Annotated in this window: 50 protein-coding genes (2 of these 50 cut by a window edge); 23 read left to right on the top strand and 27 right to left on the bottom strand. The window is 47.4% G+C overall.

Features of this window, described 5'->3' with window-relative positions:
• The 7 genes from AC1DYT_RS05095 to AC1DYT_RS05065 form a co-directional block, all read left to right on the top strand.
• Positions 1–842: the 3' portion of a Gfo/Idh/MocA family protein gene (locus AC1DYT_RS05095; RefSeq protein WP_477468564.1), read on the top strand. The gene continues 250 nt to the left of window position 1, outside the view; 842 of the gene's 1,092 nt are visible here — the last part of the coding sequence; its start codon lies beyond the left edge, outside the window; the stop codon is at positions 840–842.
• A gap of 264 nt (positions 843–1,106) precedes the next feature.
• Positions 1,107–1,841 (top strand): glucosamine-6-phosphate deaminase, encoded by a 735-nt coding sequence (locus tag AC1DYT_RS05090; protein ID WP_477468563.1) that lies wholly within the window; start codon positions 1,107–1,109, stop codon positions 1,839–1,841.
• A gap of 4 nt (positions 1,842–1,845) precedes the next feature.
• Complete coding sequence (locus AC1DYT_RS05085; RefSeq protein ID WP_477468562.1) at positions 1,846–2,958, top strand: hypothetical protein; 1,113 nt, start codon at positions 1,846–1,848, stop codon at positions 2,956–2,958.
• Positions 2,959–2,979: 21 nt separating this feature from the next.
• Entirely contained in the window at positions 2,980–4,695 is a 1,716-nt protein-coding gene (locus AC1DYT_RS05080; RefSeq protein ID WP_477468561.1) for a GMC oxidoreductase, read from the top strand.
• Between the two features lie 29 nt (positions 4,696–4,724).
• A complete protein-coding gene (locus AC1DYT_RS05075) occupies positions 4,725–5,462 on the top strand; it encodes a 3-keto-disaccharide hydrolase (protein WP_477468560.1) in 738 nt (245 codons plus the stop codon).
• A gap of 108 nt (positions 5,463–5,570) precedes the next feature.
• Entirely contained in the window at positions 5,571–8,225 is a 2,655-nt protein-coding gene (locus AC1DYT_RS05070) for an alpha-L-rhamnosidase (RefSeq protein ID WP_477468559.1), read from the top strand.
• Positions 8,222–8,620, top strand: coding sequence for a group III truncated hemoglobin (locus tag AC1DYT_RS05065; RefSeq protein WP_477468558.1), 399 nt, complete (start codon positions 8,222–8,224; stop codon positions 8,618–8,620). The genes AC1DYT_RS05070 and AC1DYT_RS05065 overlap by 4 nt, the downstream gene beginning before the upstream one ends.
• A gap of 1 nt (position 8,621) precedes the next feature.
• On the opposite strand, the gene AC1DYT_RS05060 is transcribed toward AC1DYT_RS05065, so the two are convergent.
• Positions 8,622–9,464 carry an SDR family oxidoreductase gene (locus AC1DYT_RS05060; RefSeq protein ID WP_477468557.1) on the bottom strand — a complete coding sequence of 281 codons (843 nt, stop codon included), beginning with the start codon at positions 9,462–9,464 and terminating at the stop codon, positions 8,622–8,624.
• A 173-nt stretch (positions 9,465–9,637) separates the two neighbouring features.
• Here AC1DYT_RS05060 and AC1DYT_RS05055 point away from each other — a divergent pair, with 173 nt between their 5' ends.
• Positions 9,638–10,282 (top strand): YceH family protein, encoded by a 645-nt coding sequence (locus tag AC1DYT_RS05055; RefSeq protein ID WP_477468556.1) that lies wholly within the window; start codon positions 9,638–9,640, stop codon positions 10,280–10,282.
• A 209-nt stretch (positions 10,283–10,491) separates the two neighbouring features.
• Here AC1DYT_RS05055 and AC1DYT_RS05050 read toward each other — a convergent pair whose 3' ends face one another.
• From AC1DYT_RS05050 to kduI, 4 genes are all read right to left on the bottom strand, one after another.
• Positions 10,492–11,046 carry a pyridoxamine 5'-phosphate oxidase family protein gene (locus tag AC1DYT_RS05050; protein WP_477468555.1) on the bottom strand — a complete coding sequence of 185 codons (555 nt, stop codon included), beginning with the start codon at positions 11,044–11,046 and terminating at the stop codon, positions 10,492–10,494.
• Positions 11,039–11,635 carry a TMEM175 family protein gene (locus tag AC1DYT_RS05045; protein WP_477468554.1) on the bottom strand — a complete coding sequence of 199 codons (597 nt, stop codon included), beginning with the start codon at positions 11,633–11,635 and terminating at the stop codon, positions 11,039–11,041. The genes AC1DYT_RS05050 and AC1DYT_RS05045 overlap by 8 nt, the downstream gene beginning before the upstream one ends.
• 252 nt (positions 11,636–11,887) lie before the next feature.
• Entirely contained in the window at positions 11,888–12,703 is an 816-nt protein-coding gene (locus tag AC1DYT_RS05040; protein WP_477468553.1) for an SDR family oxidoreductase, read from the bottom strand.
• A gap of 17 nt (positions 12,704–12,720) precedes the next feature.
• Entirely contained in the window at positions 12,721–13,551 is an 831-nt protein-coding gene (gene kduI / locus AC1DYT_RS05035; protein WP_477468552.1) for a 5-dehydro-4-deoxy-D-glucuronate isomerase, read from the bottom strand.
• An 81-nt stretch (positions 13,552–13,632) separates the two neighbouring features.
• Here kduI and AC1DYT_RS05030 point away from each other — a divergent pair, with 81 nt between their 5' ends.
• On the top strand, positions 13,633–14,250 hold the full coding sequence (locus AC1DYT_RS05030) for a NanQ anomerase/TabA/YiaL family protein (protein WP_477468551.1): 618 nt from the start codon (positions 13,633–13,635) through the stop codon (positions 14,248–14,250).
• Between the two features lie 527 nt (positions 14,251–14,777).
• Here AC1DYT_RS05030 and AC1DYT_RS05025 read toward each other — a convergent pair.
• Genes AC1DYT_RS05025 through AC1DYT_RS05010 form a run of 4 tightly spaced genes read right to left on the bottom strand, consistent with a single transcriptional unit; the run spans position 14,778 to position 22,457 of the window.
• On the bottom strand, positions 14,778–15,989 hold the full coding sequence (locus AC1DYT_RS05025) for a glycoside hydrolase family 88 protein (RefSeq protein WP_477468550.1): 1,212 nt from the start codon (positions 15,987–15,989) through the stop codon (positions 14,778–14,780).
• A 9-nt stretch (positions 15,990–15,998) separates the two neighbouring features.
• The gene (locus AC1DYT_RS05020) at positions 15,999–17,447 is read right to left on the bottom strand and encodes a phytoene desaturase family protein (RefSeq protein WP_477468549.1); all 1,449 of its coding nucleotides are present in this window, start codon (positions 17,445–17,447) and stop codon (positions 15,999–16,001) included.
• 9 nt (positions 17,448–17,456) lie between these two features.
• Positions 17,457–18,248: an NIPSNAP family protein gene (locus tag AC1DYT_RS05015; RefSeq protein WP_477468548.1), complete on the bottom strand. Its 792-nt coding sequence runs from the start codon at positions 18,246–18,248 to the stop codon at positions 17,457–17,459.
• A 45-nt stretch (positions 18,249–18,293) separates the two neighbouring features.
• Entirely contained in the window at positions 18,294–22,457 is a 4,164-nt protein-coding gene (locus tag AC1DYT_RS05010) for a hybrid sensor histidine kinase/response regulator (protein WP_477468547.1), read from the bottom strand.
• Positions 22,458–22,692: 235 nt separating this feature from the next.
• Between AC1DYT_RS05010 and AC1DYT_RS05005 the strand changes: the two genes are divergently transcribed.
• Positions 22,693–22,938 (top strand): hypothetical protein, encoded by a 246-nt coding sequence (locus tag AC1DYT_RS05005; RefSeq protein WP_477468546.1) that lies wholly within the window; start codon positions 22,693–22,695, stop codon positions 22,936–22,938.
• Positions 22,939–23,309: 371 nt separating this feature from the next.
• Here AC1DYT_RS05005 and AC1DYT_RS05000 read toward each other — a convergent pair whose 3' ends face one another.
• Positions 23,310–23,633 carry a superinfection immunity protein gene (locus AC1DYT_RS05000; protein WP_477468545.1) on the bottom strand — a complete coding sequence of 108 codons (324 nt, stop codon included), beginning with the start codon at positions 23,631–23,633 and terminating at the stop codon, positions 23,310–23,312.
• A gap of 523 nt (positions 23,634–24,156) precedes the next feature.
• Here AC1DYT_RS05000 and AC1DYT_RS04995 point away from each other — a divergent pair.
• From AC1DYT_RS04995 to AC1DYT_RS04955, 9 genes are all read left to right on the top strand, one after another.
• Positions 24,157–24,471, top strand: a complete 315-nt coding sequence (locus tag AC1DYT_RS04995; RefSeq protein WP_477468544.1) for an STAS domain-containing protein — start codon at positions 24,157–24,159, stop codon at positions 24,469–24,471.
• A 6-nt stretch (positions 24,472–24,477) separates the two neighbouring features.
• Positions 24,478–24,843, top strand: coding sequence for a response regulator (locus AC1DYT_RS04990; RefSeq protein ID WP_477468543.1), 366 nt, complete (start codon positions 24,478–24,480; stop codon positions 24,841–24,843).
• On the top strand, positions 24,840–26,849 hold the full coding sequence (locus AC1DYT_RS04985) for a chemotaxis protein CheA (protein ID WP_477468542.1): 2,010 nt from the start codon (positions 24,840–24,842) through the stop codon (positions 26,847–26,849). Before AC1DYT_RS04990 ends, AC1DYT_RS04985 begins: the two co-directional genes overlap by 4 nt.
• Entirely contained in the window at positions 26,840–27,313 is a 474-nt protein-coding gene (locus tag AC1DYT_RS04980; protein ID WP_477459150.1) for a chemotaxis protein CheW, read from the top strand. Before AC1DYT_RS04985 ends, AC1DYT_RS04980 begins: the two co-directional genes overlap by 10 nt.
• 14 nt (positions 27,314–27,327) lie before the next feature.
• Positions 27,328–28,887, top strand: a complete 1,560-nt coding sequence (locus AC1DYT_RS04975) for a HAMP domain-containing methyl-accepting chemotaxis protein (RefSeq protein WP_477468541.1) — start codon at positions 27,328–27,330, stop codon at positions 28,885–28,887.
• A gap of 24 nt (positions 28,888–28,911) precedes the next feature.
• Entirely contained in the window at positions 28,912–30,561 is a 1,650-nt protein-coding gene (locus tag AC1DYT_RS04970; RefSeq protein ID WP_477468540.1) for a methyl-accepting chemotaxis protein, read from the top strand.
• A 62-nt stretch (positions 30,562–30,623) separates the two neighbouring features.
• Positions 30,624–31,442, top strand: a complete 819-nt coding sequence (locus AC1DYT_RS04965; protein ID WP_477468539.1) for a CheR family methyltransferase — start codon at positions 30,624–30,626, stop codon at positions 31,440–31,442.
• Positions 31,443–31,597: 155 nt separating this feature from the next.
• The gene (locus AC1DYT_RS04960) at positions 31,598–31,945 is read left to right on the top strand and encodes a chemotaxis protein CheD (RefSeq protein WP_477468538.1); all 348 of its coding nucleotides are present in this window, start codon (positions 31,598–31,600) and stop codon (positions 31,943–31,945) included.
• Positions 31,946–31,957: 12 nt separating this feature from the next.
• Positions 31,958–33,043: a protein-glutamate methylesterase/protein-glutamine glutaminase gene (locus AC1DYT_RS04955; protein ID WP_477468537.1), complete on the top strand. Its 1,086-nt coding sequence runs from the start codon at positions 31,958–31,960 to the stop codon at positions 33,041–33,043.
• 191 nt (positions 33,044–33,234) lie between these two features.
• On the opposite strand, the gene AC1DYT_RS04950 is transcribed toward AC1DYT_RS04955, so the two are convergent.
• The 17 genes from AC1DYT_RS04950 to AC1DYT_RS04870 all read right to left on the bottom strand — a co-directional run bounded on the left by AC1DYT_RS04950 (position 33,235) and on the right by AC1DYT_RS04870 (position 52,816).
• Positions 33,235–34,002 carry a 3-keto-disaccharide hydrolase gene (locus AC1DYT_RS04950; protein ID WP_477468536.1) on the bottom strand — a complete coding sequence of 256 codons (768 nt, stop codon included), beginning with the start codon at positions 34,000–34,002 and terminating at the stop codon, positions 33,235–33,237.
• 29 nt (positions 34,003–34,031) lie between these two features.
• Positions 34,032–34,907, bottom strand: coding sequence for a sugar phosphate isomerase/epimerase family protein (locus AC1DYT_RS04945; protein WP_477468535.1), 876 nt, complete (start codon positions 34,905–34,907; stop codon positions 34,032–34,034).
• Between the two features lie 47 nt (positions 34,908–34,954).
• The gene (locus AC1DYT_RS04940) at positions 34,955–35,839 is read right to left on the bottom strand and encodes a hydroxypyruvate isomerase family protein (protein ID WP_477468534.1); all 885 of its coding nucleotides are present in this window, start codon (positions 35,837–35,839) and stop codon (positions 34,955–34,957) included.
• Positions 35,840–35,844: 5 nt separating this feature from the next.
• On the bottom strand, positions 35,845–37,161 hold the full coding sequence (locus AC1DYT_RS04935) for a nucleoside permease (protein WP_477468533.1): 1,317 nt from the start codon (positions 37,159–37,161) through the stop codon (positions 35,845–35,847).
• 130 nt (positions 37,162–37,291) lie between these two features.
• The gene (locus tag AC1DYT_RS04930; protein ID WP_477468532.1) at positions 37,292–37,720 is read right to left on the bottom strand and encodes a c-type cytochrome; all 429 of its coding nucleotides are present in this window, start codon (positions 37,718–37,720) and stop codon (positions 37,292–37,294) included.
• Positions 37,721–37,790: 70 nt separating this feature from the next.
• On the bottom strand, positions 37,791–39,020 hold the full coding sequence (locus AC1DYT_RS04925) for an MFS transporter (protein ID WP_477468531.1): 1,230 nt from the start codon (positions 39,018–39,020) through the stop codon (positions 37,791–37,793).
• 48 nt (positions 39,021–39,068) lie between these two features.
• Positions 39,069–40,121: a sugar phosphate isomerase/epimerase family protein gene (locus AC1DYT_RS04920; RefSeq protein WP_477468530.1), complete on the bottom strand. Its 1,053-nt coding sequence runs from the start codon at positions 40,119–40,121 to the stop codon at positions 39,069–39,071.
• Positions 40,122–40,130: 9 nt separating this feature from the next.
• Positions 40,131–41,300: a Gfo/Idh/MocA family protein gene (locus tag AC1DYT_RS04915; RefSeq protein ID WP_477468529.1), complete on the bottom strand. Its 1,170-nt coding sequence runs from the start codon at positions 41,298–41,300 to the stop codon at positions 40,131–40,133.
• Positions 41,301–41,479: 179 nt separating this feature from the next.
• Positions 41,480–42,106 (bottom strand): gluconate 2-dehydrogenase subunit 3 family protein, encoded by a 627-nt coding sequence (locus AC1DYT_RS04910; protein ID WP_477468528.1) that lies wholly within the window; start codon positions 42,104–42,106, stop codon positions 41,480–41,482.
• A 45-nt stretch (positions 42,107–42,151) separates the two neighbouring features.
• A complete protein-coding gene (locus AC1DYT_RS04905) occupies positions 42,152–43,582 on the bottom strand; it encodes a Gfo/Idh/MocA family protein (protein ID WP_477468527.1) in 1,431 nt (476 codons plus the stop codon).
• A 19-nt stretch (positions 43,583–43,601) separates the two neighbouring features.
• On the bottom strand, positions 43,602–45,281 hold the full coding sequence (locus tag AC1DYT_RS04900; RefSeq protein ID WP_477468526.1) for a GMC oxidoreductase: 1,680 nt from the start codon (positions 45,279–45,281) through the stop codon (positions 43,602–43,604).
• Positions 45,282–45,472: 191 nt separating this feature from the next.
• On the bottom strand, positions 45,473–47,173 hold the full coding sequence (locus AC1DYT_RS04895; RefSeq protein WP_477468525.1) for a GMC oxidoreductase: 1,701 nt from the start codon (positions 47,171–47,173) through the stop codon (positions 45,473–45,475).
• Between the two features lies 1 nt (position 47,174).
• Positions 47,175–47,729, bottom strand: coding sequence for a gluconate 2-dehydrogenase subunit 3 family protein (locus tag AC1DYT_RS04890; RefSeq protein ID WP_477468524.1), 555 nt, complete (start codon positions 47,727–47,729; stop codon positions 47,175–47,177).
• 111 nt (positions 47,730–47,840) lie between these two features.
• Positions 47,841–48,755: a sugar phosphate isomerase/epimerase family protein gene (locus AC1DYT_RS04885; protein WP_477468523.1), complete on the bottom strand. Its 915-nt coding sequence runs from the start codon at positions 48,753–48,755 to the stop codon at positions 47,841–47,843.
• 14 nt (positions 48,756–48,769) lie between these two features.
• Positions 48,770–50,305 (bottom strand): hypothetical protein, encoded by a 1,536-nt coding sequence (locus tag AC1DYT_RS04880; protein ID WP_477468522.1) that lies wholly within the window; start codon positions 50,303–50,305, stop codon positions 48,770–48,772.
• Positions 50,306–50,381: 76 nt separating this feature from the next.
• Positions 50,382–51,035: a hypothetical protein gene (locus tag AC1DYT_RS04875; RefSeq protein WP_477468521.1), complete on the bottom strand. Its 654-nt coding sequence runs from the start codon at positions 51,033–51,035 to the stop codon at positions 50,382–50,384.
• A gap of 698 nt (positions 51,036–51,733) precedes the next feature.
• Complete coding sequence (locus AC1DYT_RS04870; RefSeq protein ID WP_477468520.1) at positions 51,734–52,816, bottom strand: fatty acid desaturase; 1,083 nt, start codon at positions 52,814–52,816, stop codon at positions 51,734–51,736.
• A 219-nt stretch (positions 52,817–53,035) separates the two neighbouring features.
• Between AC1DYT_RS04870 and AC1DYT_RS04865 the strand changes: the two genes are divergently transcribed.
• The 4 genes from AC1DYT_RS04865 to AC1DYT_RS04850 all read left to right on the top strand — a co-directional run.
• The gene (locus AC1DYT_RS04865) at positions 53,036–55,837 is read left to right on the top strand and encodes an outer membrane beta-barrel protein (protein WP_477468519.1); all 2,802 of its coding nucleotides are present in this window, start codon (positions 53,036–53,038) and stop codon (positions 55,835–55,837) included.
• 178 nt (positions 55,838–56,015) lie between these two features.
• Complete coding sequence (locus AC1DYT_RS04860; RefSeq protein WP_477468518.1) at positions 56,016–56,435, top strand: PH domain-containing protein; 420 nt, start codon at positions 56,016–56,018, stop codon at positions 56,433–56,435.
• A 21-nt stretch (positions 56,436–56,456) separates the two neighbouring features.
• Entirely contained in the window at positions 56,457–57,149 is a 693-nt protein-coding gene (locus tag AC1DYT_RS04855; protein ID WP_477468517.1) for a hypothetical protein, read from the top strand.
• Positions 57,142–57,671, top strand: partial view of a hypothetical protein gene (locus tag AC1DYT_RS04850; RefSeq protein ID WP_477468516.1) — the 5' portion only. It continues 199 nt past the right edge of the window; the window shows 530 of its 729 coding nt (coding positions 1–530); it begins with the start codon at positions 57,142–57,144; the stop codon falls past the right edge of the window. Before AC1DYT_RS04855 ends, AC1DYT_RS04850 begins: the two co-directional genes overlap by 8 nt.

The following is a 57,671-nucleotide window of genomic DNA, read 5'->3' as shown; positions in this document are numbered from 1 at the left end:
TCAAAGCAGCTAATGCCGGCAAACACATCATCATTGAAAAACCGCTGGCCGTGACGCTGGAAGAGGCCGACGAGATGATTGCCACCTGCAAAGCCAACAACGTAAAGCTGATGTATGCCGAAGAACTCTGCTTCGCCCCTAAATATGAGCGGGCAAGGCATTTGGTAAAAGAGGGTGCTGTTGGCGAGGTGTACATGCTCAAACAATCTGAAAAACACAGCGGTCCGCATACCGACTGGTTTTACGATATCAACCTGGCGGGCGGCGGCGTATTGATGGATATGGGCTGCCATGCCTTAGGCTGGTTCCGCTGGATGACCAACCATGCCAAAGTAAAAAGCGTTTACGCCACCATGGATACCGTTTTCCATAAGGGCCGCACCAAGGGGGAGGATAATGCCGTAGTGATTGTAGAATTTGAGAACGGCGTAACCTGTATTGCCGAAAGCAGCTGGGCCAAGCACGGCGGCATGGACGATAAATGCGAGATATACGGCACTGGCGGCGTTATTTATGCCGACCTGTTTATGGGCAACGCAGCTATTACGTATAGCCGCGAAGGTTACGGCTACGCCATGGAAAAGGCCGACACCACTGCCGGCTGGAGCTTCACCGTTTTCGAAGAAGTATTTAACCAGGGCTACCCGCACGAACTGAAACACTTTATAGAATGCGTACGCGAAAACAAAACCCCGCTGGTAACCGGCGACGATGGCCGCGCCGTAATGGAGATGATTTATGCGGCCTATGCCTCGGCAGGGCAAGGAAAAAAGATTAATTTGCCGTTTAGTGCCAAAGTGGCTAAGCCGGTGGATTTGTGGTTGAATTATAAGGAAATCTAAATAAAAGTATAGCTGAATAATTTAACGCAAAGAACGCAAAGATTTGCGCGGTATAGATCCGCAAAGAGCGCTAAGAAAGAAAACAAGTGGGTTGAGGTTCTATCTTTTAACCACTCACAAAGCTTACGATCTTTGTGTTTCTCCTTTACGTTCTTTGCGGTTAAAAAAATACAGCAAGATTAACACAACAATGAAAATATCCATCTTTGTGTTTCTCCTTTACGTTCTTTGCGGTTAAAAAAATACAGCAAGATTAACACAACAATGAAAATATCCATCTACCCTACCCCCGACGATATGTCCAAAGCCGCAGCCGATTTGGTTGCTGTATATTTATCTGTAAAGCCTGAGTCGTTGATCGTTTTCCCTTCTGGAGAGTCGCCATCAGGGATGCTGAAATATTTGGTGGAGTACGCCAAAGAAGGCAAAGCAGATTTTAGCCAATGCACCGTCATCGGGCTGGATGAATGGGTAGGCATGGACGAGCGCGACTACGGCAGCTGCAAACATTACCTGCACACTAACTTTTTCAACCATTTGGATCTCGATCCCGAACGCGTGGTGATGTTCGACGCCAAAGCCGAAGACCTGGAGGCTGAATGCGAGCGCATCAACAATTTCATCAGCAGCCACGGCGGTTTGGATATCATGATCGTGGGCATCGGGATGAACGGGCACCTGGGCCTTAACGAACCGGGGACATCGTTTGATTTATATGCGCACGTATCGGAATTAGCTCCTATCACGGTAGAAGTGGGCCAGAAGTACTTTAAACAAGAAACAGTTTTAACACAAGGCATCACCCTTGGTCTACAGCATTTAAAAGAAGCAAAAATGGCCGTGCTTATCGCCTCCGGTGCAAAAAAGGCGGGTATTATTGCGGAGAGTCTTCAGGGCGTGGTGGGTACCGATGTGCCGGCATCTATATTGCAAACCATACCGCATGCCCGCGTCATGCTGGATAGCGGCGCAGCATCCCAATTGGAGCACGCCTCTTAATCAAATGAAAGATAAGCTGACTGCAATACAGCAAGGCCTGCAAAACGCTGCCGCGATACTCGCCACCAAAAAAATCGCCGCAGGTTTCGATGGCTTTGTCGATTCCATCGTAAAGGTGGTCATCAACAAAACCCAAAGCGGCGAAACGGAGCACTTCCAAACCATCATGCAGTTCGGCGATTATATCTCTTCCAAAAGCGGCAGCGGTTTTAGCCTGGAGAGCGAAGAGCAACAACTGAAGCTTGGCGGCAACATGCCCATTATGGCCAATGCCATGGCACAAATGGGCGCGGGTGTTGATTGCGTGGGAGCATTCGGACTGCCATCGATACACGCAGCGTTTGCCGACATGCACCCCTCCTGTACCCTGCACAGCTTTACCAACCCCGGCTTTACCACCGCTATGGAATTTGCCGATGGTAAAATTATGCTGGCGCAAATGACAGATTTGAATCAAGCCGAATGGGCAACAATCAAATCTGTCATCGGCTTACCAAAACTGAAAGAGATTTTTACGGATGCCGGCTTGATTTGCCTGGTTAACTGGAGCGAGCCGGACCACTCCAATAACATGTGGCAGGGTCTGCTTGATGAGGTATTTCAAGGAGCAAAAAGCCGCCAACGGCATTTCTTTTTCGACCTTTCCGATTGCTCCAAACGCAGCGCCGAAGCCATCACCACAGCCCTGGGGCTGATAAAACAATTCGGTAAACATGGCCACGCTACGCTCAGCCTTAACCGCAACGAGGCGGGTATTTTGTATAAAAAACTCAACAATGCGGATATCCCCTCTGATTTACAGGCTATCGGCGATGCCCTGTTCCCCCAATTGAGCCTGGGTACGCTTATCATACATACTTCAAAAATTTCGCTGGCCTGGGATGCATCGGGCACCTATTCTGATACACCGGTTTTTATTGCTAACCCCACCATTTCCACAGGTGCGGGCGATAACTTCAACGCAGGTTTCTGCATCGGTCAGTTGCTTGGGCTGGATGCCGGGGCCGCGCTCATCCTCGCCAATTCCTCTTCAAATTGTTACATAAAAACAGGTCAAAGCCCTACTCTAACTGTTTTAGGCCATTACATTTCCGGATTAATTTCCGCATCTTTATAATACCAATTATAAAAGCTCTACATGTCTATAAATTTACCGGATGGCACCGTGTCGTTAACGTACGATGCGATAGTGATAGGCTCGGGCATCAGCGGCGGCTGGGCAGCTAAAGAGCTTTGCGAACAAGGATTGAAAACATTAGTGCTTGAGCGTGGCCGCAATGTGGAGCATATAAAAGATTACCCCACCGCCACCACCCCACCCTGGGAATTCCGCTACCGCGGCCGCATAAACCGCCAGCAGCAGCAAGAGAATCCCTTGATAACTAAGGCAGCAGGCTACGGCGACGATTGCGACCACTTCTTCGTAAAAGATGCCGACCACCCCTACATTCAGGAAAAACCTTTCGACTGGATACGGGGGTACCAGGTCGGCGGCAAATCGCTAACCTGGGGCCGTGCCACCCAACGCTGGAGCGATTTCGAGTTCACCGCACCCGAGCGTTTTGGCTACGGCATCGGCTGGCCTATAGGCTATAAAGATGTAGCGCCCTGGTATTCACACGTGGAGAAATTTATCGGCATCTGCGGTAATAAGGACGGGCTGGAAGCTATGCCAGACGGCGAGTTTATGAAACCTTTCGACATGAACGCCCCCCTCACCCACATCAAACAAAAACTAAACGAAAACTATACCGACCGCCACCTTGTGCATGCACGCTGGGCCCACCTAACCGACCCGCAACAGGTGCACCTGGATCAGGGCCGTGGCAAATGCCAGGCACGCAATATGTGCATGCGCGGTTGCCCCTTCGGCGGGTACTTCAGCTCGGTAAGTTCTACCCTGCCATGGGCCAAAAAGACAGGGAATTTAACTATTCGCCCGCACTCGGTTGTACACTCCATTATTTACGATGAAAAGCTGGGTAAGGCATCAGGCGTGCGCGTGATAGATGCCAATACCAAAGAGGTAATAGAGTTTAAAGCGCGTATCATCTTCCTCAATGCTGCGGCACTCAACAGCAACCTGGTGCTGCTTAATTCCAAATCAAACCGCTTCCCCAATGGTTTGGGTAACGATAGCGGCTTACTGGGCAAATATATCGCCTTCCACAATTATCGCGCTTCGGTTAATGCCGATATCGATGGTTTCCTCGATAAATATTATTTCGGGCGTAACCCAACGGACCTGATTCTCGTAAACTTCCGCAACCTGCACAAGCAGGAAACCGACTTTTATGGCGGCTACACCACCTTTATGAACGCCTACCGCGACCAACATACGCCCGAAACCGGCCAGGGCCAGGTTGGTGCACAGTATAAAGATGATATGTGCGAACCGGGCCCGTGGCACGTATTTGCCTACCTGCAGGGCGAAACCGTACCTAAGGAAAGCAACCACGTTAGGCTCAGCGAAGATAAAAAAGACCAGTGGGGCATCCCTTTGCTGGTAACTTCCGTAAGTTATGATGATAACGACGAACGGATGATTACGGATTTCCTTACCCAAACCAGCCAGATGCTGGAAAAAGCCGGATGTAAAAATATCAGCACCTACAACAATAAGCAGGCTCCCGGGTTAGATATCCACGAGATGGGCGGCGTACGTATGGGTAAGGACCCAAAAACCTCGCTGCTAAATGAATGGAACCAATTACACCACTGTAAAAATGTATTCGTTACCGATGGCGCTTGTATGGCAAGCACCGGCAACCAAAGCCCGTCTATTTTGTATATGGCGCTAACCGCACGTGCGGCAACCTACGCAGTAGGCGAAATGAAAAAAGGGAATTTATAACGTTTTGTGAGATTGATAAACTAAGTACTATGAGAAGCTTTTTACTGTTAATATTTGCGGCTGCGCTCATGAGCAGCTGCAATTCGTCGAAAAAAAACACTACCGCAGCAACCACAGATAGCACCACCTCTACCGATACCACCTGGAAACAGCTTTTTGACGGTAAAACAACGAAAGGCTGGCATACCTACGGCAAAACCGAGGCCGGCAAAGCCTGGAAAGCCGGGAACGGCGTACTTCATTTAGATGCCTCGCAAAAAGGCAACTGGCAAAGCAAAAACGGAGGCGACCTGGTTACCGATAACGAATACGAGAACTTCGAGTTCTGTGTGGAATGGAAAATATCCCGCGCGGGCAATAGCGGCGTTATCTTTTTGGTGAACGAGGACCCCAAAAAGTATCCTTACTGCTGGCATACCGGCATAGAAACACAGATATGCGATAATAAAGAAAATGAAGATGGTTTCCTGATAAAACACCGTGCCGGCGACCTCTATGACTTGATGTCGATAAGCAAAGATAACGTAAAGCCCGCTGGCGAATGGAACAAAACCATGATATTGGTAAACGGCGGCGTGCTGAATATTTTCATCAACGATGAGCAGGTGCTTACCACCAAGCTATGGACCGATAACTGGAAAAAACTCGTCGCCGGCAGTAAATTCAAGGACTATCCCGATTTTGGCACTTTCAAAAAAGGCCGCATAGCCTTGCAGGATCATGGTGCAGACGTGTGGTTCAGGGATATCAAAATAAAGAAATTGTAAGGGAAATACAGCGAGTAAAGTACTAAGAGACAGCATCAGACAGATGAGGATGCGAAGCATCGTATTTCCCTTGCTAAGCCCCGCGCTAATTTCGATATTAGCCATCCCATGAAATTATATATCCGACTGCTTGCCTGTTTTCTGTTCGTCTCCCTTAATTCTTTTGCCGCCCAACCCGTAAACCTGCGTTGCGAGTACCTGGTAAATCCGCTCGGCGTCGATTCGCCGCATCCGCGCTTAAGTTGGATGATAGCCGATAACCGGCAGGGCGCTGCACAAACGGCTTACCAAATCATCGTAGGGACGGATTCAGCAGAGGTTAGCAAGGGAACCGGCAAAGCCTGGGCAACGGCCAAAATTATCTCTGCGGATATATTAACAACTTACCAGGGCAAGAACCTGCAGCCCTTTACTAAATATTACTGGCGTGTTGTTACCTGGGATAAAAACGGTGTAAAGGCAACGCCCTCGGCCATCAGCAGCTTCGAAACCGGCATGATGAGCATGGGCAGCTGGAAAGGCAGCTGGATAAGCGACGAGAACGGATTCAACGTAAAACCAGCCCCCTACTTCCGTACTACATTCAGTACGGGCAAAAAGGTAAAATCGGCCAGGGCATACATCGCCGTGGCGGGTTTATATGAGCTATACATCAACGGCCAAAAAATTGGCAACCACAGGTTAGACCCTATGTACACCCGGTTCGATAGGCGCACGCTTTATGTTACCTATGACGTTACAGCCCAGATAGCCGCAGGCAAAAACGCCATCGGCGTGTTACTGGGTAATGGCTGGTATAACCACCAAAGCACCGCCGTTTGGGATTTCCATTTAGCCGCATGGCGCGCAAGGCCCACCTTCTGCCTCGACCTGCGGATTACCTACGACGATGGCACTTTCGAAACCATCACCAGCAACGAACACTGGAAAACTGATCTGAGCCCCATAACCCTCAACAGCATCTATACCGCCGAGCATTACGATGCCCGGCTCGATCAACCCGGCTGGAACACCACAGCTTTCGACGATACCAAATGGAAGCAGGCCTTTGCACGCCCCACCCCATCGCAAAACATCGTATCGCAGCAGGTGGTACCCATCCGCGCAGTGGAAGAAATCCCCACGAAAACCCTCAGCAAAATGGATAATGGCAATTACGTTTTCGATTTGGGGAGGAACATCTCCGGCGTGAGCAAGATAACCGTTAGCGGCAAAGCAGGTACCGTTATCCGCCTGAAACATGGCGAAAGGCTGTACAAGGACGGCCATGTAGATCTTTCCAATATCGACCTGCACTACCGCCCTACCGACGATAAGGACCCTTTCCAGGTAGATATCTTTACGCTGAGCGGCAAAGGCACCGAAACCTTTATGCCTAAATTCAATTACAAAGGCTTCCAATATGTAGAGGTGAGCAGTACCGAACCCATAGAATTAACCAAAGAAAGCCTTACCGGTTATTTTATGCATAGCGATGTTGCGCCTGTGGGAAACATAAACACCTCCAACCCCACCATCAACAAAATATGGTATGCCACCAATAACTCGTACCTCAGCAACCTTTTTGGTTACCCTACCGATTGCCCGCAGCGCGAGAAGAATGGCTGGACGGGAGATGCCATCATTGCATCAGAAACGGGCCTTTACAATTTCGACGGCATTACCGTTTACGAGAAATGGATGGCCGACCATCGCGACGAGCAGCAGCCCAACGGCGTGCTGCCTTCCATTATCCCAACGGCTGGCTGGGGCTACGAATGGGGCAACGGGCCAGATTGGACCAGCACCGTGGCCATGATACCCTGGAACGTTTACATGTTTTACGGCAACCAGAAAATACTGGCCGACAATTACGATAATATCCGCCGTTACGTAAATCACATCGATCAGCTTTACCCATCGGGCCTTTGCAGTTGGGGACTTGGCGATTGGGTGCCGGTTAAATCGGTATCACCGGTAGAGATGACCTCTACCTGTTATTATTACGCCGATGTGGCCATCCTCGCTAAAATTGCCAAACTACTAGGCAAAACCGACGATTATGGCAAATACACCGCCCTGCAAGCCAAAATTAAAAAAGCGTTTAACGATAAATACCTGAACGAACAAACCGGCAGCTACAACACCGGGCTGCAAACCGAACTGAGCGTGCCGCTGTTTATGGGCATCGTGCCAGACGCCTATAAAGCCCGTGTAGCCGCCAATTTGGCTAAACGCGTAGCAACTGATAACTTCCACCTGGATGTGGGGATATTGGGCGGAAAGGCCATCATGAATGCGCTTAGCGATAACGGCTACGCCGATGTGGCCTACAAAATTGCCGCGCAGGAAACCTACCCATCATGGGGTTGGTGGATGGTTAACGGTGCTACCACGCTTTACGAAAACTGGGCCATAGATGCCAAGCACGATATATCGCTCAACCATATCATGTTCGGCGGTATTGGTGCCTGGCTGTACCGGGGTATCGGCGGCATCGAGCCCGATGAAAAGCAGCCGGGCTTTAAGCATGTGGTATTGAAACCGAACTTCGTTGCAGGCTTAAACCAGTTCGAGGCCACGCACACCAGCCCTTATGGCAAGATTATTTCCTCATGGAAACGCAATGGCGAAGCGGTGGAATACAAAGTCACCATTCCCGCAAACACCACGGCAAGCATCAGCTTCCCGCAGGGTAAAAAAGCATATTTAGACGGAAAATTGGTAAACAGCGTTAAAGATTATGCCATAACAGCCGGCACCTATCAATTTGAAGTGAAATGAAGATAGACGAAAGACCCACGATATTAACGATTGATGACGTAAAACTGCTCGTAGATACCTTTTACGATAGGATTCAAGCAGATGCCCTGTTGGGCCCGGTTTTTAACGAAGTAATACAGGATAACTGGCCTGTGCATCTCGAAAAGATGTACCGCTTTTGGCAAACGGTATTATTAGGCGAGCATACTTATTTCGGCAGCCCCTTCCCGCCACATGCGAAACTGCCTGTGACCCATCAGCATTTCGAAACCTGGATGGCCTTATTCACCAAAACGGTAGATGAGTTATTTGCAGGCGAAAAAGCCGATGAGGCCAAATGGCGCGCCGCCAAAATGGCCGAGATGTTCGAACTAAAGATTGCATATTTCAAGAACAGGTCGTTCGGGATTCAATAGCTTACACTAGCCAATCGAGCCAGTCCGCAATACTGTAACCGTAGGCAAGTTTCTGCCCAACCACCATGCTATCCACAATTTTCCACTCCTTCAATTCCGACAGGAAAACCGGCAGCTCTAATCCCGATTTAGCGGCGGCCATGGCATAAAATTCAGCCTTTTCGGGATGATGCGGCGCAACGGCGTTAATGGTTATGCCGAAGACATCCTGCGCGATAATGGCTCTGGTAATACCGATACAATCGTCCAGATGGATGAGGTTGATGGGGGCCAATCCGTTAGGGATATCCTTTTTCCCGGCGAAGAACCTGCCGGGGTCGCGGCCGGGGCCGATGAGGCCGCCGAAGCGAATGATGGTCGTTTGAAACCCTGTTTGCCGCCTGAATAATTCCTCGGCATCAAACAGCACCTGTCCGGCCGGGGTGTTTGGTTGAGGTCGTGTTTGCTCGTCAACCTGCGCGTTCAAATCGGCATACACACCTGTCGAGCTGATGAAGATTACTTTTTCGAGGGATGATTTGCCGATGGCCTCAATCACGCGTTGCAATTTCGGCACATATTCACTGCCTGCGCCGGAGCGTGCTTTGGGGGGTATGGCGATGATGAGGATATCAGCTTCAAAAAAAGCAGCATTTAAGGGCGATTCACTGGATAAATCGATAAGAAATGGGGTTATTCCTTCGGCTTCCAGTATGTTGAATTTGTCCAGAGAAGTAGTAGAACCTTTTACTGTCACGCCATCAGCTACCAGTGCCTTTGCCAGCGCCACCCCGTACCATCCGCAACCTAAAATACTTATCGTCATGGTGACGAAGATAATAAGGCTGAAATTTAGAATTGTCAACTTTCTAAAAAGTTGACAATTCTAGGTTTACCGCAAAGTGCAGGTGAGGACACCGGCCCCGGGGAAAGAAGGATTGGAACTTTTTATTACTCCCAATTGCCGGTGTCCTCACCTGAACGCCAACATTAGCTAACTGCTTACTGAAAACTGCCAACCGTTAACTATCTTCGCGTATGGATACTCCGCAATCTTTACCTGTTTTAACCGATACCGAGTTACGCGTTTTGGGTTCGCTGATGGAAAAAAGCAAAACCACGCCCGACTATTACCCGATGACGCTTAACGGCCTTACCGTTGCCTGCAACCAGAAATCATCACGCAAACCGGTAGTGGATTATAGCGATAATGAGGTAACGCTTGCTTTGGATACTCTGAAACGCAAGGGGTTGATATCTACTGCAACCGGCGGCAGCAGCAGGGCCATCAAGTATAAACATAACTTCGGCATCGTGTTCCCGGTGGTACCATCGGAAGTTACGGTGATATGCCTGCTCATTTTGCGCGGCCCGCTTACGCCGGGCGAGATAAATTCCAACTCGGGCAGGATGTATGAGTTCGACGATCTGGACGAGGTACAAACCATACTGGAGAAACTTGCCGATGGCGACATGCCTTACGTAGAGCAAATGCCTAAACGCCCCGGCCAAAAAGAAGTGCGCTACCGCCACCTGCTGGGCGGCACCATCCCCGAAGATGATGCTATCGACGAACCTGTGCGCCGCTCTTCATCTGAATTAGAAGCAAGGTTAAGCAAAGTTGAAACCGAACTGGCCGAGTTGAAGGAGGCTTTTGATAAATTGATGAAGGAGTTGACCTAAAAGCCTTTGGATTTTAGGTGAGGACACCGAAAGTGAGATTTGTAGCAAATAAAAGCGGGGGAATGTGCGATTCCCCTCTTGAGAGGGGTGGAGGGGTGTGTTATACACGATGCATTTCGCTATTGCATCGTGGCAAACACACCCCTGCCACCACACCATCCAACGCACCCCTCTCTAGAGGGGAATTGAAAAAATCTCCCACCGCCGAACTAAAACTCATCAAACATCGCCGTGGGCAGGCCATCCATGCTGATGCGGTTCTTTTCTGCTTGATACTTTTCTATCCCTTCGGCGCCTTTGTTTTCGGCCCATTTGATGGCCTGGTCGCGCTCGCCCAGGTATTCATAGTATGGGGTGCCGAAGCCGCAGGAGGTTTGCACCATATGTATATCGGCCACAATTACCTGCCTGGCAGCCAGCGGCAGGTGGAACAGCCCGGATAGTTCTTCCCACTCATGGTGCCCGGGCAAAACCGTATAGCCTTTACCATACAGGCGCAGGATATTCGGCGGACCATCGAAGGCGCAGAACATGATGGTAATGCGGCCGTTCTCCAGCATATGTGCCGAGGTTTCGTTGCCGCTGCCGTTGATATCCATGTAGGCTACGCGCGTAGGCGATAGTACCCGGAAGCTATCCATCCCCTTAGGTGACAGGTTTACATGCCCGGCGGCATCAAGCGGTGCCGATGCTGTGAAGAATATCTTCTGTGCGGTGATAAACTCACGATGCTTATCACCAATCTCATCAAAAAATTTAGCCACCTATCGGGCCCTCCTCATGCCCTATTTTATTTTCTATGCGCCTATCAGGGATAAACCAAATGCAGGCAACTACCACATACAGTGCAAAACCAAGCCATGCGTAAAAAAACGACACGCCTACCGCCGTTGCATATATCCCCAGCGAAACCTTTCCTTTATAGTCGCCACCTAATGCCCGGGCCAGCAGGGAATGCTCACCATGGTGGTGTATCAGCACCCTTGCCAATATGGTGTAGGCAACGGCGCACATAATCAATACCACACCGTAGCATACTACCGGCCATTTGGCAAAGTGATTCTCGCCCATCCAACTGGTAACAAATGGCACCAGCGACAGCCAAAACAGCAAAAACAAATTGGCCCATAACGCCGCACCATTTACAGATTTTACCGCATGGAACATATGGTGGTGGTTGTTCCAATAGATGCCCACGTATATAAAACTAAGTGCATAGCTCACGAATACAGGCAGCAGCGGCAGCAGGCCTTCTATATCGGCGTGGTGCGGCACTTTCAATTCCAACACCATAATGGTGATGATAATGGCTATAACACCATCACTAAACGCTTCTATACGGCCTTTGCCCATACTATCTTTTTACTTGTTTTATTAAATGAGGCTGTATCATAAATGCATTTTGGGCTTTTTTACTCAAAATCAAATTTGGCTTTGTGTTCTTTGTGTTTCTCCCTTCGCGGACTTTGCGGTAAAATTTTAACCACAAAGTCCGCAAAGATTGGCATATAGTTTAGCGCAAAGGGCACAAAGCCTATTTTGACCAAATTTAGTTTTGTTGTTTAACGCTGGGTTTTATTTATGATACAGACTCATTTTTTCATTTTAAACGCCGCTAAATACCGAGAACCCGCCATCTACGCAAATCATCGAGCCGGTTACAAAGGCCGAGGCATCGCTCAGCAGCCATACCAGGGCTCCAATCAACTCATCCGGATGACCAAACCGTTTGAAAGGGGTGTTGCGGATAACCGACTCGCCCCTCGGTGTATAACCGCCCTCGGGCTTGGTAAGCAAGTTACGGTTTTGTTCGGTAAGGAAAAAACCGGGGGCCAGCGCATTCATGCGGATGGCATCGCCATAGCGGTAGGCCAGCTCTACGGCAAACCACTGGGTGTAGCAATCAACGGCAGCCTTGCCCATATTGTAGCCCAGCACCTTAGTCACCGCGCTTTTGGAATTCATGGAGGAAATATTCACAATACTCCCCCTACCCGTCTTCGCTATCTCCCGGCCAAATATTTGTGTGGGGATAAGCGTTCCCCACAGGTTAAGGTCGGCCACTTTTTTCATACCATCCAGTTTCATGGCAAACAGATCCTCCTCGGGCTGCAGCACGCCATCGGGCATGTTGCCGCCGGCACCATTAACCAAGCCATCTATCCGGCCGAATTTGGCCAATATCTTATCCTTTGCAGCAATCAATTGTGCCTCGTCCATGGCATCGGCTATCAGCGCAATGGCCTGCCCGCCGCCCGCATTGATAGCGGCTGCGCGTTCTTCGGCAACTTGTTCGTTTCGGCCCAAAATGCCAACAGCACCGCCTGCTTCTACTATCCCTTTGATGAATGCATTACCTAAAATGCCCGTGCCGCCGGTTACTATAATCACCTTGCCGGCTAATGAAAATTTGTTTTCCAAGTCTGTATTTGTTTGTGTTATCTGATATCTGTTATCGCTATTGCATCCATGTCGGTATAATCGAGGTTTTCGCCGGCCATGCCCCAAATAAAGCTATAGCTGGATGTGCCACTGCCGGAGTGGATGCTCCAGGGCGGCGAAACCACCGCATCGTAATTACCCAGCAGGATGTGCCGGGTTTCTTGCCCCTCTCCCATGTAATGGAATATCTTTTGCCCTTCGGGCAGATCGAAATAAAAGTAGGCCTCCATGCGGCGGTCGTGCACGTGGGGTGGCATGGTGTTCCAAACACTGCCGTTTGCCAGTATAGTAAGGCCCATTACCAGTTGGCAGCTTTTGATGCCTTCGGCGTGGATGTATTTGTTGATTACGCGCACATTGGCCATGGCCGTACTACCCGCATTAACCTTAACTACCTCATTGTTGCTTACCAACGTGGTAGGATATATGGCGTGAGCAGGTGCAGATAACAGGTAAAATACAGCAGGCGATGCTGCATTCGCGCTGGTGAACGTAACCGATTCAACGCCTTTGCCGATATACAGGCAGTCGAGTTTCTTCAGGGTGTATGCCTGGCCATCTGCAATTACCTCACCATCACCGGCAACGTTGACGATACCTATCTCGCGGCGTTGCAAAAAATAATCAGCACGCAGGTTGGCGTAATTGGGCAAGTCCAGCTGACTGTCCGCAGGGCATGCCGCGCCTACGATCATCCTGTCGTAATGGGTGTAAACGCAGTTGAGGGCACCGGGCTGCACCAGTTTATCTATCAGGAACCGCTCGCGAATTTGTTGGGTATGGTAGCTTTTAAAGTCTTCGGGGTGTACGCTGTGTAATACTTTCAAGGCAGAATTGTTTATATTTATGCTGTATAAAAAGCTATTTTTATCCCGCCGCCAGCCGGGCGCCAATTATCAAACTAAACTATGAAACATTTATCAGCCTACAAAAGCTTGTGCGCGCTTATTGCCTTATTAATCCTCGCAAACGTTTGCATAGCGCAGAGTGGCCGTACCGTGTGGACCGAAAAAACGGCCAAAGCATGGCTTAAACAACGCGTTTGGGCCAATGGCTTAAAGTTAAACCCGGAGCAGCCACTGAACGTAATAGAGTTTGCCAAACAATACGAAGCCAACAAAGCCGGCTGGGATAAAGTAATCGCCTTTTTGCGCGATCGTAACCTGGAACTGATGGCGCCGGGTAAATACCCCATAGATGGCGACAACATATTCGCAATTATCACCGAGCCTGAACCAAAAAAGCTCGACAGCGCGGGATTTGAAACGCATAAGAATTTTATCGACCTGCATTACGTCATATCAGGCAGGGAGGACATATACACGCAGGGCAAAAAAGATTCGGTAGTGGTTACCAAGCCATACGATGAAACCAAGGATGTGCAGAATTATTACATCAAAGGCAAAGCACATACGGCAACGCCCGACTACTTTTTCCTGTTTTTCCCAGGCGAACTACACGAAGCGGGCATAAGAAACGGCGGAAAGGTGAAAAAGCTGGTTATTAAGATAAGGGCGGTGAATTGATAGCATACGTTGCCGCAGGTTCCCTTATCGGGGGAATATGCGGAGACATTAAAGACAAGAATGAATAGAAATGCAAATATTTAAATCAATTCTGCGGATCGTATTTGCAACGAATTCGGTATTGTGTATTTTGGTAGCCCTGCATAATGTAAATAATTTACAGGGCGAAGCAAGATTCTTTGGCATGCTTTTACTTTGGACCGATCTATTGATGTTCCCGTTATTTATTGCATTTATATTCGTGCTGTTGTATAGCTGCCTTTTTAAACGCAAACCAGTTTCTTTTTTTAAAACCGAATTAATCTATCTATTAATACAAATTGGCTCAATCATTTTGTTCGAACTTTCCTACTTAAAATGCCCAGACTGTCCGGGCTAAAATTGTTGATAAAGATAAAGGCGGTGAATTAACGCTATAAGCTAATTTTACCGCAAAGAAAGAAAGTTGGTTTACCATTAATAGAGCGCTAAAACAACCTTCGCGCTCTTTGTGAAATCTTTGTGTCCTTTGCGGTTAAATCACCAAGCTATTTCCTCCCCGCAAACGCCTTGTACCTTTCCATCGCTTCCACAAAATAATAATCGGCATAAGTTAGCGGCACGTCAATCTCCGTACCTGCCGGGAAATGGCCCACGCTATGTTGCAATATAAAGCCGCCATTGGTTTGGGGCAATGCCTTATAGATTTTAGATGATAAGGCAATCAGGATACTTTCCGCTGCTTTAAAGTATTTGCTTGCAGAAGGCTTGTCGCTGTAGCGACAAAGTTCCAATAATGCGGAAGCGGCTATGGCTGCGGCCGAGGCATCGCGCAGGGCGTTGGGGATGTTTGGCGCATTGTAATCCCAATAGGGTATCTTATCTGCCGGGAGGTTAGGGTTATTGAGTATGAAGCCTGCAATATGGTCTGCCTGTTCCAGGTACTTCTTGTCCTTTGTCTCTCGGTACATTACGGTAAAGCCATAGAGGCCCCAGGCTTGCCCCCTGGCCCATGCCGATTCATTTGCGAAGCCCTGGGCGGTTTTCTTTTCCTGTACGGCACCTGTTTCAGCATTATAATTAATCACGTGGTACGAGCTGTAATCTGCCCGGTAATGGTTTTTGATAGTGGTGTTGGCGTGGGTAACCGCGATTTTGTAGTAGCTGGAATCGCCCGTCTCGCGGGTAGCCCAGAACAGCAATTCGAGGTTCATCATATTATCGATGATGACCAGGAAATCAGACGGCTTAGAATCCCACGATTTAATACAACCCACCTTTGGGTTGAAACGAGTAGAGAGCGATTTAGCGCTATTTATCAGTATCTGCTTGTATTCCGGCTTTGGCTCCAATTGGTTGGCCGTGCCGAAGCTGCAATACATCATAAAACCCAAATCGTGCGTATGCGTATTGTATTGCTCTTTTGCTAAAACAGCCATGATGCGGTCGGCTTCTGCTTTCAGGGCTTCATCATGGGTTTGGGCGTAAAGCTTGAGCAGGGTGCCGGGATAAAAGCCGCTGCACCACCAGCCCGAATTGCTGGTTTCCGTCTTCCCCGTTTCGGGGTGGAAAGTTTTAGGGAATTGCTCTGGCCGCAATAGCGTGGCCATGTACTTGTACTGTGCATCTGCAAGCTTAAAATCGCTTTGTATGTTGTCTAATAAAGCTTTCTGAGGTTTAAAAGGGCTTTTTTGCTGCGCGGATGCGATGTGGAACAACATCGCGAAGCACGACACCAACCAGGTTCTATTAACTTTCATGAGGTAAATCTATAAACTATCAACCGAAATATCGAACACATCTTTAAGCGCTTTTTTGGCCGACCAGAAACCGCACATGCCATGCACGCCGCCTCCTGGAGGGGTTGATGCCGAACATAAATAAATACCCTTTGCCGAGGTTTTATAGGGAGAATAACGCAAAACGGGGCGTGTAAACAACTGCCCGATATCTATTACCCCTCCGTTGATGTCCCCGCCCACATAGTTGGCGTTGTAGGCCTCCATCTGCGTGGTATCCATGGTGTGTTTGGCCAATATCCGCTCGCGGAAGCCCGGGGCAAAGCGTTCAACTTGCTTTTCGATGACCTCCGTCATGTTTTGGGTAGAGCCATTGGGTACGTGGCAGTATGCCCAAGCCGTGTGCTTGCCCTCCGGTGCACGCGACGCATCGAACATGCTTTGCTGGGCCAGTAATACGAATGGTTTTTCCGGGTGTTGTCCGGCCCAGGTCTGCTGCTCGGCTGCTTTGATTTCTTCGAAGGTATTGCCAATGTGCACGGTGCCTGCCCGCCTGCAACCTTCTGCAGTAAAGGGTATAGGACCATCCAACGCCCAATCAACCTTATAAACGCCCATGCCGTAGCGGTATCGTTCCAACTGCCATTTGTATATGGCCGAGAATTGATGCCCGGCAATCTGCAGTAGTTGTTTTGGCGAAATATCGAATAACACCGCATGCGCGGATGGCAGCTGCGATAGTGATTTTACATAAGTACCGGTCTCTATCTTACCTCCTATCGAAGTAAAATACGCAGCTAAAGCGTTGGCAATGCTCTGCGAACCGCCCTTAGGGATGGGCCAGCCGCCCAGATGCCCCGCTGCCATCAGCACCAGTCCTATGGCCGATGTGGTAACATGGCTAAGCGGCTGCATAGAATGCGCCGCCATGCCCGCCAGCAATGCCCTCGCTTGTTCGGTTTTAAAACCATTTACCAAAAAGGTAGCCGGCGGCATAGCTTTCAGCCCAAAACCGGCCATTATTAACGGATGTTTGGGAATATGCAGCGGACCTAAAACATCGCTATCAATTTGCGGCCAGGCTTCCGTTACAGATGCCATTAATTTGGTGTATGTGGCTTCGTCGGCACCCAGCAAACGGGCGGTATCGGCTACGCTGCCTTTTAGCAGGGCTGCTGTGCCATCATCTAAGGGATGCGCAGCATCAACATCCGGATTGATATATTCCAGGCCAAAATCGGCCAGCGGCAAAGTCTTAAAAAATGGCGAGGCGGCAGCCAGAGGATGTATAGCCGAGCAGATATCATGCCTAAAGCCGGGCAAGGTTAGCTCGGCAGTACGCAGGCCTCCACCTATCGTATCCTTGGCTTCCAGCACCAGTACCGAAAGGCCTTTTTGCTGCATCAAAATAGCCGCAGCCAGTCCGTTGGGGCCAGAGCCTACTACAACGGCATCATAATCGCGCTTTTCCAGTTTCATTCAGTAAATTTAAAAGTCAGAATATTCGGTGGGATGCAAGAAAACAGTATCGTTGCGCGATACGTTATTCTTGTATTGCTCGTCGGCAATAAGCGCCTTCCAAATCGGGTCGGCAAAAAAAGCAGTCCAATGCTTGTCGCGTTCCGGCATGTTTTCGTAACACGTCAAATACATCAGGTTGGGCATATGGCTGCCTGCCACTACGCTGCCATAAAACACGGCGTTGGCACCAATTTTATCAAAAAGGTCGGTTTCGCCGCTATTGAACATCTTTACCTTGTTGATATGGTATTTTTCGGTTGGGCTCTCATAGCTGCGCAACTCATAAACGCGTGCAGCCCTGTCGCCTGTCAATTTAGGCGCAACAGGAAAAAGACGCGTAGCAAATGCCGTAAGCACAATGGTTTCCAGCCGGGTATATGGCGCGCTTTTGTAGCCTGCATCCAGGTAATCCTTGGCGGCCGCCGCACCATCGCCAGCATCAATCACCTTCCGCTCGAAGCCTTCCAGCTGTTTCCAGTTTTTAAATGGTAAAAATACGTAGGTGCGGCGGGCGGTATCGGTATCGGCAGGCTTGAATACGCCTATATTGGCCATGCCCATTTTATGTAGTTGGGGCAGGTAGTAATCTTTCAGGTATGCATCGGTAGCTTGCTCCTGCGCCTTATCCTTAAAGTGGTATATCTTTATCTGGTAGTAATATCCGCCGGAGGCCAAAGCCTTAGCAGTTATCGAAGTAACGGCAAAAACCAATAATAGCAGCCCCACAATGCGGAACATTTTAGTTTGAGAGATTATCATAAATGATGTTTAGTTGGGGTAAAGTTATCTAAATTATAGCATAACCTAAATAGCCGTTTTGCTGGGTTCCCATTTTTCCAGCGCGTTCATTATTTCCTGGAGCTTGAGGGGCTTGCTCAGGTAATCGTTCATACCGGCCTGCAGGCACAATTCGCGGTCCTCTGTCATGGCGTTGGCTGTCATGGCGATGATTACGGGTTGGTGGTCCATATTCTGGCGGATGAAGCGGGTAGCCTCCAATCCATCCATCTCGGGCATCTGCACATCCATCAAAACCATATCGTATTTCTTGCCAATGAGGGCGTTAAGGCATTCGTGCCCGTTCTCTACTATATCGGGCTTATAGCCCATTTTATTGAGGATGTATCTGGCCAGTTTCTGGTTGATGGCGTTATCCTCGGCAATGAGGATATTGATAGGGTGCTGCCTGGCAAAATCTTCGGAGAACGGTGTTTTTACCGGTTGCACTTCGTCCTTGATTTCGATATTCAGCTTAAGTTGCTCAATTACATGCTTATACAGCACATGGTGCTTGGTTGGCTTGGTCAACGCCACGTTGAACAAGTGCTTATTTTTCTTGCTCTGCTCATTACCCATAGAGGTTAGCAGGATGATTGGCAGCGAAGGGGTTTTCTCCCGAATCTTACGTGCCAGGTGTATGCCGTCCATCTCGGGCATGTTCATGTCTGATATTATCAGGTGCACAGGTTCGTCGCCTGCCAGGGCCTTAAGCGCCGCATCGCCCGATTCGGCCATTACAGGTACAAAATCCCATTGCTTCAGTTGCTCTTCCAGTATATCGCGGTTGGTTTGGTTGTCGTCTACCACCAAAATACGCTTGTTCTGCACTTCCGATAGGTTCAGGTGCACGTAATTGCGCTGCGTTTTTACGCCCGGCCTTGCTTTTATGCTAAACATAAAGGTGGTGCCCTTACCCACCTGGCTCTGTACGTCTATATCGCCGCCCATCAGGGTAACCAGCTTTTCGCTGATAGCCAGGCCAAGGCCGGTGCCACCATACTTGCGGGTGGTGCTCGAATCTACCTGCGAGAACGCCTTGAACAGCCTGTTAAGTTTGTTCGGCGGGATGCCGATGCCCGTATCGCGTATCTCGAACTGCAGCTCGAATTGCTTATCATCGGTACTTTTCAGCTTTACGCAGATAAACACCTCGCCTTTGGCGGTAAACTTTACGGCGTTGCCCACCAGATTGATCAGCACCTGCCGCAGGCGGAAAGCATCGGCAATAATCTGCACGGGTACGTTGTGCTCTACCTGGTACACCAGGTCGATATTGGTGCGGGCCGCTTTCTCGGCAAACACGTCGAGCACGGCTTCGATGCAATCGCGCAGGTCGAAGTCATGTTCCTCCAGTTCCATTTTTCCCGATTCGATCTTCGAGAAATCAAGTATATCGTTTATTACATTCAGCAGCGCATCGCCGCAGGTTTTGATGGTTTCAGTATATTCCTGCTGCTCTAAGTTGAGTGGCGTGTTGCCCAAAAGGGTAGCCATGCCCATTACGCCGTTCATGGGCGTGCGTATCTCGTGGCTCATGGTAGCCAAAAATATGCTTTTGGCCTGGTTGGCTTTTTCGGCTTCCTCGCGCGATTTCTCCGCTTCCTGGCGCAGCGCACGCTCGGCCTTGCTCATTTCTCCAAGCCGCTGGGTACGCTCCTCTACCTGCCGCTCCAGTATTACCTGCTGCGCTTTTATCGCGCTTATGCGCAGTCTGAATATAGCGATCACACCGCCCACTACCACCAATACAGCCAGCATTTTAAACCACCAGGTGAGCCAGAAAGGCGGCTGGACTATTATGGTTAAACCCTGCGTAACCGGCGACCACAGCCCCGCCATGTTTTGATACTTTACCTTAAAAGTATAAGTACCCGCAGGCAAATTGGTGTAGGTAGCCGTATTGCGCGAACCCACGAAGTTCCACTCCTTATCGAAATTTTCTAATATATAGGCGTATTGCTTTTTATCGGGCGAGGTAAAATCCAACGCGGCAAACTCCAGCGAAATAACCGACTGCTTATAATTTAGCGTGATGTGTTTCGCATCGGATATATCCTGTTTCAGCGGCGAAGCATCCGTGCTGTTTTTGGCTACAGGCACCTTTTTGTTGAACACCTGGAACGATGTGATCATCAGCGGTGAAAAACCCGCTGGCTTCAAAATCTGCCCGGGCGAAAACGCGTTGAAACCGTTTACCCCACCGAAGTACAGCCTACCCGATGCGCCTTTGTACGCCGAGTGCGATTTAAATTCATCTTCCTGCAGGCCATCCTCTACCGAGTAATTCTTGAAAGTATGCGTGGCCGGGTCGAAAGCGGAGAGGCCGTTGTTGGTGCTTATCCATAGTTTGCCGTCGTCATCCTCGCGGGCAGCGTAAATGATATCGCTGGGCAGGCCATCCTTTTTAGTATAAGTGGTAAAATGCCTGGTGATGGGATCGAACTGGTTAAGGCCCGAGAAAGTACTTATCCAGATGCTGCCGCTTCGGTCTTCAAAAAGATCGGGCACGTTATCGTCGCTGATGCTGTTTTTTGCCGCGTTGTGTTTAAAGCGGGTAAAGCTGCCCGTTTTTTTGTCGAAAAGATTCAAACCGCCATCAAAGGTGCCTACCCATAAATTACCGCGGCTATCTTCCAGCAGGGAATACACCCTATCGCTGCTGATGCTGCGGGGGTTGTTGGGGTCGTATTTATAATTGGTGAACTGCTTTGTTTTTTTATCGTAATGGCTAAGCCCGTCGTTGTAGGTGCCTATCCAGGCGGTTTTGTCTTCAGCGTTTATCAGCGCGTAGATGTTGTTGCCCGGCAGGCTGTTGGGGTTACCGGGCTGGCTTTTGATATTGGTAAAGACGCCGGTTTTAGGGTTGAAGATGCTGAGGCCATCTGCCCAGGTACCCAGCCAAAAATCGCCATCCGCGTCCTGGTTCACCGTGAGCACGAAGTTGCCGGTGATGCTGTTTTTGCCGGGGCTGTGCGTGTAGTGCGTAACATCCCCCGTTTTATAATCGAATTTATTGAGGCCGCCGCCATCGGTGCCTGCCCAAACGTTGCGTTGCGCATCTTCGTAAACTGCCAGCACAAAATCATTCGATAGGCTGTTGCCCGAAGAATTGTGCCGATAGTGCGTAAAGCTGCCCGAGCTGCGCTTGAACAGGTTGATGCCGCCGCTGAACGCGCCGAGCCACATATTGCCCTGCCTATCCCTGGTGATGGCGTAAAGCGTATTGCCGGTAAGGCTGTTCTTGTCTATATCGTCGTGCAGGTAGGTGTAGAATTTTTTGGTTTCGGGGTTGAAGATGCAGAGGCCGCCGTTTTCGCTGCCTATCCAAAGGTTGGCGTTCTCATCCATATTGAGGCTGTAGATGGTAGAGCCGGATAAACTGTTCTTATCCGTATCGCTATGCTTGTATCGGGTGAATTTGCCCGTTTTTACGTCGAGCATGTTCAGGCCGTCTTTCTGCATGCCAACCCACAGGCGGTGCTTATTATCCTCGAAAATGCAGCTTATGAAATCGCCGGATATGCTTTGCGGGTCGGTAGCGCTATACTTGTATTTGGTGAAGCCTTTTTTGTCGTTATCCAGCACGTTGAGGCCGCCGCCGGTAGTGCCGGCCCATATGCGGTTATCGGCAGTGCGGTACACCCAGCTCACCTTATTATCTCCTAAGCTGCGCTTATCCGCAGCGTTGTGCCGGTAATGGCTAATGACTTTGTTGGTTTTGGTATCCAGGTAATCCAGCCCGTTTTGGCCGGCTACCCAAAGATTCCCTTTTTCGTCTACCGAGAGTTTGTTGAGGATATTGCCCGAGAGCGAATTGGGGTCACTATCCTTGTGCTGGTATTTTACGAAGCGGCCGGTGCGGCGTTCCATCTTGTTAAGGCCGATAATGGTAGCGATCCATATATTGCCCTCCTTGTCCTCTACAATATCGGCCACCATGCTGCTGCTTAAGGACGATGTATCCTGCGGGTCGTGGCGGAAAGTGGTGAAACCGTAGCCATCGTACTTACTGAGGCCGTCGCGCGTACCGGCCCATATAAAGCCGCGGCTGTCCTGTAATATGCAGCCTACGTTTATCTGCGTCAACCCCTCCTTTTTCCCCAAATGCTCAAATTTGAGGCTCTGGTTTTGGCCATAGCTGCTCAAAGCGGAAAACGCAAGCACGAACAGGAATAAACGTTTATACATTTAACGCCAGGGGGATTAACAAAAAAAACAAGTTTATAATTGGTAATAAACGGCTTATACGGCCTATTTACAAATAAGTTCAAAAGGTACAAAAAAGAAATCGACAATTGAACTTTTTTCTTAAGAAGAAAGTAGGGATGGTGAGTAGTTTGAAAAATAAACGGAAACCCACCAATGAACTAATGACCAATGACTCAATGACTAAACAAATGAACCAAAACGCTGTTATCCCCGCATGACGCCACATATAGCCACCGCCACTTTCGACGACCGCGACCACGCAAAGGATGCTTACGAATACTTACTGGGTAACGAATTCCTCGAAGGAGATATCGAGTTTGTACCCGCCGCCTATGGCCCGCAGGTAATTATGAATATCAACACCGAGAACGAACGCCTTGCCCAGGAAGCAGTAGACGTGCTGCGGAACTATGGCGGGATGGATATCAGTTGGTATGAGGTAGGGGCTTACACGCCGTAACACCGGGCCGTTTGAGCGGTATTCTTGTCCAAGCTTATACTACGCAAGCGCGTTTGTTCAGTGTTCATGAACACACTGCGCCCGTTCGAAATTTTTACTAACTAATTGATTTATTGAATATTATAATATTATTATCAATCAATCCGTAGCTAAATAGCTGATTTATTGATAGTTAAACTATTTTTTTAACTACCTGATTTACAATACATTAAATTCAAGCCGGGTGTTCACGCGTGAACATGGCATTCTAAGCCGATGTATGATCACTTCCTGGCTAATATGGCCGGCAGAAAACAAAGTACGAACCCCAGCACAAGCACTAAAAGCATTCCAATGATTTCCGGTTCACCTCCGTTCATCAGTGATTAAATTTAGGATAACAATCTCCTCTTCTCCGTTTCGAACTCCTTTTGTGTAAGTACCCCATCGCTGTGCAGTTTGGCTAATTTGGCCAGTTCATCAGCTGTACTTTTTAATTGCGGCGCAGACGGCGTCCTTTTAAGGTAAACCGGCAACACCTCTTTAGATAGGGCCCTCCTTAACGCGATAACCCACCCAATCAGCGTCCAACCTAAAAGCAAGTTTAAGCGGAATATAGACCTGGAATTATTTTTTCGCCTGCCTATTATTGCCGGGAGAAAGTAAACTGGAAACGCAATGATTATGAGGTTTAGTTGAGTTGTTCCGAAGCCCATCTTGTGCAAAGATTAGGTTTGTAGTTTATTTTATCGAGTAGATAAATTAAGGCTTTTTGTTGAATTGGGTTCGGCTGAAATACTACCTGATAATCATTAAGTATCTAAACCTCGCGCCTTGCAAAGGAAGCGGTGGGTGTATTGCGGAAATACAATTGGTTGTGATTAGCTGGTATTAGGCGGTAGCGTGACATCCAGGGGCACGCGCCACAGGCGCATGCCGGCAAGAGACAGGTACCTTTTTGTTGAACACCTGATTCATGAATCAGGTGTACGTAAGGTGCTCGGGCACACATAGGCGCGCACCACGCACCATTGTGTTAAGATTTTAGATAGTAAAGTCAATGGGGCATTCAACTGCCTCGAGTAAGTAAGACTTGCTTCGAGTGATAATTACTTGAACACAGCCTGAAGATTCCCGACTGAAAGCCCTGCTACATTCAGATATATTTTATCATTAACAACTTTTTTGATTAACTGTACGTAAAAAATGCGAATATTCTAATTAAATAAAATTGATTTTATGAAGCAAACTTCTATTAAAAATAGATTAACAGAAAATCAAAATATACAAACGGTGATAGAGCGTGATCTGATAATCAGAGATGCTATAAAAATAAAAGAAGAACTATTAAACCTTCTCAGAGATCATCGCAATGCCACAATACATTTCAAAAATATTGAGAGAATTGATGTAGCAGGATTACAATTGCTGGTAGCTCTATCCAAAAGCGCTTCTAAAGAGGGAGTGTTTGTCAAATACATTTTCGAAGAAACTGAGTACATCACTAATGTTTTAAGTACGTCCGGATTTAATAAATTCTTTTCTATCCAATAGTTTGAAATGAGCAAGACTGTTTTATTAGTAGATGATTCAGATATGGTTATAAGGGTAATCAGCTTTATACTTAAAAATGCGGGCTACACTATTTTAACCGGCTGCGATGGCGATGATGCTTTATCTCATTTTGATGGTAAAAACATTGATCTGGTAATTACTGATTTAAATATGCCTAATAAAGACGGTCTGCAACTCATTAACGAAATCAGGAATATGCACTACTACAGGTTTTTACCTGTGGTGTTATTTGTTTCGGATAGCTCGATGAACATACAGGACTATATCAAAACCTCCGGAGCAACCATGTTATTAGACAAAGATTCTATTAAAGAAAAATTGGTTTCGACAGTTAAAAAAATGATAGGATGATGGACCAATACCAACAAAACTTTAGCGATGACGCCATGGAAGTGATAGCCGACATGGAAAAGAGCTTGCTTTTAATGGAAACCAGCCCCGGCGACCCTGCACTAATACAACAGGTTTTCAGGGCTATGCATACATTAAAAGGGAATAGTTCGATGTTTGGTTTTAAAGTAATTACAGAATTTACCCACCACCTTGAATCTATTTACGAGCACGTACGCAGCGGGCAAAAAAAAATTACTAAAGAAATTATTGATATCACGCTCGATTCGCTTGACCACTTAACTCACCTGGCCAAAAACGAAGGTGAGTTAGATGTTCAGCATCAAAAAACACACGATAACCTCACGGCAAGAGTAGTAAAAATTTTAAAGGATATTTTGGCCGAAGTAAACACCGAAAGCAATACACTTGCCCCGGCTTCCGAGACAGTAGCAAGTGAAAATAACGCGTTAAAAAATTACCATATCATTTTTGCACCCGATAAAGAGATATTTTATAACGGAACTAATCCTGTTTACCTGTTAGAGGAATTGCAAACACTTGGTAACTGCACTGTTATTCCAAATATTGAAGGTATCCCTCCGCTGGAGGATATTGAGCCCACATATTGTTATACTTCATGGGATATTTTCCTGGCCACCAACGTTAGTATTGACACCATCAGGGAGGTGTTCGTTTTTGTTGAGGGCAGGTGTAAACTGGAAATAAATTTAATACCCCACATCGAAGAAGGCCTGCCGCGGCAAAATGAAAGCGCAAGTTATCATGAAGAAATTATCAAAGATATTTTGCCACAAGTTTCAAAAACGGCAATTGCAGAACCCGCCAAAAAAAATGTAATATCCAGTATCAGGGTACCCTCAGAAAGATTGGACAGCCTGATGAGCCTTGTAAGCGAGTTAATGACTTTACAGGCCAAACTTGGCACACTCACCGATCAAAACCCACAATCGGAGTTATTGGCAGTTAACGAAAATCTTGAAAAAATATCAACCAGGCTAAGGGATAATGCATTCAGCATGTGCCTTGTACCCATTAAAAATATGCTTACGCCGTTTAACCGACTGGTGCGTGATTTGGCAAACGAGTTAAATAAAGAAATAGATTTTGTTACCGAAGGAACTGATACAGAACTGGATAAAAATATTATGGAAGGTCTGTCAGATCCGATAATGCACCTGCTTCGAAACAGTATCGATCACGGAATTGAGTACCCTGATGAAAGAGCCAAAGCAGGGAAAAAAAGGCATGGCAAAATTTTGTTTAAGGCATTTTGCGCCGGGGTTAATGTGTATATCGAAATCCAGGATGATGGAAAAGGCATTGATGCGCAAAGAATAAGGGAAAAGGCGATACAAAAAGGCATTATTGGTAAAGATGAAGTATTGAGCGAAAAAGAAATTTTCAACCTTATTTTCCTTCCGGGATTTTCAACAGCAGAGCAGGTTAGCGAAATTTCGGGCCGTGGTGTTGGGATGGACGTTGTAAAACGCAGAATCGAAGATATAAGAGGGCAGATCAAAATCACTTCGCAACTCAACATCGGTACAACCATTACCATAAAATTACCCATTACGGTATCTATCATCGACGGCCTGTTGGTAAAAATCAACGATGTTTCGTTTGTAATTCCGTTGGCCGCTGTCGATCGTTGCTTTGAAGCGCCCGCTGTACAGCAATTAAACCGCTTCAATAACCTGATTGTGCTTGATGGCGAACAAATTCCTTTCATCAGCTTAAGCGAAGAATTTGATGGTAAAGAAAACCTATCGGGTTCGCAGGAAATTGTGCTGGTTTACTACGATGAAAAAAGGGTTGCACTAATTGTGGACAGCATCGTAGGTAAATTTCAGGCGGTGCTTAAACCCCTCGGAAGATATTTTCAAAACATGGACAATATTTCGGGGGCAACCATACTTGGAGATGGTAAAATTGCCCTTGTATTAGATACCAATAAAGTTGCCGAACAATACTTACACCAGAAACGCCTTGCTATATGTCAATAAAACTGCAAACACAATCGTACTTAACGTTTAAGCTTCAAAACGAGCTTTTTGCCATCAACGTAGGCGACGTATTAGAAATTTTAGAAATGAGCCCTATAACTAAAGTGCCCAAATCACCGGCATTTATGAAAGGGGTAATTAACTTAAGAGGCAATATTTTGCCCGTAATAGACGCCCGCAACAAATTTGCCATGCCCGATGCCGAATTTACGATTGATACCTGCATCGTGGTATTGAATATTGATAGCGGAAAAGAGCCCTTATTGGTAGGTGCTATTGTTGACTCGGTACAAAAGGTAATTGATATTCCGGATGAGGATATCCAGGTTTCGGCAAGCATGGGGGCCATGTACCGCGAAGATTTCATCACAGGGATTGGAAAAGTAGAGGACAATTTTGTGATGATATTAAATATCGACAAAGTTTTTTCGGCCGACGATGTGTATGCCATTACTGAAAGTTAATATTTAAACATAAAATGATTTTACAGAACATAAAAGTTTCAACCAAACTTTACATGCTGGTTGGCGTCCTGTTCCTCACTATAGGGGCAATTGGCATTAATGGAGAGCTTAATTTAAAAGAGGTAAACGGATCGCTTCAAACTGTGTTTGAAGACCGTGTAATGTCCCTTAAATCATTAAAAGTTGTTTCGGATATGTACCTGATCAACATCAAGGGGGTTTGTCAGCAAATAAAAGATGGCAGCATTGATTTAAAAACAGGTAAAAAGAAAATCATCAGGGCGCAGAAAGAAATTAAGACAAATTGGGCTGCTTTTGTAGCTAACGATTCTATCCCCGAAGAAAAAAAATTATCAGATCAAACCGAAGAGTTAATGGCCAATGCCGACGAATCGATTGAGTCTCTTAAAGTAATACTGGACAAAGAAGATAAACAAGCACTCGCAGCTTTTGCTGTTAGCGACGTGAACCCAAAAGTTGATTCCATCCTGAATAATGTAAACACGCTGGTTGATATCCAGGTTTCGGTATCCAACCAGGAATATAACAATGGCCAGCAGGTGTATGCAACTGCCAAAACCCATTCCTATATCGTTATATTCTCAGGAATAGCCATTTCATTGTTGCTGGCCTTCTTTATCATTAGAAACATCAATAGCATTGTTGCAAAGCTTAAAGACCTTGTTTCTTACGCCCAGGTAGCGTCAGAAAATATATCATCGGCCAGTTCGCAAATGAGTTCATCGGCACAGCAAATGTCTGAAGGCGCCACAGAACAGGCGGCATCGGCCGAGGAGGTTTCGTCGTCAATGGAAGAAATCGTATCCAGCATACAGCAAAACACCGAAAATGCCTTACAAACCGAAAAAATTGCTTTAAAAGTTGTTGAAGACATTGTTGAAGGCAACAAGGCGGTTAACATTACCGTACAATCCATGAAAGAGATTGCCGAGCGGATTTCAATTATTGGTGATATTGCCCGTCAAACCAATCTTTTGGCTTTAAATGCCGCTGTTGAAGCCGCCAGGGCCGGAGACAACGGCAGGGGCTTTGCCGTTGTAGCTGCAGAGGTGAGGAAACTTGCCGAGCGTTGCCAGACGGCCGCTGTTGAAATTAATAACCTGTCTAAATCCGGCGTAACAATAGCCGAACGGTCAGGGAAGCTATTGGATATGATTGTGCCCGAAGTACAAAAAACCTGCAAGCTGGTACAGGAAATCAGTATTTCGAGTATGGAACAAAATACCGGCGCCAATGAAATTAATAACGCCTTACAGCAACTAAACCAGGTTATACAGCAAAATGCCGCTATATCCGAAGAGATGGCCGCAAGTTCCGAAGAACTTTCCGGCCAGGCAGATCAGTTGAAAGATATCGTAAATTTTGATATCGGAAACGATGTTAAATCGCATATAGAAATACGGCGTGCGCCGGTTAATAAACCATATCACAAAACCTTTGCCGCCACCAATTATCCAGCTAAAAAAAGACCAGTTAACGAACGTTTTCCAAAGGGCATCAACATAGATATGAACGGGAAAGACCCAATAGATGAAAGATACGAAAAATATTAAACCGAACTTAAACGATCAAATGTTATGAACAATATTAAAATATCGACAAAGTTATTTGTCATGGTTTTCCTTACCTCGTTTACCCTGGTGGCAATAGGTTTATATGGATTGAGCAATTTAAGCAATGTAAACGAATCGCTCGAGACGGTGTTTAAAGACCGGGTAGTATGCCTTAAACAGCTATCAACAATTAGTGATAGGTACACCCTCGATATTGAAGACGTTGCTCAAAAAATTAAAGATGGTGTAGTTAATTTCAAAACCGGTAAACGAAAAATTATCCGTGCCCAGGAAGAAATTAAGAACAATTGGAAAGCCTATATCGCTACCAACTTAACACCCGAAGAAAGAAAAATGGCTGTCCAAACCGAAGAATTAATGCGCAATTCGGATGAAACCATAGAGTCGCTGCATTCAATAATTGATAGTGAAGATAAAACAGCATTAGCCCCATTTACCATTAATGAGCTATATCCAAAAATAGACCCTATTATTAATAATATTAACGCGTTGATAGATATCCAGGTAGCAGTTTCTGAAGACGAATATAACAAAGGACAGGAATTATATTCAAATGCAAAAACCCACTCCTATCTCATTATATTATTTGGCATAGCTATTTCACTATCCATATCGTTACTCATCGTACATAGCATCCGAAAAGCAATCTTAAATGCAACCAATGTAGTATCAAAACTTGCCGAAGGTGATTTGACCGTTGATATTAACGTGGTTAGCAATAATGAGATAGGCCTTCTGCTCGAGGATTTGAAAGGGATGATCAATAAGTTTAAAAATGTGATCTCGTACGTAAACTCAGCTTCTGATAATATTGTGGCGGCAAGCCAGGAGTTGAGTTCGTCATCCCAGCAAATGTCTGAAGGCGCTACCGAACAGGCCGCTGCCACCGAGCAGGTTTCGTCGTCGATGGAAGAGATGGTGGCAAGCGTACAACAAAACACCAACAACGCCCATCAAACAGAAAAAATAGCGATCAAAGCCTCGGCCGATGCCCTGGACGGCAGTGTTGCAGTGAATGAAGCCGTTAGCTCGATGAAATTGATTGCCGAGAAAATTACCATTATAAGCGATATAGCCAGGCAAACAAACATACTTGCGCTTAACGCTGCCGTTGAGGCCGCACGGGCCGGCGACCAGGGCCGGGGCTTTGCCGTTGTTGCCGCCGAAGTACGGAAACTGGCAGAAAAATCGCAGGTTGCTGCAACGGAGATAAACGAGCTTTCAAAATCGAGCGTTACCATTGCCGAGAAATCGGGCAGGCTTTTGGGCGAAATTGTACCTAACATTCAGCATACCGCCAAACTGGTAGAAGAAATAAACGCTTCAAGCTCCGAACAAAATCTGGGCGCGGGGCAAATCAATAGCGCCTTACAGCAGCTTAACCAGGTTACCCAGCAAAATGCAGCAACCTCCGAAGAGATGGCTGCCAGCGCCGAAGAACTTTCATCCCAGGCCGACCAGCTAAAGGAAATTATTTCATTTTTCAGATTTGAAAACGGCTCAAAATACAAAGCGTCAATTGCTCAGCCTAACTCGTTAACAAGGCCCAGGAGGAATACAGCCAAAGTAAGCCATCTTCCAAAATACAAATCATCCTCAAACGGGGTTAGCTTGAACATGGATAGCCTTGATGCAGATTATGAAAAGTTTTAACATAATGTTTTGAGCTATCCGGCATGGTGTATTTTAACATTGATAGTTTTGATAATTCCAAAATGACCGACCTGGATTTTAACAGGTTAAGTACATTTATATATACCAATTATGGGATTAAGCTGCCGCCGTCAAAAAAAATAATGCTGGAGGGGCGTTTGCTTAAGCGGTTGCGCACCTTAAATATACCATCATATAAAAAATACTGCGAGTTTATATTCAGTAACGAAGGCCAGCGTTCTGAACTTATTCACATGATTGATGTGGTGACTACCAATAAAACCGATTTTTTCAGGGAATCTGTTCATTTTGATTATTTATCAAACAACATATTGCCCGAGATTTTTCGCGATTATTCCTCCGCAAAACCTTTTAAAGTATGGAGCGCGGGCTGCTCTACCGGCGAAGAGCCCTATACATTGGCCATGGTTTTAAGCCTGTTTGCCGAAACACATATGGGGTTTAGCTTTAATATCTGGGGTACCGATATTTCGAGCAGGGTTTTGCAGGCTGCGGCATTGGCGGTATATACCGAAGATAAAGTGACCCCTGTACCAATTGCTTTGAAACGCCAGTTCCTGCTTAAAAGTAAGGATGTGCATAACAAAACTGTGCGCATTGTACCCCAGCTGCGGGAAAAAGTAAAGTTTGGCCGTTTAAATTTTATCGACGAAGATTTTGGCGCGATCGCAAATTTCAATGTCATTTTTTGCCGCAATGTTTTGATTTATTTTGACAGGCCAACACAGGAAAAAGTGATCCTGAAGTTATGTTCGAAATTGGAGCCGGGAGGATATCTGTTCCTGGGCCATTCAGAATCGGTATCGAATATGAATTTACCATTAACGCAAATACGGCCCAACATTTTTAAAAGGAAATAAACAGCCACTATTATTTTATAATGGAGAGATATTATTTATACCCGGGATCGATTTTTGCGAGCAGAAAGCCTCACATTGTCGATACTATTTTGGGCTCGTGCGTAGCAGTGGCCCTTTGGGACCCCGTGTTGGAGTTTGGGAGTATTAACCACTATATGCTACCGCATTGGAATGGTGAAGGTACCCCATCAAATAAATATGGCGACGTAGCCATACCGGCTATTATTAATAAAATGCTTGCCTTAGGCAGCAACAAAAATAATTTAAAGGCCAAGGTATTCGGGGGCTGCGAAACAGGCACACCAAATGGCGTATTTCATATTGGCGAACGGAATATTGAGCTGGCTATTGAGGTATTAAAAAAGGAGCAAATACCGGTTTTAAGCCATAATGTTGGAGGATATCGCGGGCGGAAGGTTTTATTTTACTCGGAAAGTGGTAAGGTAATGATCAAATACATTAAGCAAAACTTTCCTGATCAACAGATAGATACCAAGGGCTAACACCTTACCAGTATGAAGAATAAAGTAAAAGTTCTTATTGTTGACGACTCTGCCATATTCAGGCAATTGCTGAGCAAAACTTTAAGCGCCGACCCGGCAATTGAAGTTATTGCCACAGCTGCTGATCCATATATTGCAGCAAGTAAAATGACCATGCAGGTACCGGATGTTATTACCCTTGATTTGGAAATGCCCCGCATGAATGGGATTACCTTTCTGAAAAAAATTATGTCACAGCACCCTATCCCGGTCATTATTATAACAGGGCGCACCGGCAGGGATATGGAAGTAACGCTTAAAGCATTGGAACACGGCGCTGTTGAGGTACTTTCAAAAGATATGTTTGATGAGCAGGCATTTACCGCCGAAGCCAGGGACAGGATTTGCGAAATTGTTAAATCGGCAGCACTTACCAAACTTGCCAGGAAATCCATTACCGAAAAACCATCGGTAGTACCCAAACTATCGGCCGATGCCGTACTGCAGTTTGTTAAACCTAAAAATCAAAGCATAATTAGCGATAAGGTAATTGCAGTAGGCGCATCTACAGGCGGCACCGAAGCAATAAGGATATTTTTGGAAGCGCTGCCTGTTGATATTCCGGGTATTGTAATAGTGCAGCACATGCCCGAAAATTTTACCCGCCTGTTTGCCGAACGCCTGAACAGTTTATGCAAAATTACCGTTAAGGAAGCAGAAGATGGGGATTTGGTTAAACCCGGCACAGCGTTAATAGCACCCGGTAACCGCCATCTTTTACTTAAACGGAGAGGATCTCAATATTATGTTGAGTTGAGTGATAGTCCGCTGGTAAACCGCCATCGTCCGGCTGTGGATGTATTGTTCCGCTCTACCGCTATTTATGCCGGGCAAAATGGCATCGGAATAATTTTAACGGGCATGGGCGACGATGGCGCACGGGGCCTCCTTGAAATAAAACAAGCCGGCGGAAGGACCATAGCACAGGATGAAAGTTCTTGTGTTGTTTTCGGCATGCCAAAAGAAGCTATTATGCTGAATGCCGCCGATAAGGTTTTACCATTAAAAGAAATTTCAAGGTATGTTGTTCAATTGGCTTCTACCGTAAGATATATTTAACATCTTATTAGCTTTTGCGGCATTAACGCACGCCATTTTGTGTATTACGTTGCCTATATTGATGGCTACTATGTGGCAAAACCCACCCCTGCCTTTGCGCTCAACTCCCACCGCACCCCCTCCCGAGAGGGGAATAAAAAAGCCGGCTTTCTTTGGAGAAAGCCGGCTCAACATTTTATAGTCAGCGAGTATTACAACTCCCTCACCCAGATATTCCTGAAGCTTAGCGGTTCGCTTTTGTCGCCGTGGGCTTGCAGTTTGATTGGGCTTGGGCCGTGGGCTGCGCGGTAGCCGGGTGCGCCGATGTATTGGGTTGGGCCCAGCAGCTCGATGTTGTTCTCTACCAGTACGCCGTTGAATAATACGGTTACGCGGGCAGGGGTTTTTACTTTGTCGCCATCGAAGGTTGGGGCGGTCCAGATCACGTCGTAGGTGTTCCAAACGCCGGGGGGCTTGGTTGGGTTGGCCAGCGGGATAATCTGTTTGTATATACTGCCCGCCATGCCGTTTACGTAGGTTTCGTTCTTGTACGAATCAAGCACCTGCAGTTCGTAACCCAAATCGCCTTTGCCTATCGAAGCTAAGAATACGCCGCTATTGCCGCGGGCCTGTCCGCTGCCGGTGATGCTGGCGGGTACCTTCCACTCGATGTGCAGCTGGTAATTGCCAAATTTGCGCTTGGTTTCGATGTTGCCGGTTGCTTTATTTACGGTAAGCACATCGCCATCAACGGTCCATTTGGCGGGGGTGCCGCTGGCTACGTCTACCCATTCGTCCAGGTTTTTACCGTCGAACAGGACGATGGCATCAGATGGGGCATCGCTGGTGGTTTTGCCGGCGGTAACTACTTTGGGAACCGGGGTCCATTTCTCGGTATCCTCGGGCTTTGCGCCTGTTTGGGCGTTGGCCGCAACTACACTGCCCATAAGCAATGCGGTTAATATTAGTTGCTGTTTCATATAAATGTGAGATAATTTATGCGCCTTAATTAAGCTTTCAGCAGCGTTTTTACGTAAGCGCTGCTTTGGGCTATGCTCTTGTATGGGTCGATATTGGTAAAGTTCTCCTGCTCTACAATAAAGTGCTTTATGCCGCCCAGTTTAGCCTGACCAAGTATGGCTTTAAAATCGATGGTGCCGGTGCCAATCTCGGTGTTTAGCTCGTGATTGGTTTTATCCATATCCTTAATATGCACAAAGGTAAAACGGCCCGGGTGTTTCTTGAAAATCTCCAACGGATTGTAACCGGCGCGTACTACCCAGTACAGGTCCATCTCCATGTTTACCAGCTTAGGGTCGGTATCGTTCAAAATGGTATCGTAAAAAGTGGTGCCTTCGGTTTCTTTCCACTCAAAGTTGTGGTTGTGGTAACCCAGTTTCAGGCCCTGTGGTTTCAATATCTCGGCTATCTTATTCATTTTTTCAGATACGCCTTTGAAATCGGCAGCTGTTTTGATGAATTCGTGGTTGATGCCGGGGATGATGATATAGGTTTGGCCGGTTGCATGCGCGCTCTCGATATAGCTGTTCAGCTGATCCATTTTGCCGGTACCGAAGTATTCGTCCAGGCCGTAGTGACCGCTTGGAGTAGTGAGGCCATTAGCCTTCAGCAGGGAGCTGAAATCCTTTGCGCTCAGGCCCCAAAAACCGCCTTGTTTAGAGTAGCCGAAAGTCTCAACTTCCGAGTAGCCAGCCTTGGCGATGTTGGCTATGGTGCCTTTTACGTCTTTAGGTAGTTGATCGCGCAAGCTATATAATTGCAGGCCTACGCCTTTTTTGCCTTTTGCCGATAGTAGTTGCGGCGCCAGCATCAAAGCTGCCGAAGCCATGCCCGCCTGGGCCAAAAAATTCCGTCTGGTTGTCATTTATTTAGTTTATAAGTAGTGCTAAGACCTGTGCTGCCGCCAATGGTTTAAACGTCGCAAATGTGCACGGCTGTTTTAAGCGAGGCCAGCTTGTCTTTGTATTTAGGAATAAATTCCTGCGCCACGAAGCCCTTGTGGCCCGTTTCTACTATGGCTTTCATAATAGCCGGGTAGTAAAGTTCCTGCGTATCGTCTATCTCGTTACGGCCGGGTACGCCACCTGTATGGTAGTGGGCGATGTACTTATTGTAGGCGCGGATGTTGCGTATCACGTCGCCCTCGTCTATTTGCATGTGGTAAATATCGTACAGCAGCTTAAAGTTTTCGCTTCCGATGCGTTTGCAAAGCTCGGCGCCCCACTCTACCCTATCGCACTGATAATCTTTGTGGTCGATCTTGCTGTTCAGCAGCTCCATTACCAGTATTATACCGTGTTTTTCGGCAAGGGCAACCATCGGTTTCAGACCCTCTACGCAGTTGCTCCATCCCTCCTCGTCGGTTTTACCGCGTCGGCTGCCGCTAAAGCAAATGAGGTTTTTGTAACCTGCTTCGGCTACTTTGGGTATCATGTCGGTATAGCGCTTTTGCAATTCGGCATGGTACACTTTATCGGCGAAACCATCGGTTAAGTTTATTTCGGCACCGTTGCACATGCTGGAGACCAAGCCATATTTCTTCAATGTAGGCCAGTCGCCGGGGCCAACCAGGTCTATACCTTTTATGCCGATATCTACAGCGGCGGCGCAAAGGTTTTCTACCGAAATATCGCCGTAACACCAGCGGCACACCGCGTGGTTGATGTTTCCTTTCAATTTATCAGTCATTGGTTCTTTTGCATCAGTTGTAAAAGATGATAATACGCCCGATGCGCCTATGGCGGCGGTACCGGTAATGAGGCCTTTGATGGCCGTACGTCTGTTTGGGTTTGTCATGGTTATTATACTTCTAAACGCCCTTTTGGTTCGCCATCAATTTCTAACGAAGGGCTGGTTTGTATTTGGTTTTTATCTTTAAAGAAGAGCAGGAACACTATTAAAACTACCGCAGCAATACCACCCGGAATAAGCCAGATAGTTTGCCAGTTGTGTGACGTTGCGGATGTTTTCCAATGACCTACAATAGGCCCTGAAATATACGAACCTATAAGCATACCCACGCCGTAGGTAGCAAGGGTGATGAAACCCTGTGCAGCACTCTTAAAGCGTTCGCCTGCCAAATTATCGGTGTATATCTGCCCGGTTACAAAAAAGAAATCGTAACATATGCCATGCAGCACAATACCGGCAATAAGCATCCAGTAGTTAGAGTCGACGTTGCCATACGCAAAAAATATGTATCGCAACACCCAGGCCAGCATACCTACTGCCAACATTTTCTTAACGCCAAGGCGGATAAAGAACAACGGCATTAATGCCATAAATGCCAACTCCGACATTTGCCCAAAAGATTGCTTTGAAGCAGCTTCGTTCATACCCACTTCATTGAGGAAAGGGTTGGTAAAATTGTAGTAAAACGCCAGCGGTATGCAAATTGCCACCGAAGAAAGGAAAAACACCAGGTATGATTTATTTTTTAACAGCCCGATGGATTCTAAACCCATTATATCGCTTAAACTGGTCTTCTGCCCTTTTTTTGCCGGAGGTGTTGAGGGAAGCGTAAAGCTAAGCAAGCCCAGTATCAGCGAAGCTACGGCCGCTGTTTTAAAAGTTAACATCAATGTACCGCCAGCCAATGAATTTGAAAGGCCGCCGCCTATGATAGAACTAAACGTTGCATTTAAGGTACCGCCTTTCTCCCAGCCTAACCAGCCAATGAATAAACCAATAACTATCCAGCCTGCCGTACCAAACACCCTTATAGGCGGAAACTCCTTGCTTGGGTTTGTCATTTGCTTAAATGATACCGAGTTTACCAATGCCAGTGTAGGCATATAAACGATCATGTAAGCAAAAATTGCGGGTAAAAATGCGCTGAAATTTGTGATAGTGGTTATGTAATATAAAATGGCGGCACCGGTTAGATGAAGCACACCTAATACCTTTTGGGCAGAAAAAAAACGATCGGCAATGAGGCCGATAATAAATGGCGCTATAATAGCCCCCCACGACTGGCTCGAATAAGCATTGGCGTTTTGCACGTCGGTTGCCTTTAACGTATTCGCCAGATAAGTACCCATTGTTACGAACCATGCGCCCCAAATAAAAAACTGGAGAAACATCATGGCAGATAACTTAACACGGATGGTTAAGTTCATAATTAAATCGGTTTATGTAGGACAAGAAGCACGGGCAAATTACCCGGTATAGTAATACAGAAAAATTACGCCGGATGCCCGATATAACGCGGGCATCCGGCATAAATGTAGTAGGTTAACGCAGGCCGGTTTATTTAACCGATAGGATATACGTTACCATTTCTTTAGCATCTTCTAAAGAAATCGCCGGGTGCGGGCTCATCGCAATATCGCCCCAGCTGCCGCTGCCGCCGGCAATAACTTTCTTAGCCAGTTTCTCGGTATCGGCCGGGGTATATTTCTTCGCGATATCGGCAAACGACGGGCCTACTATCTTCTGGTGCTCTTTATGGCAAGTAGTGCAATCTGCGCCGGCAATTAAGCTTGCGCCTTTGCCTGCAGGTGCCGCAGTAGTGCCGGTTTTGTTGGTTGCAGTATCTGCATTAGGCTGTGCCGCTGTAGCAGTTTGGTTGGCTGCCGTAGTGCTGCCGGTATCGCTGCCATCGCCTTCGCCGGGTTTGCTGCCGCCGCAAGCTGCGATTACTAAACTGATACCTAAAACAATAAATACTTTTTTCATGGGGTGTTATATTACAGAATTAAAACTTCCGGGAAAAATACGTTTTTTCAACGGAAAACGAACTTCTTTTTTAAACTACCGGGTCTTTTATCGTCTGCGTTTTATGCATGCTGCGCATGTATATCACCAGGCCCGCAAAAGCTACTATCAATACGATGGGTATTACCAGCGTTGCCTGCAATACCATTACGCCTGCTTTGGTATTATCGCCTGCTGCCGCTTTAACAATATCATCATAATATTTACCCATAAATATGGTGTATATAGATACCGCGAACATACCCGCGCCACCCATCAGGTTGAGTCCTAAAGCGCCTGTTTTGGGCAGATTGGTGTTTACGAAACCCAGCATCATCGGCCAGAAGAAGCAAACGCCCATACCGAATATGATAGCCGCTAAAAATAGGGTGTTGCCCGATTGTGTACTTAATAAGTATAGGCCAAGCGCTGCAAGTATGGTTGAAAACAATAGCACGGTTTGAGGTGTGAACTGCTTCAAAATCGGCTTAGCAAACGCGCGGCCAACCACCATGATACCAGTTTCCAGCGTAAGCAGAAGGATGGCGTTGCTGCTCACGTTCTTCAGCAATACATCTATCCATTGCCCGGTAAACAGCTCGGTAATACCGGTACCCAGCATGCATATCATCATGAAAATGAACAGCGGATTAAGCAGTGCCCTGTACATACCGGCCATACTTACGCCTGATGCCACGCGTTCGGTAACCGGGAAATCGAGTTTAGAAAACAGGTAACCATAGATAAGGGTGGGGACAAGCATAGTGCCCACCTGTATCTGCCAGCCAAAGCCGAATTTGCTAAACAAGGTAACCAGAAGCGTACCTATTACGATACCGCCCGGGAACCACAAGTGGAAATGGCTCAGTTTGGTGGTTTTTTCTTCGGTATAAAGCGAAGTTACCAGGGGGTTACAAGCTGCTTCTACAGTGCCGTTAGCTAAACCTACAAGCAAGGTAGATAGGAATAAGGCCCAGTAAGGACTTGGGAAATACGGCGCACAAATGGTCAATACGATACCTAGCAAATGGAACACGAAAGCCAAAACAAGCAACTTTTTCATACCGATGATATCAACGATAACGCCGCCGAATATCATGGCCAAAGGGAAGCCCCAAAATGCTGTTGCGGTGATGGTGCCAAGTTGCGCTTTATCAAGGTTAAAATCTACCCCAAGTTTATTTAAGATACCCGCGCGGATACCGAATGATAATGAGGTTACCAGCAAGGCCAGGCAACTCGCCCGGAATAACTGTGTACGGTTAATTGTAGTAGTGGCCATTTTTTTAATTAGGTTTTTGGGGTTGATTGGTTTAAATTCTTCTCAATTTTATAAGCCGATAAGCTTACGGTTAAAAGCTTCGTCGGAGCCGGAGGCTGCGAAATCATCGAAAGTACGGTCGGTAACGCGGATAATGTGATCCTTGATAAACTGCGCGCCTTCTCTCGCGCCGTCTTCGGGGTGTTTTAATGCACATTCCCATTCCAGCACTGCCCAGCCTTTATAATCGTATTGGGTTAATTTGCTGAATATGGCTTTAAAATCTACCTGCCCATCGCCCAATGAGCGGAAACGGCCTGCGCGGTTTATCCAGTCCTGGTAGCCGCCGTAAACGCCCTGCCTGCCGGTAGGGTTAAATTCGGCATCCTTTACGTGGAACATTTTGATGCGCTCGTGGTAAATATCAATATACTCCAAATAATCTAATGCCTGCAGCACAAAATGCGATGGATCGTAAAGCAAATTAGCACGTTTGTGGTTGTTTACTTTCTCCAGGAACATTTCGTAAGTGATACCGTCGTGCAGGTCCTCGCCCGGGTGTATCTCGTAGCAAAGGTCTACCCCGTTCTCGTCGAAAACGTTCAGGATAGGTTCCCAGCGTTTGGCCAGTTCGGTAAAGGCGGTATTAACCAAACCTGCAGGGCGTTGCGGCCATGGGTAAACGGTTTGCCATATCAGCGCGCCGCTAAAGGTAACGTGCGCGTTGAGGCCCAGGTTCTGCGATGCCTTGGCAGCGTATTTCAGTTGCTGCACCGCCCATTTCTGCCTTTCGGCGGGGTTGTTCTTCACGGCATCCGGCGCAAAAGCGTCGAACAATGAATCGTAAGCCGGGTTTACGGCAACCAGCTGACCCTGTAAGTGGGTAGATAGCTCGGTAATTTCTAAACCGGCAGCGTTTACGATGCCCTTTATTTCGTCAGCATAGGTTTTGCTCACAGCTGCTTTTTGCAGGTCGATAAAGCGCGCGTCGTTAGTAGGTAATTGTACGCCTTTGTAGCCAAGCCCTGCTGCCCATTTACAGATGGAGCTTAGATCGTTGAAAGGCGCGTCGTTGCCTATAAACTGCGCTAAAAATATTGCCGGCCCTTTTATAGTGTTCATGTGGTAGTATTAGATAACGTAATCGGTCCATTTTTGGTCGCTGTTGTTAGAAGCCACCACGTTATTGATAAATGCCATGCCGCGGATACCATCGTCTATCGACGGGAAATCGAGCCACTCGGCCTTAGGCTCTACGCCTTCTATCTTGGCGCTCAATGCCAAAGCGAAGTTGCGGTACAGGTTACCGAATGCCTCCAGGTAGCCTTCTGGGTGGCCACCAGGTGTGCGGCAGTTTGATGTCGCAAAGCTCGAAAGCCTATCGGTATAGCCGCTGCCTGCGCGTAAAATTTGAGCCGGTTTATCGCTCCATTTTACAATTAGGGTGTTAGGCTCCTGCTGTTGCCATTCCAAGCCACCATTTTCGCAGTAAACGCGTATTTTCAATGCATTCTCTTCACCCGCAGCAATTTGCGATGCGGTTAAAGTGCCGGTAACGCTATCCTCGAAACGCAGCAGTACCGCGCCATCATCATCCAACATACGGCCATCTACTACGATATTAAGCGAAGCATTCAACTGGGTGATTTTTTTGCCCGAGATATATTCTGCCAGGTGCGCAGCGTGGGTACCTATATCGCCCATACAACCGCTCTTACCCGATTTGGATGGGTCGGTACGCCATGAGGCTTGTGCATTGCCTTCGCGCTCGGATAAGCGATTTAGCCAGCCCTGTATATACTCTACATATATCTTGCGCACTTTACCAAGCGAGCCCTCTTTAATAATTTGCCTGGCTTCTTTTACCATAGGGTAACCGGCGTAGGTATGAGTAAGCAGCAGCATCAGGCCGGTTTCTTCCACTTTTTCTTTCAGCTTAAGGGCTTCCTCGAGCGTAAAGGTTACCGGTTTTTCTACCACCACGTTGTAACCGTTGTCCAAAGCTGCCATTGCCGGGGCAAAGTGGGCAAAGTTTGGTGTAACAATGGTTACAAAATCCATGCGTTTATCGGCAGGCACATTGGCCTCACCTTTAAACATCTCATCGAAGGTGTTGTAGATACGGCTTTCGTCAAGGAAAAGCATTTGGCCGCTTTCCTGCGCTACAGCAGGGTTTATGCTAAGCGCGCCGGCAACCAGTTCAATTTGGCCATCCATATTGGCGGCAATGCGGTGTATGGCACCGATGAAGGCATCTTTGCCGCCACCTATCATGCCCATGCGCAATTTTCTTTTACTCATATGTATTGTTGTAGATAAGCAATTTAAGCCCACCCGCTGCTATTGCAGAGGTGGGCTTAAAAGTATTAATTTTAGATTGAAAACAAAAGCTTGCGGCCTTATAACTTACCTATATTTCTTATTTTACAATCGATTGCAACGCAAGAGGGTAAAACCAGGCCGGGCCGCATTGGGGCTTCCTATGAAAGTGCCCAGGCGCGGTCGCCTTTTTTGTAAGGGTAATCGCCTATGTATTTGCCCGGTACCGGTACGTAGCGCAGGGCTTTGGTGGCACCAACTTCTGATGTAAAGTAGCCCAGCAGGGTTAATTGCTTCATCATGGTGAAGTAATGATTAGGCACATCCGGCGCTTTGTAATCCTTTTCGCCGGCATGCTTAATTTTATCTGCGTCGGCATCTGCGCTCTTTTTCTTAGCGTATTCTTTTGCTTCGGCGTCAAGCCCGGTCAAAAGCTCGGTGCGTTGCGCCGCAGTAATCTCCATGAATTTCTTGCTGAATTTTGTATTGCTGGCTTCTTCCAGCTTGCCAATGCCTTCCTGGAATACTTTTTGGTCGGCTTCCGTATAGCAATCTTTCACCATCAGGGCCATAAAGGCACCTACTTTGGCCGCTTTTGCACCAGGGGTGCTCGTTTCGGGCAAAATGGTTTCGCCAACCTCGTCTAAAAACGCGGTGGTTTCGGGTTTAGAAAGGTCTTCGGTATTTGCCGTACTGCCCGATTTACAACCCGACATAAAGAACTCAGCGCCGATGATGGTACCCCCAAGGATCAACCCTACCCGGCCTATTGCATCTCTTCTATTCATTTTGGTAATTATTGAATTAATGAATTATTGAATTAGTATTGCTGATTACCAGCCTTTGCGATATTCGCGTTTTACAAACTGGTTAACCTCATCAAAGTTGGTAACCTTCATAGCGTTGTTATCCCAAAGCAATTTTATGCTTTCCGGGCGGCCTTTAGGCACAATATCGTGCCCTCGAACAGCAAGGTTTGCCATCAGTAATGCCTCGGTAAGCGGGCCGGCGGTTTCAAACGGAGAACTTACTTCCATTTTACCATAACCTGCCAAACAAGCTTCTACCCATTGCTTGTAGTGACCATCTGCCTGGCCTTCTACACGGGCGTAAGTTTGTTTTACCTTAACCTCTTTTGTGCGCGATGTTGGCAACAACAGCGGATTAGAGCTGTAGGTGCTGGCTATCATTTTACCTTTTGTACCGATGAATAAAGTACCGTTGCCATCATCGCCGAATTTTTCATCCGGGCCAAGCTCTTCAGGGCGTTCTGGTTGGATACCACCGTCCATCCAGTGCACGGTTACATCGCCTTTTGTTTTCTTGGTTTTAGGGAAGGTTAAGGTAATGTGGCTCGATGGCGGGCAGCTCTCAGGGAAACGGCCACGTTTAAACTCATCTACATAAACAGTACCTACGCTGGCCTGTACATCTTTTACATACTCTAAGCCAAGCACACGGAACGGCGCTTCTACCAGGTGGCAGCCCATATCGCCCAGGGCGCCGGTACCGTAATCCCACCATCCGCGCCAGTTAAATGGCACTAATTTATCTACATATTCTTTATAAGGGGCAGTACCCAGCCAAAGGTTCCAGTCGAGCTCTTTAGGCACTTCGCTTTTTGTTGCCGGCCACTGTATGCCCTGCGGCCATACGGGGCGATTTGTCCAGCAATAAACCGTATGCACATTGCCTATCAGCCCAGCGTTATACCACTCGGCCAATTGGCGGGTACCATCATTTGATGCCCCCTGGTTGCCCATTTGGGTAACTACCTTATATTTTTTTGCAGCGGCGGTAAGCTCGCGTGCTTCCCAAATATCATGCGTTAAAGGTTTTTGCACGTAAACGTGTTTACCCAGTTGCATGGCACCAAGGGCTACAATGGCATGGTTATGATCTGGCGTGGAAACAGATACCGCATCGATATTTTTTGCTTCCTTATCCAGCATCTCACGCCAGTCTTTATAATATTTTGCTTTGGGGAATTTCTTTACAGAGTTTGCCGCGCGGCGGTCGTCCACGTCGCAGAGGTACGCAATGTTAGCTTTACCGCTTTTGGCAAAATTGGCAATATCGCTTTCGCCCTTGCCGCCTGCGCCAACGCCCGCAACATTCAGCATATCGCTTGGCGCGGTGTAGCCTTTACCGCCCAGCACAAAGCGGGGGACAATCATGAAACCTGCTGCTGCCAGCGAGGTATTCTTGATAAAATCCCGCCTGGAAGCACCGGAGGCTGGGGTCTCTTCTTTCTTCTCAGTCATTTTAGTGATGCTAATTGGATTAAATATTACCTTTTTTCAGTTGCTCAACCGCGTAGTTTGCCGCGCGTGCAGTAAGCGCCATATAAGTAAGTGATGGATTCTGGCAAGCAGAAGAAGTCATGGCGGCACCATCGGTAACGAATACGTTCTTGGCATCCCAAACCTGGTTCCACTCGTTCAATACCGATGTTTTTGGATCGCGACCCATGCGTGCGGTACCCATTTCGTGGATGCCACGGCCAAGTATCCCTTCGGTAGTGTAGCCTCCTACATCTTTTAGGCCTGCGTTGGTCAGCATCTCCACAGCATCGTTCATCATATCTACACGCATCTTCTTCTCGTTGTCTTTCACCTCAACGTCAATCGCCAGCGTTGGCAAGCCCCATTTATCTTTGTTGGTTTTATCAAGCGTTATCTTGTTATCGTGGTATGGCAGGGTTTCGCCGAAGCCGCCCATGCCGAAAGTCCAGCCTCCCGGTTCTGATAGTGCATCTTTAAATGCGCCGCCTATGTTCATTTCAGCAATATCGCGACTCCAGCCACTGCGGCTGCCGCTACCCTGATAACCAAAACCGCGAATATAATCACGTTTTTCGCCGTTGAGGTTACGGTAACGCGGTATATAGATACCGTTTGCCCTGCGGCCAAAGTAGTATTTATCCTCAAAGCCTTCCATCCTGCCGCCTGCGCCTACGCCCAGGTGATGATCCATTACGTTGTGGCCAAGTTCGCCGCTGCTGCTGCCTAAGCCGCCTTCCCAAACGTCGGTAGCGGAGTTCATCAGTACCCAGGCGCTGTTTAGTGCCGATGCATTAACAAATACAATTTTTGCGAAGTAATCGTAAGTTTTGTTGGTTTCGGCATCAACAATGCGTACGCCTTTTGCTTTTTTAGTGTCCTTATCGTACAATATCTCTGTTACTATTGACCAAGGGCGCACGGTTAAATTACCGGTTGCCATTGCAGCAGGCAAAGTTGACGACTGCGTGCTGAAGTATGCGCCAAACGGGCATCCCAACCAGCATTTATTACGGTATTGGCAGTTGGTGCGGTTGTTATGCGGCACGGTAATATTGGCTACGCGGCCTATAACAAAGTGGCGGGTTTCTTTGTAAAAATCCTTAAAACGTTTCTGAACGTCTTTTTCTACAACGTTCATATCCATTGGCGGCATAAAATCGCCATCGGGTAAAATTGGTACGCCATCGCGGTTGCCCGATATACCTGCAAACTGTTCTGCGTAGCTGTACCATTTTTCAAGGTCTTTATAACGGATAGGCCAGTCAACGCCAACGCCGTCTTTTAAGTTTGCTTCAAAATCAGTCTCGTGCCAGCGGTAGCTTTGGCGGCCCCACATTAGCGAGCGGCCACCTACGTGGTAACCCCTAAACCAATCGAAACGCTTAATTTCTGTGTATGGGCTTTCTTTCTCGTCAACCCAGTAATCGAGGTTGGCCTCGTTCAGCGGATAGTCACGCTTCAAAACCGGGTAGTCCTCAATCATTTTTTGGGTGCGGCCGCCACGGTGAGGGAACTCCCAGGGCCCCTTGGTAGCGTTCACATAATCCTTAATGTGCTCGATATTCCTACCGCGCTCCAGCATAATGGTTTTTAAACCCTTCTCGCTCAGTTCTTTTGCAGCCCAGCCGCCAGATATCCCTGAACCAATGACAATAGCGTCATAAGTGTTTGTAGACATAATATTAATGCGTTAAAGTAAATTTGTTTAGTATTGGTTACCTCGCCTAATGTAGGCATAAAAATTATTTTTCAAATATCTTTTTCATTGTGTTTTTTTAACACATTAGCCCCCTAGCCCCCTGAAGGGGGAACCGAAGTTTGAATTGCAATTAGGCAAATCAAAAGCTCCCCCTTTAGGGGGTTGGGGGGCTACGCTTGGCTCACCCAATGATCAACCGCCCTTGCGGCGAAGGCCATATAGGTTAATGATGGGTTTTGGCATGAGGTTGAGGTCATGCTGGCGCCATCGGTTACGTAAACATTTTTGCAGGCGTGCAGGCGGTGCCATTTATCCAGCATGGATGTTTTTGGATCGTTGCCCATACGCACACCGCCCATCTCGTGGATGTCCAAGCCCGGCGCACGGTTATCTACCGATGCCTGTATATTGGTGAAGCCTGCCGAGGTGAACATCTCGGTCATCTGCTCCACGTAATCCTTTTTCATTTTGGCATCATTATCATCGTATTCCACAGAAATTTTCAGCTGAGGGATGCCCCATGGGTCCTTCTGAGTTTTATCCAGCGCCACGTAATTCGTTTCCTTCGGGATAGTTTCGCCCATCATGTGCGAGCCTACGTGCCATTTGCTCAGGTCATCTTTAACGAGGTTCTTCTTCAAATCCTCGCCAATGCCGTCGCTGCTGGTTTCGCGGTAGCGGTAGGCACTAAAGCCGGCTGCGTAGCCACGCAAAAAGTCGGTTTCCTGCTTATACACGTTGCGGAAGCGTGGTATATAGCCGCCGCCTGCCGGGTTGCGACCGTCGGTTGTCCATTCTTTATCGCCATCCCACTCGGCATTGATATGCGCCGAATAATTGTGGAAAGCCACGTACTTGCCCAACGTGCCGCTATCGTTACCCAAACCATTGGGGAAACGGTGCGAGGTAGAGTTGAGTAATACAAGGTTGCTGTTGAGGGCCGCCGCGTTCAGGAAAATTACGTCGGCATAATATTCTATGGCTTCTTTGGTGTTGGTATCGATGATGCGAACGCCGGTTGCCTTGCCCAGTTTTTCGTCGTAAATAATGGATTCAACTACCGAGAATGGCCTTAAGGTTACATGGCCCGAGCGCAATGCCCATGGTATGGTAGATGCATTTGCGCTGAAGTAGCCGCCGAATGGGCAACCACGCTGGCACAGCGTACGTTTTTGGCATTGCCCCCTACCCTGATCCAAATGTATCTGGTTGGGCTTGGATAAATGGGCGCAACGTGCGCTGATAACGTGCCTGTTTTTATAATGATCTTTTACGTGCTTGCTGAAACGCTGCTCTACTGCGTTGAGGGGGAAACCCGGCAAAAACTCGCCGTCGGGCAATTCGGCCAGGCCATCCATATTGCCGGATATGCCTGCGAACTTCTCAACATGGCTATACCAGGGCGCAATATCTTTATAGCGGATGGGCCAGTCTACCGCGAAACCGTCGCGTGCCGGGCCTTCGAAATCGAAATCACTCCAGCGTTGTGTTTGGCGTGCCCACAGCAGCGACTTGCCGCCTACCTGGTACCCGCGTATCCAGTCGAAAGGTTTTTCCTGTACATAAGGGTGCTCCTTATCTTTCACAAAGAAGTGCATCGCATCTTCGCCGAAGGCATAGCACTTGCTTACGATGGGGTTTGCTTCGCGGATTTCGGCAGCTACCTGCCCGTGGTGCGCAAACTCCCAGGGGTACATATTGGTGGTAGGGTAATCTTTTAAGTGCTTTACATCGCGGCCGCGCTCCAGCACCAAAGTTTTGAGGCCTTTATCGCCCAACTCTTTTGCTGCCCATCCCCCGCTCATGCCCGAGCCTATAACTATGGCATCGAACGTGCGTTCCTTTATACTATCTATATTTAAATTAGCCATGCTATACTGCCGCTTTCTTTTTAACCGGGAACATGGCATTATACCTGCCCGGTATCAGTTCATAAACTATTTGCTTGGTCATGAAGTATTGCGAGGTGGTGTACCCAAATACGGTTTGCCCTTTTACGGTAAAATAAAAGCCATTGGCTTTGTTATCCTTATAATTGGGGTCTTTACTTTGCTTCTCGATATCGCCTGCAAAAGCGCTGCGCTCTGCTACGGTCAAATCATTGAACGATTTGCCGTATTTTTTATCCACCGCATCTTCAAATTCTTTTAGCCCCGCCATAAAATCGTCCTGCCCCTTTTTGTCGAAACAGTCGTCAATCATCTTGAAAACAAAAAGGTTTATGCCGAGGTCTTTAGCGCCGGGGGTGCTTGTTTTTGGGAGGATGGTTTCGCAGAGATTGCTCACCAGGTTTTCCTGTGCGGCATCCAGCTTAAGGTGCTTCAATTCTACGATGGGCTTGCCCTTATCACCGCTGAGGCAGGCCGGCAACAAGGCCGCGCTGCCCATAATCAAAGCCATGTTGCGGATCGCTATCCGCCTGTTCATTTGATGGTTCAAATCCTGAGATTAATTTAGTGTATGCATAGATAACGGGATATTGCGATTATGCAATATCCCGTTACCGGTAAATGAAGTCGGAAAGTAGTGTTTAAACTACTAATAACCCCATTTTTTCATGGTTTGTAAATCAATTTTTACAGAGTCTATCGGATCCATGCCCTGGTACGACTCCTGCTCGATGATCAGATACTGCGTTCCGCCAATTTTTTTGGCTGCCTTCAGTACATCTTTCACCGGCAATACGCCTTTGCCCAATACGCAGCTTTCGTAGCCTGTGCCTTCATTTGGGTGCTCGGCACTCTTTATTTCATCTTTTACGTGCATGGATTCGAACCTGCCCGGATATTTTTTGATGAGCGATACCGCATCGTTCTCACGACCGTACATGTTGCCGATATCCAGCTGTTGGGAAACAAGTTTTGGGTCGGTATGCTGCATAATATAATCGAACAGGCGCATATCGCCTACCATGGTGGTAAATTCAAAATCGTGGTTGTGGTAACCGAATTTCATCCCCGATTTTTGGCACAGCTCGCCGCTTTTGTTGAATTGCTCCATGGTGCGGTCGAGCGCAGCCTTATCCGTACGCACGGCAACATCCATCCATGGGCTAAACACATATTTCTGGCCAAGCACGGCGGCGTCTTCAATCGTCCATTTCCAGGCATCGGTAAAATCATTTTTTGCTGCATCCCAGTGTGCGGATGTCATCACGGTATGGCCGCTGGGCATTACCAGGCCAAGGTCGTTTAATAATTTTTTGAATTCCTGCGCTGTATAGCCATAGAATTTGCGGTTAATATAGTTGGCGTGCTCTACGTGTACGTAGCCCATATCGGCCAGTTTTTTGAGGGTGCCGGCAGGGTCGTCGCGCATATGATCGCGTACCGAATAAAGCTGCAAGCCTACGCGTTGTATTTTTCCCGCTGCGAATACGCTATCGGGTAATAAGGCTGCGGCGGTAAGAGCCACTGCGCTGTTCTTAAGGAAACTTCTGCGGGATGTAGTCATGTTGTTTTAGGTTATTAGTTTTTTGCTATCGGGAAAACGGGGAATAATAAATTAGAATTGCTTACAAAGGCGATGTGCTTGCTATCCGGCGACCATGACGGCGTATTGATAGTGCCCTGCCCACCGTATAAATAAGCCACCACTTTTGAGGGGCCACCTGCTGCAGGCATTACGCGAATATAAACATGTTTATAAAAAGGATGGTCGCCTGGGGCAACTTCGTTCTTCAAAAAAGTGATATATACTATCCATTTACCATCCGGAGAGATGTGCGGGAACCAGTTATTATAATCATCGTTGGTTATTTGGGTTTGGTTTTTGCCGTCGGCATCCATACGCCAAACCTGCATCAGGCCGCTGCGCACCGAGTTGAAGTAGATGTATTTGCCATCGGGCGTGTACTCGGGGCCATCATCAAGGCCTTTGGTATCGGTAAGCCTTTCTTCGGGGCCGCCGCCGGATGGGATGCGGTAAACATCATACTCGCCGCCGCGCTCGCCGCAAAACACCAGGAATTTGCCATCGGGCGACCATCCGTGCATATAGCTTGCGCCCACACCTTTGGTGGTAACCATTTTGGCATCGCCCCCGCCTACAGGCACGGTATAGCCGATGGAAGGGCCCCCATCGCCGCTGCTGATGGTAAGCATCTTGCCATCGAAAGAGATAACGTGATCGTTATTGTTGTTTTTGGCAGGGTTGGTATTGATAGCCGTTGGCGTGCTATTGGCCAGGTTGAAATTATACAGGGCGCCATCGCTGTTATAGATAAGCGATTTGCCGTTCTGCATCCAGTTGGGGGCCTGTAAGGATTTAGGCGATTGGTAAACGATACGGCTGTTCTGGGTGGCCATATCCAGCAGTTCAATGGCGCTACCCAGGTACTTTTTGTATGGAACCAGGTCGGCAGGTGCCGGGGTGATGATACGCACGTTGCTGTATTGCACCTTCTCTACTTTATCAGCATTGTGTGCACAGGCGTAAACACCAACGTACACTTCATCGCCAAAGTCCAGGTCGATCTTTTTTTCCGGGCCGAATACATCACCTTTGCGTGCTACGGATATATAATAGGTATTGCCTTTTCTTTCCAACTGCAAAACTTCTGCAGAAATAACGTCTGTCCTGTCCTCAGCAGTTTGGCCGCCGGTTACTTTTCGGTATTGCATAGATGTTACCCCCATGCCATGCACCATTACGTTTACCTGTGCCGAATTGGCATCTAATGTTTTGCGCACCATCAGGCCATATTTGCGGTTTGGTTCATCACCGGACAAGAAAGCGCCGTTTGTACGCAGGATAAAATCGCCTGTAATCTTTTTCCAAACGAAATGGAAATCATCGTGATCGTTCCACATATCGCCCCCCGAGCCGGTGACCTGGTATTGCTGATTTTTTGCATCGTAAGTAACGGTGCCTTTGTGCTTGATTGCACCAATATCGGTGTGCCCGTCAAATATGCCCAATGATGAGGATTGTGCATAAGCGGCGCAACAAAACAGCGTAGCAATAAACGCAGCTGCTAAAGAACAGGTTAATTTTTTCGACATTTAATTTTAGGTTAGCAATAATTGGGTTTACTAAATTATATATTGGTTTGCGAAAACAATGCATCTAAAAAAAGGCCTATTTACCGGCTTTAACCTTTTTGATGCTTACATTGCTGAAAACGGCCTGTTCTGTAACGTCGGCGTTGTGCGAGCACACGAAAATGCCCACGTAAACCTCATCGCCCAGGTCAATATCCACTTTTTCTTCGGGACCAAAAACATCGCCCTTGCGCGCTACCGACATAGTATAAGTATTGCCTTTACGTTGCAACTGTACAATGCCGGCGAAAGTGAGGGATGATTTTTGCTCTTCGGTAACCGCGCCTGTGGTTTTGCGGTATTGCAGCGAGGTGAGGCCATCGCCATGCACTACGGCGTTTACATGTGCCGAGTTGCCGTCTAAGGATTTACGCACCATAAAGCCCCATTTGCGGTGCAGTTCGGTACCCGTGCCAATAAACTCGGCACTGGTGCGTAGGATGAAATCGCCGGTCATCTTCTTCCACACGTAATGGAACTCATCAGCATTGGCCCATATATTGGTGCCAGAACCACTAACCGTGTATTGCTGCGATTTGGCATCATATGCAACGTTACCCTTGTTTTTAACGGGGCCAACATCGGCCTGTGCGTCAAATATGCCTATGGGCTGGCTTTGCGCCATCGCGCCGCTGGTGCACAGCATAGCTGCCAGCAACACGGTAAACATGCAGTAAATTTTTTTCGACATCAGGAAATTTGGTTTGGTAATAATTGGTTTACTAAGTTATATATTCATTCGTAAACACGCACCCAAAAAATGCTATTAAATAAAAAAAGGGGCGTTTTTTGTGCCCCCCTGTGTATCATTTATGTGATGGAGTTAAAATAGTACCATGTTTGGTTAAATGGGTTTAGGACAACTCTCTGCCGGGTTTTGCGACGGCAAGGCTCTCCTTGCCAAACTTTACCTTTTTACTCGTCGCCGTAGTGTCTCGCCGAGTCATTATTTAAGGATTAGCAACCTCGTAGAGGTTCAAGCTTTTCGTCACCGCAGGTCTCTCTATAGATTTAAGTTACCCCATAAACATACGGTGCCTAAAAAGACATCGCTACTGCATACGTAATATCATAAAACGTTCCGATGGAACGTATAATGGACGGATTACATGTTTCTACCCATAAGCCGTCCCGAAGGGACGAAGAGGGTAAATGCGTATCCCTTCGGGATACCTTATGGGTAGAAAAAAGAAAGAATTAAAAGCGCGTTCCATGGGAACGCTTTATGGGTTCTCCCGTTTTTTTAGTGGTGCGAAGATTTTATGGGTTAACTTAAATCTATAGAGAGACCCTCCTACGTTAATCATTCGCGTAAAACGCTTTAAATTTCCTTGAAAATAAAAAAGGGGCGCTTTCGCACCCCTTCCATGTATTTACCTCGCGATAATTTTATCGCGCTATTTCTGTAGCTAAAATCTGCTTACCGGTTTCAGGGCAGTACACTGGCTCAGACTTTAAAGCTGGCCTTACATATTCTTTTAAAAATTGCTCTTTCGAATCTTTATACTGGCTTACCGCGCCTATCATGCTCATGAATTTGATGTAGTAAAAGGCGGTATCTATCTGGTGCGGCTTAAAGCCCGAACGCGCGCTTTTTGGGAAAAGGTGGTGGTTGTTGTGCCACTCGCCGGCCACAAAGCCCGGCCAAAGCTGGTTAACCGACATATCCTTGCGGTTATGATCTACCCCGTCGCGGCGTTTGTCTTCGCCTTTGCCGTGGCCTTCGTAATTAAAGGTACGTACACCAACGGCCCAAAAGCCTGCGGCACCAAAAATTGCGCAACCTAAAGCTACGCCGCCAATTAAATAAAACACGGTGAACCAAAATGCCCAGTTGGCAATAACGCCAACAACAGCATGGAAGGGATTTGCTACCGAACCCCATTTTTGGTATTGCGCGTAAGTGTTTACCGATACGCCTGTATGTTTCATTAAAGTAACGCAGCGTGCGTACTCTTTCTCGTTCATGTTACGGTTGATGGGCTGGTGGTTTGCATCGGCCAAAAAGCAGTACAGGAAACCGCCCTGCGCATTGTATGGATCGCCAGGTTGGTCTGATAACGCATGGTGCACGTGGTGCGATATAGCGTATATCTCCTCAGGGATAATTTTTAAGGTAAGGTTTTGGGTGAAAAAGCGCCAAAAGTTATTGCTGAACTTATAGGCACCATGGGTGCAATAGCGGTGGTACCAAATAGTACCGTGGGTACCCATCACTACCATGCTGTAAAGAAAGGCAATAATCAGTCCCTGGATAGAGAAGTATTTGAAAATGAATAAAAGCAGGAATACCGATAGCGTTACCACCATCATCCAGCTCATAAAAGAAAGCCAGTTCTTTTTGGTTTTGAAGATGTTAAGCCTCGAAAAAAATTCTTTGAAAATTTGACCGTTGGTTGGTTTGGAAAGGTTGCCATTTGCATCCTTCCATCCATAGGAAGGTTGTTCTAATACATCATGTATGAATGCCATTAGGGATCGGGAGGTTAGTTTATCAATTAGTTTTTTATCAATGGGGACGGATTAAAGATAGGCATTCATTTCTGCAATTCCTAAAAAAAGGGTTAATAAAATTAATAAATAATTAAATTCATAGTTAAAAGCCATTCTTATTGCAACATTTGTATGACATTGGCATTACAATTAAACTTCTCGATACTTTAACCGTCATTAGAGCTTTATTCCACTGCCATGACAAAACATTTATCTTTATTGCTCCTCATCCTTATGCTTTCTGCGAAAGCACTATTTGCACAGCAGCCTCCCCGCGCTGTTAGCGGCACCCTGATAGATAGCCTTGGCGCGGTGCCGGGAATGACTGTAAAACTCACCTCCGACAAAGATAGCATGGTAGTAGCCAGCGATACCAAAGGCGGGTTTAGTTTCGGGGCTGTTTTTTCGAGAAATTTCAAGATAACCATTTCGGGATTGGGTTATGAGGCGATGAGCAGGAAATATGCTATGGACAACCTGAACACCGCCATCCGGCTGGACCCCATCAAACTGAAAGTACAAACCAATATGCTGGGGCAGGTAAACGTAACTGCCATAAACCCCATCACCATTAAAGAAGACACGGTTGAATATAAAGCCGCTGCCTACAAAGTGCGCGAGGGTTCACCGGTAGAGGATTTGCTGAAGAAACTGCCCGGCGTATCGGTAGATAAAGACGGCAACGTTACCGCGCATGGCAAGCAGGTGACCAAGGTGCGTGTAAATGGCAAGGATTATTTCAATGGCGATGTACAGACCGCCACGCAAAACCTGCCGGCCGATATCGTAGAGAACATACAGGTAATAGACGACTATGGCGATCAGGCCAACCTCACCGGCATCAAAACCGGCGACCCGGATAAAATCCTGAACATCACCATACAAAAAGGCAAACGGACGGGCAAATTTGGGCAGGGTACCGTAGGCGCGGGTAACGACGACCGTTACCTGGCACGCATCTCTGCCAATGCTTTTAGAGAAGACGAGCAGGTGTCGCTCATCGGCACCGTGAATAACAACAATACCAACGCTTTTAACCTGGGCGCAGGCGGGGGCGGCGGCGGCAGGGCCGGGCGCGGGGGCGGCGGAGCGGCAGGTGGCGGTGTAAGCACGGCCAACGGTATCACTACCAACCGCTCGCTGGGCTTTAATTACCGCAACGAATGGGGCAAAAAGATAACCGTTTATGGCAGCTATAGCTACGCTAATCGCGATAGGCTAAGCACCACCACCTCGCAAACGCAGAGCCTGTTCCAGTCGGGCGCTATTTTGGGTACAGATAACAGCGACGGGCGCACGCACAACCTTAACCACCGGATAGATTTTAATATGGAGTATCGGATAGATACCATGAATTACCTCAAGATAAACCCCAACTTTAACTACAACTCATCAAACGATAACAGTACGGATGCTTTCACCAATACGCGTAACGACACCACCGTTACCGGCAACGAGCTGGCGCTAACCAATTCTACAGCGCCAAGCGGCAGCATCAGCGCTTTATATAACCATAAATTCGCCAAAAAGGGGCGAAACTTCAGCATCAATACCAGCCTGGGTTACTCAAAAAACACGCAGGACCTTAACGACCAGTACACTACCGAACAAGCGGGCATAACCACGCCGCTTTACCAGCAAATAAACACCAATAACAGCAGCAACCGTTACGGCATATCGTTATCCTACACCGAGCCCATAGGCAATGGCAATTACCTGGAAGCCAATTACAACCACAATTACACCAATACCGATAACAACCGCTACAATTACCGCATAGACCCCGTTACGTTGGGCCAAACGTATGTAGATTCGCTGAGCACGCTGTATAACTACCAATTTATTACCAATAAATTCGGGCTTAACCTGCGTGGCGTAAAAACCAAATACAACTACACCGTCGGCATGGCCGTGCAACCCGGCTCGCTTGATGGGCAATCGCATAACTTCAGTACCAGCACGCATACACTTAACTATATCCCAACGGCCAGGTTTATCTACAACTTTGCCAAAAACCATTCATTGTCGGTTAATTATAGCGGCAGCAACAGTCAGCCAAGCTTTACCCAACTACAGCTTCAGCCCGATTTTAGCAACCTGCAGAACCGCATCTACGGTAACCCCGACCTAAAGCCGGCGTTCAACAACAACGTCAGCCTGCGTTACAACCAGTTCGATATCGCCAGCGGCAACTCGCTGTTTACCAACCTATCGTTCACCAGCACCCAGGATAAAATAGTGAGCAATACGCGGCCTATCACCGTTGGCACCACTTCGGGCACTACCAGCCGCAACAACACCATACAGGAAACCCGTTATTTAAATACGGACGGCTTTTACTCGGCCAACGGTAATTACGCCTACTCCAAACCCTTTGCCAACCGCAAGTTTACCGTTACGCTAAACGGTGGCGCCAATTTCAATAACAATATCAGCTACCTTAACGATGTGCGCAACGTGGGTAAAAACTGGGTATTTAACCAGGGCGCACGCATCCGCATAGATATCGATAGTCTGATGGATACCGAGGTGAGTGGCAACTACAGCGTAAATACCACCCATTACAGCATACCATCGTTCATCAGTACCGATGCCCGCACCTGGACGCTGGGGCTTGATGGCCGCAATTACTTTTTCAAGGGTTGGATATTGGGCTACAACCTTACCCAAACGATTAACCACGGTTTCAGTAGCACGGTTAAGGCCAACCCTACCCTGCTGAGCACGTATGTAGAGTACCAGTTTTTGAAGGGCAATATCGGCGCGCTGCGTTTCCAGGCCTTCGATTTGTTCAACCAAAATACCGGTGTAACCCGCAGCGTAAGCGGCAATCAGATCATAGATACCCGCACCAACCGCCTTGGCCGTTATTTTATGCTGTCGTTTGCCATAAGGCTGCAGAAATTCGCCGGCAGCAAGGGTGGCCGTAATGGTGGTGGCAGGCGCGGTGGTGGCGGTGAGGGTGGTGGTTTTGGAGGAGGAGGCGGTAGGCCGGAGTAAGCTGAAACAACACAAACGTCATGCTGTTTTTTTCAGTACACTATCGTAAAAGCAGCCAAAATGCTTATCCGCTTTGCATGCTTTTTACCTGCCGTCCCTAAAGGCGGTGTCCCCACCGCCGCCCAGCGGCAAGGATGCCGCCGCGGAGATAATTATGTTTTTTGCTTATTTTCACCCCATGTTAAACCATGTGCAAAAATTCCCATCAAAAAGGGGGTTCGTTATCTTTATCCCGCTGATTATTTTGCTATTGATAGAAGTTGGCTACATTGCCGGCGGCAGGTACATTGGAGCCATGTTGCTGCTCGCAGTAATGTCCGCAATGTTTTTGCCGGTGTTCTTCAATACCAACTACACCATCCAAACCGATGGTATGTTGAAGGTAAAATGCGGCATGTTCTTCAACAGCATCGTTGATATCGGAAGCATCACCAGGATAGAAGACACCAGTAGCATACTGAGCGCCCCCGCCCTGTCGATGGATAGGTTGGAGCTATTTTATAACAAATTCGATTCGGTTGTAATCTCCCCGCAGGATAAAGCCGCTTTCGTAGCCGAATTACAGAAAATAAACCCGGGCATCCGGTATAATTCATAACCCGAACCGAAGATTGAACGCATGTTGAAGACGTTTACCCTATTTTTTGCCTGCTTATTATTAGCCTGCAGTGCTAACGCACAGGAAACCACGAAGAAAAAAAACTGGCTTACCGATTCGGTGCAGGAAGTTGCTACCGTGCTGAAAACCAATAAGAATGTTAAGCAAGGTTTGTACCAGGCACTTTTCCAAAGAAAAACCGTGGTGGCCATGGGCATGTACGACAATAACAAGAAAGTGGGCCTTTGGCGTTTTTTCAGTTCGCAAGGCCAGCAGCTTGAAGTTTATGATTATACAGCCGCCAAGTTGGTTTTCGAAGCGCCAGAAGATACCACCTCTTCGCTGCGTTACTTTGTAGACCGGGAGTTGCAACCTACCGATAAAGTGACCAAACCCGTTAAAATAGGCGGCAGGTATTACGGGTATATTCCCTACCTGCAACTATTCACGCTACCGGATTATATCGACCCGTCAACCAAAAACTTCTTCGATGTAACGGTAGAACTGCTGATAAGTCCACTCGGCAGGCTGGCCAGCTATAAGGTGAACCTGAACATCAAAGGCGAAACCGTAAGGGTTATCAATATGAGTACCAACCTGCCCGATGAGGCCGACAAGATATTCACTCCCGCCACCTTAAACGGCGAGGGCATTGGCTGCCGCATTATGATGAAAGCTTATATCACCGAAACTAACCACCTCGATTTTGACTAAGGGACATCGACAAATAGCACATTGTGCAAAGGGGCTATCGCTGTTCCTGAGCCTGCTGTTTGCTGCAAGCTGTTGTAATGCACAGGACACGCGCGAGATAACAACAAGGCTTACTAATTCGGTAAAAGAGATCTATCATGTCATGAAAACCGACAAGAACGTTATGCATGGCTTATATCAGGCTGTTTACAAAGAGCGCCAGCCTGTGGCTACCGGCCTGTACAACCACGATAAACGCAGCGGCATCTGGCGGTTTTACGATGCAGCCGGCCAGCCCATGCAAACTTATGATTACGACACTAATACCGTAACCTTCGAGGCGAAGGAAGATACTACCTCCAATTTCAGGTACCTGCTCGATAAAACCCTCGGCCCGGCAGATAAGGCGCATAAGCCTGTAATAACAGGCGGGCGATATTTTGGTTATTTAAACTACCTGAAATTGTTTAAACTACCTGCCGAATATGAATCGCATCCCGAGGTTACGCTTAATGAAGTAAAAACCACGCTCGAACTGCTGGT

It is taken from the genome of Mucilaginibacter sp. P1_D10 (assembly GCF_056406215.1).
Note: the sequence above shows the minus strand (reverse complement) of the source record. Positions and strands in the feature narration are given on the sequence as shown.

Excerpts from the sequence above, each read along its gene's own strand:
- AC1DYT_RS04860 (WP_477468518.1), top strand. The coding sequence starts at position 56,016 with ATGTTAAACCATGTGCAAAAATTCCCATCAAAAAGGGGGTTCGTTATC.
- AC1DYT_RS05025 (WP_477468550.1), bottom strand. The coding sequence starts at position 15,989 with ATGAAAGTTAATAGAACCTGGTTGGTGTCGTGCTTCGCGATGTTGTTC.
- AC1DYT_RS04985 (WP_477468542.1), top strand. The coding sequence starts at position 24,840 with ATGATGGACCAATACCAACAAAACTTTAGCGATGACGCCATGGAAGTG.
- AC1DYT_RS04950 (WP_477468536.1), bottom strand. The coding sequence starts at position 34,002 with ATGAAACAGCAACTAATATTAACCGCATTGCTTATGGGCAGTGTAGTT.
- AC1DYT_RS04900 (WP_477468526.1), bottom strand. The coding sequence starts at position 45,281 with ATGTCTACAAACACTTATGACGCTATTGTCATTGGTTCAGGGATATCT.
- AC1DYT_RS04965 (WP_477468539.1), top strand. The coding sequence starts at position 30,624 with ATGACCGACCTGGATTTTAACAGGTTAAGTACATTTATATATACCAAT.
- AC1DYT_RS05030 (WP_477468551.1), top strand. The coding sequence starts at position 13,633 with ATGAAACATTTATCAGCCTACAAAAGCTTGTGCGCGCTTATTGCCTTA.
- AC1DYT_RS05075 (WP_477468560.1), top strand. The coding sequence starts at position 4,725 with ATGAGAAGCTTTTTACTGTTAATATTTGCGGCTGCGCTCATGAGCAGC.
- AC1DYT_RS05010 (WP_477468547.1), bottom strand. The coding sequence starts at position 22,457 with ATGTATAAACGTTTATTCCTGTTCGTGCTTGCGTTTTCCGCTTTGAGC.
- AC1DYT_RS04980 (WP_477459150.1), top strand. The coding sequence starts at position 26,840 with ATGTCAATAAAACTGCAAACACAATCGTACTTAACGTTTAAGCTTCAA.
- AC1DYT_RS04995 (WP_477468544.1), top strand. The coding sequence starts at position 24,157 with ATGAAGCAAACTTCTATTAAAAATAGATTAACAGAAAATCAAAATATA.
- AC1DYT_RS04920 (WP_477468530.1), bottom strand. The coding sequence starts at position 40,121 with ATGAACACTATAAAAGGGCCGGCAATATTTTTAGCGCAGTTTATAGGC.
- AC1DYT_RS04925 (WP_477468531.1), bottom strand. The coding sequence starts at position 39,020 with ATGGCCACTACTACAATTAACCGTACACAGTTATTCCGGGCGAGTTGC.
- AC1DYT_RS04945 (WP_477468535.1), bottom strand. The coding sequence starts at position 34,907 with ATGACAACCAGACGGAATTTTTTGGCCCAGGCGGGCATGGCTTCGGCA.
- AC1DYT_RS05065 (WP_477468558.1), top strand. The coding sequence starts at position 8,222 with ATGAAGATAGACGAAAGACCCACGATATTAACGATTGATGACGTAAAA.
- AC1DYT_RS04935 (WP_477468533.1), bottom strand. The coding sequence starts at position 37,161 with ATGAACTTAACCATCCGTGTTAAGTTATCTGCCATGATGTTTCTCCAG.
- AC1DYT_RS05000 (WP_477468545.1), bottom strand. The coding sequence starts at position 23,633 with ATGGGCTTCGGAACAACTCAACTAAACCTCATAATCATTGCGTTTCCA.
- AC1DYT_RS04895 (WP_477468525.1), bottom strand. The coding sequence starts at position 47,173 with ATGGCTAATTTAAATATAGATAGTATAAAGGAACGCACGTTCGATGCC.
- AC1DYT_RS05045 (WP_477468554.1), bottom strand. The coding sequence starts at position 11,635 with ATGGGCAAAGGCCGTATAGAAGCGTTTAGTGATGGTGTTATAGCCATT.
- AC1DYT_RS04885 (WP_477468523.1), bottom strand. The coding sequence starts at position 48,755 with ATGACTACATCCCGCAGAAGTTTCCTTAAGAACAGCGCAGTGGCTCTT.
- AC1DYT_RS05085 (WP_477468562.1), top strand. The coding sequence starts at position 1,846 with ATGAAAGATAAGCTGACTGCAATACAGCAAGGCCTGCAAAACGCTGCC.
- AC1DYT_RS04910 (WP_477468528.1), bottom strand. The coding sequence starts at position 42,106 with ATGAATAGAAGAGATGCAATAGGCCGGGTAGGGTTGATCCTTGGGGGT.
- AC1DYT_RS04880 (WP_477468522.1), bottom strand. The coding sequence starts at position 50,305 with ATGTCGAAAAAATTAACCTGTTCTTTAGCAGCTGCGTTTATTGCTACG.
- AC1DYT_RS04930 (WP_477468532.1), bottom strand. The coding sequence starts at position 37,720 with ATGAAAAAAGTATTTATTGTTTTAGGTATCAGTTTAGTAATCGCAGCT.
- AC1DYT_RS04915 (WP_477468529.1), bottom strand. The coding sequence starts at position 41,300 with ATGAGTAAAAGAAAATTGCGCATGGGCATGATAGGTGGCGGCAAAGAT.
- AC1DYT_RS05055 (WP_477468556.1), top strand. The coding sequence starts at position 9,638 with ATGGATACTCCGCAATCTTTACCTGTTTTAACCGATACCGAGTTACGC.
- AC1DYT_RS04870 (WP_477468520.1), bottom strand. The coding sequence starts at position 52,816 with ATGGCATTCATACATGATGTATTAGAACAACCTTCCTATGGATGGAAG.
- AC1DYT_RS04905 (WP_477468527.1), bottom strand. The coding sequence starts at position 43,582 with ATGACTGAGAAGAAAGAAGAGACCCCAGCCTCCGGTGCTTCCAGGCGG.
- AC1DYT_RS04975 (WP_477468541.1), top strand. The coding sequence starts at position 27,328 with ATGATTTTACAGAACATAAAAGTTTCAACCAAACTTTACATGCTGGTT.
- AC1DYT_RS05070 (WP_477468559.1), top strand. The coding sequence starts at position 5,571 with ATGAAATTATATATCCGACTGCTTGCCTGTTTTCTGTTCGTCTCCCTT.
- AC1DYT_RS04865 (WP_477468519.1), top strand. The coding sequence starts at position 53,036 with ATGACAAAACATTTATCTTTATTGCTCCTCATCCTTATGCTTTCTGCG.
- AC1DYT_RS04955 (WP_477468537.1), top strand. The coding sequence starts at position 31,958 with ATGAAGAATAAAGTAAAAGTTCTTATTGTTGACGACTCTGCCATATTC.
- AC1DYT_RS04875 (WP_477468521.1), bottom strand. The coding sequence starts at position 51,035 with ATGTCGAAAAAAATTTACTGCATGTTTACCGTGTTGCTGGCAGCTATG.
- AC1DYT_RS05020 (WP_477468549.1), bottom strand. The coding sequence starts at position 17,447 with ATGAAACTGGAAAAGCGCGATTATGATGCCGTTGTAGTAGGCTCTGGC.
- AC1DYT_RS05005 (WP_477468546.1), top strand. The coding sequence starts at position 22,693 with ATGACGCCACATATAGCCACCGCCACTTTCGACGACCGCGACCACGCA.
- AC1DYT_RS04890 (WP_477468524.1), bottom strand. The coding sequence starts at position 47,729 with ATGAACAGGCGGATAGCGATCCGCAACATGGCTTTGATTATGGGCAGC.
- AC1DYT_RS04940 (WP_477468534.1), bottom strand. The coding sequence starts at position 35,839 with ATGACAAACCCAAACAGACGTACGGCCATCAAAGGCCTCATTACCGGT.
- AC1DYT_RS04970 (WP_477468540.1), top strand. The coding sequence starts at position 28,912 with ATGAACAATATTAAAATATCGACAAAGTTATTTGTCATGGTTTTCCTT.
- AC1DYT_RS05090 (WP_477468563.1), top strand. The coding sequence starts at position 1,107 with ATGAAAATATCCATCTACCCTACCCCCGACGATATGTCCAAAGCCGCA.
- AC1DYT_RS05080 (WP_477468561.1), top strand. The coding sequence starts at position 2,980 with ATGTCTATAAATTTACCGGATGGCACCGTGTCGTTAACGTACGATGCG.
- AC1DYT_RS05015 (WP_477468548.1), bottom strand. The coding sequence starts at position 18,248 with ATGATAATCTCTCAAACTAAAATGTTCCGCATTGTGGGGCTGCTATTA.
- AC1DYT_RS04990 (WP_477468543.1), top strand. The coding sequence starts at position 24,478 with ATGAGCAAGACTGTTTTATTAGTAGATGATTCAGATATGGTTATAAGG.
- AC1DYT_RS04960 (WP_477468538.1), top strand. The coding sequence starts at position 31,598 with ATGCTACCGCATTGGAATGGTGAAGGTACCCCATCAAATAAATATGGC.
- AC1DYT_RS04855 (WP_477468517.1), top strand. The coding sequence starts at position 56,457 with ATGTTGAAGACGTTTACCCTATTTTTTGCCTGCTTATTATTAGCCTGC.